This is a genomic window from Nonomuraea antimicrobica, assembly GCF_039536965.1.
Classification (GTDB): Bacteria; Actinomycetota; Actinomycetes; order Streptosporangiales; family Streptosporangiaceae; genus Nonomuraea; species Nonomuraea antimicrobica.
Genome location: NZ_BAAAZP010000087.1, coordinates 1 through 46,112 on the forward strand (window position 1 = coordinate 1; position 46,112 = coordinate 46,112).

Genomic DNA, 46,112 nt, shown 5'->3' on the forward strand with positions numbered 1-46,112 from the left:
GGCGCTGGCCGTGGCGGGCGCGGCGGTGCAGGCCGTGTGCCGCAACCCGCTCGCCGAGCCGGGCGTGCTGGGCGTCACGGCCGGGGCGGGGGTCGGCGCGGTCGGGCTGCTCACTCTGGCGCCGCTGGCCGGCGTCTGGCCGATGTCCGCGGCGTCGGGGCTGGCTGCGCTGGTCGCGTTCGCGCTGGTGTACGGGCTGTCGTGGCGCGGCGGGCTCAGCTCCGACCGGCTGGTCCTCATCGGGGTCGCCGTACAGGCCGCCTGTACGGCCGTCACCGTCCTGATCATCGTGCTGTCCGACCCGTGGAACACCGCCAAGGCCCTGACGTGGCTGTCCGGCTCCACGTACGGCCGCGTCCCGGCGCAGCTCGTCCCGGTCACGCTGGCGCTGCTGGCCGTCGTCCCGCTGCTGGCCTGGCTGCGCCGCGACCTCGACCTGCTCTCCCTGGACGAGGACACCCCGCGCGTCCTCGGCGTCCCCCTGGAGCCGGTACGCCTGGGCGCGCTGGCCGGGGCCGTCCTCCTGACCTCCACGGCGGTGTCGGCGGTCGGGGTCGTCGGCTTCGTCGGCCTGGTGGCCCCGCACGCCGCCCGCGCGCTGGTCGGCGCCCACCACACGCGGGTGCTGCCGGTGGCCGCGCTGCTCGGCGCGCTGCTGGTCAGCCTGGCCGACACGCTGGGGCGTACGGTGATCGCGCCCGCACAGGTGCCGGCCGGGCTGGTGACGGCGCTGCTCGGCACGCCGTACTTCGTCTACCTGCTGTGGCGGGCCCGCGCCCGCGGCGAGTCGGCCTGACGCTACGGCTGCGCGGCGGCGTCGGGGCCGGGCTGTGACTGGAAGACGGTGACCGAGAAGGGACGGTGCGCGTCTTCGTCGACGTGGTGCAGCACCCGGGTCATGGGGTCGCCGAGGTAGGTGTAGAGGCGGTCGGCCTCCGGCCACGGGTGCACGAGGAGCAGCAGGCCGCCGGGCCGGACGAGCTCGACGAGGCGGGCAGAGGCCAGGCGGAGGCGGTCGTCGCGGCCCAGGTAGTAGAGGGTCTCGGCGCACACGACCAGGTCGAACTCGCCGGGCTGCCCATAGGCGATCAGGTCGGCGCGGGTGAAGCTCAGCAGCGGCGGCCCCGGGCGGGCGCGGGCCCGGTTGAGCGCGCGTTCGGAGATGTCCACGCCGGTGACCTGCGCCTCGGGGTACTCGGCGGCGATCAGGTGGGTGAAGGCGCCCTCGGCGCAGCCCACGTCGAGGATGCGGCGGTAGGGACGGTCGGGCAGCACCTGCAGCGTGGTGGCGTATTTGCGCTGCTCGTACGCGTCGGTCTGCAGCCGCCACGGGTCGGGCGAGCGGTGCCACCAGTCGAAGTAGCGGCGCAGCACCACCGCCTGCCCGCCGGGCGGGAGCAGGGAGACCCCCTTGAACAGGGCTCGGTGGAGCAGCTCGGGGATGGGCTGCGGGCCGGTTTCTCGACGAGGCTGGCGGAGCACGATCACAATCTACGCAGTGCACGGCACGTCCGTCATGGGTCTCAAGACGTAAAGACGCGCTCATACTCAGGTAGTAGTGACCGGGGACAGGGCCGTTCGTCAGCCGGGCATTGCCGGGCCCGGATCGCGGCCACGGCCACCAGCGTCGACCCCGACAGGATCGTCATGTCGGCCAGCGCCAGCGGCCCGGCCCCGCCGGGCAGCGCGTACGCCAGCACCGCCCCCGCCACCAGCGTGATCGCCCATCTCCTGACCAGCACCCTGGTCCCGGCCCGCAGCCCGCTCAGCACCAGAACGCTGACGTGCACCACGAGCACCGGCCCCGGCCACAGCGCGTCGGCCGCCGGCCCGCCGCCCGCCACGCCCTCGGCCGCCAGGACGGCCAGCACGGACCCGACCAGGGACAGCCACCAGGCCGCGACCGGCCACCACAGGCACAGCCCCACGGCCAGCGCCGAGAGGAGCCCCAGCATGCCCGCCGACACGTTGCGCACCGCGTGGTCCTCGACCAGGGTGTGCCACGCGACCGCGCCCAGGAGCAGCCCGTAGCCGCAGACCCCGGCGTAGGCCCAGGCCGTCACGCGCCCCGGCCACGCGTTACCGAGCAGAGCCCGCGAACCGTGATCGACGCGTTCAGACAAGCATGATCACCTCATCCTGGTGGTCGGCTCAGGCGCGAGACGGGCCCCGCCGCCCGTCTACCAGCGAGCCTGCCGTATCGGGATACCAGCGACCCTGCCGTATACGGATACCAGCGAGCCTGCCGCATACGGACGCCGAACGCGCCCGTCCGCCGCGGCCTAAGCTGGTCCACGGACACTTCGGGCGTCTTGCGCCGAATGGGAGGTATGACCCTTATGGGGTTGGAAGTCGAGAGCCGGCCGTCCGACTCTCCGTACATCGAGCGGGTGTGGCGCAGCCGCAGCGACGGCGTCGGCCGGATGACGGCGGTCGCGGCCTCCCGCTGGGACCTGGTCTTCTGGCAGCACCGCGGGCAGGTGAGCGCGGCCGTGGCCGGGCCCGAGACGAAGGCGAGCCAGGCGCCGGTGCCTGAAGACGCCACGTTCTTCGGCATCACCTTCGTCCACGGCGCACTGATGCCTCACCTGCCGGTCGAGCAGGTCGTCGACAGGCAGGTGGAGCTCCCGGGCGCGACCCGCCGATCGTTTTGGCTGCACGGCTCGTCCTGGCATCTGCCGGGCTACGAGGACGCGGAGGCGTTCGTCGCGCGACTGGTGCGCGAGGAGATCCTGGTCCGCGACCCGATCGTGCCGGCGGTGCTGGACGGGGCGGCGCCGGAGGTGTCCGTACGCACGCTCCAGCGGCGTTTCCTGGCGGCGACCGGGCTGACCCGGGCCGCCATCCGGCAGATCGACCGTGTCAGGAGCGCGGCGGTGCTGCTCCAGGAGGGCGTGCCGGCCCACGACGTGATCCACCGGCTCGGCTACTACGACCAGCCGCATCTGGCGCGGTCGCTGACCCGTTACGTCGGGCGCACCGCCACCCAGCTCACGGGGCCCGGCCCGGCGGAGCCGCTGTCGCTGCTGTACAAGCCCTGAGCCACCGGCTTCCACGCGGGGCCCGGGCGATCTCCCCGCCTCGGCGCGTCGCTTTTGTACGAGACTTGAGCCGTCCCGTTCCCCCGGCCGCGGCGGCGGTGGGGCCGGGCGGGAGCGTCGTGCCGGCCCGGTGCTGTTCACCTGGCAGCTCCGCGCACAGCGCCCGCCGTTCGGCCCGACGCCATCCGCAGATCCTTGACTGCCGGGGCACACACTTCGCTTGCGAATCAAGGATGTACATGCACCGCAACACCCTCTCCGCCGTCGCGGCGGCCGCGATCCTGCTGGCCGGGAGCGCGCCCGCGGTGGCGGCCACCCCGCAGGACTCGTTCTTCGGCGGGCGGCTGCCGCTGAGCGCCCCGCCGGTGACCTCGACCGTGGCGCCGGGCGTGACGCTGACCACCATGTCGCTCGGGGCCAAGGACGACGGCGACTACTGGACCGTACACGTCTACCTGCCCGGCACGCCCGACGGGCCGCTCAACACGGCCGGCACCGCGCTGGGGGCCAGGGAGATCGCCGACCGGGTGGCCGGGGTGGCCCGGGAGAAGGGCTTCGAGCCGCGGATCGAGGAGGTCACCGCGCCCGCGTACGCCGACCGTCCCGCGGGCACGCTCGGCTGGACCGTCAGGGTCGGCCGGTACGCCACCTCCGCCGAGGCGTCCGCCGCGCTCTCCAAGCTCAGGGCGGCGGGTTTCGCCGGCGGCACCCGCTACACCGCGCAGGACGGCACCGACCCCGGCGCCCCGCAGAAGGTGCACGTGCTGCGGGTGGACTTCCGCGAGTTCGGCGGCACGGTCGGCACCGACTTCGGCGCGACGCTGAACGGCACGGAGAAGCTGACCGACCTCGCCGCCGCGGCCGGTGCGGTGGCCGGGATCAACGCGCAGTGGTTCTACAACAGCGCCCCAGGCGGCATGTACGTCAAGGACGGCAAGCTGATCGGCTCGGCCACCCAGGGCAGGGGCGGCATCAAGATCACCAAGGGCGGGCGCTCCGTCGACGTGGACGCCTACACCGCCCACGTCACCCTGCGCGCCGGCCGGGAGAACGTGGAGATCGACGGCGTCAACCGGGTGCCGGGCGAGATCTACAACTGCGGCGGCGTGGGCGGCGACCAGCCCACCGAGAAGCCGCAGCACGACCTGAAGTGCACCGACGACAGTGAGCTGGTGCTGTTCACCCCCGAATGGGGCACCCCGCCGTCCGGCGCGGGCGCCGAGGCGGTGCTGGACGCGCGCGGCACGGTGACGGCGGTCAACACCTCGCGCGGCGCGGCGGTGCCCGCCGGCGGGTCCACGATCCAGGCCATCGGCGACAGCGCCGCCTGGCTGCTCGAACACGCCAAGGCGGGCGAGCGGCTGCGGGTCGGCGAGCGGGTCGAGGACAGCAGGGGCCGCCGGGTCGCGCTGACCAAGGACACCACGATCCTCCAGGTCGGGCCCACGCTCGTACGGGACGGCCGGGTGTCGGTGAACGCGGCGGCCGACGGCCTCGTCCGCGAGGGCACCGACCAGACGTTCACCTACAACTGGACCCTGCGCGCCAACCCCCGGTCGATGATCGGCATGGACGACCGCGGCCGCCTCATGTTGGTGGTCGTCGACGGGCGGCAGGACGGCTACAGCGAGGGCCTCGGGATCGCCCAGACGGCCGAGTTGATGAAGCTGCTCGGGGCGCGCGAGGCGATGAACCTCGACGGCGGCGGCTCCAGCGTCATGGTCACCTCGGGGACCGGCATCGTGAACCGGCCCTCGGACGCGACCGGACAGCGCTCGCTCGGCAACGTCTTCCTGGTCCGCCCGTAGCGAAGGCACTCCTCACCGCTCTCCTCGCCAGGGCCCGGCACGCGACCACCACCGCGCGCCGGGCCCTGGCGCGTGGACCGGGCCCGTCGTGTGGGACCGGGCCCTGGCGCGTCGGCCGGGCCTGTCGTGTGGGATCGGGCGCTGGCACGTCGGTGCGACCGCCGGATGACAACGATGTCTTGACAGCGCGCCCTCGGCTTGAAACTTTCGTAGCAATCGGGGTTGACAACGTTGTCAAGTAATCGGCCACCGACGCACGAAAGGCGCCCCCCGAGTGAAACGCCCTCTCCTGACGGCGGTCTTATGCCCCGTCGTCGCGCTCCTGCTCGCCACCCCCGCCGCCTACGCCCTCACCTCCAGCTCCGGATCGGATCCCGTGCCCAATCCCGGCCCGTCGGGCACCCCCGCCCCCGGCCCCTCCTCCAGCCCGCCGCCCGACCCCGGCCCGGCCGAGCCCGCCCCCTCGACCGAGGAGCTGCGGCGGGCCGCCCTCGACGGCCAGTCGCTGGCCAAGGCGGAAGGGGCGGCCTTCGCCACCTCCTTCGAGCCCGGCGATCCCCAGCCGACCTGGCTCAACACCGCCGAGAAGTCCCGTGACACCACCGGCACGCTGCCCGGCGGCATCGAGGGCAGCATCTCCGACCAGGTCGCCCGGGTCTCCGCCAGCGGCGAGTACGCCTCCGCGGGCGAGGTGAAGGAGAACCTGGCCGACGGCGACGCCAACACCAAGTGGCTGGTCTTCACCGCCACGGGCTGGGCCCAGTACACCCTGTACGCCCCCGTCGCGGTCGTGCACTACGCGCTGACCTCCGCCGACGACTCCCCCGAACGCGACCCCCGCGACTGGCAGCTCCAGGGCTCGCAGGACGGGCAGACCTGGACCACCCTGGACACCCGCACCGGCGAGACGTTCACCGCGCGCCACCAGCGCAAGGAGTACCGCTTCCCCGGCACCACCGCCTACGCCCACTACCGGCTGAACGTCACCCGCATCGGCGGCGGCTCCACCCTGCAACTGGCCGAGTGGGAGCTGTCGGACGGCCGGAGCGGACCCCGTCCGCCCAGCGACATGCGCAGCCAGATCGGCACGGGACCGACCGGCGGCTTCGTCTCCAAGCCCCGCGCCGGCTTCACGGGGCTGCGCGCGCTCCAGTACGCCGGCAGCACCACCGGCCAGAACGGCGGCCACTCCTGGAACAAGGTGTTCGAGGTGGACCTGCCCGTCACGTCCGCCACGGAGCTGTCCTACGTGGTCTTCCCCGAGTTCACCGCGGCCGACCTGCGCTATCCCAGCACGTACGTCTCGGTGGACCTGGCCTTCGCGGACGGCACCTACCTGAGCGACCTGAAGGCGGTCGACCAGCACGGGGTGCGGCTGTCCCCGCGCGCGCAGGGCGAGTCCAAGACCCTCTACGCCGACCAGTGGAACTTCAAGCACTCCAGGATCGGCGAGGTGGCCAGGGGCAAGCGGATCAGCCGCATCCTGGTGGCCTACGACAGCCCCGCCGGACAGGCCGGGTTCCGCGGCTGGGTGGACGACATCAAGATCGTCTCGGAGCGGAGGCGGGAGCCGTACGAGGGCCGCGAGGAGCGGCAGGCCGGGCTGACGCAGTACGTGTCGACGACCCGCGGCACGCACTCCACGGGCGGCTTCTCGCGCGGGAACAACTTCCCCGCCACGGCCGTGCCGCACGGGTTCAACTTCTGGACGCCGATGACCAACGCCGGCTCGACGAGCTGGCTGTACGAGTACCACCGGGCCAACAACGCGGCCAACCAGCCCGAGATCCAGGCGTTCACGGCCGGCCACGAGCCCAGCCCGTGGATGGGCGACCGGCAGACGTTCCAGTTCATGCCCTCGGCGGCCGAGGGGACGCCGGACCCGTCGCGCACGGCGCGGGCGCTGGCCTTCCGCCACGAGCGGGAGATCGCCCGGCCGCACCTGTACGCCGTCACCTTCGACAACGGGCTCACCACCGAGATCGCGCCCACGGATCACGCGGCGCTGGCCCGCTTCACCTTCCCCGGTGACGCGGCCAAGCTGGTCTTCGACAACGTCAACAACGACGGCGGCCTCACGCTCGACACCGCGAACGGCGTGGTCACCGGCTATTCCGACGTCCGCAGCGACCTGTCCACCGGGGCCACGCGGATGTTCTACCACGCCGTCTTCGACCGCCCGGTCACCGGCGGCGGCAGGCTCACCGGCCAGGGCCGCGACAACGTGCTGGGCTACCTGTCCTTCGACGCCGGCCAGAGCCGCACGGTGAGCATGCGCATCGCGTCCTCGCTGATCAGCGTGGAGCAGGCCAGGCGGAACCTGGAGCTGGAGATCGCCGCCTCCGACACGCTGGAGACGGTCGGCGAGCGGGCCCGCCGGGCGTGGGAGGCCAAGCTGGGCGTCATCGAGGTCGAGGGCGCCACCCGCGACCAGCTCGTCACCCTCTACTCCAACCTCTACCGGCTGTTCCTCTATCCCAACTCCGGCTTCGAGAACACCGGCACCGCCGCCGCCCCCGTCTACCGGCACGCCGTGCAGTCGTCCACGACCACCCCGCCCAGCACGCCCACCCACACGGGGGCGCCGGTGGCCGACGGGAAGGTGTACGTCAACAACGGCTTCTGGGACACCTACCGCACCACGTGGCCGGCGTACGCGCTGCTCACGCCGGAGGCGGCCGGTGAGATGGTGGACGGGTTCGTCCGGCAGTACGAGGACGGCGGCTGGATCGCCCGCTGGTCCTCGCCCGGCTACGCCGACCTGATGGTCGGCACCAGCTCCGACGTCGCCTTCGCCGACGCCTACCTGAAGGGCGTGGGCGGCTTCGACGCCGAGAAGGCGTACGAGGCCGCGGTCAAGAACGCCACCGTCGCCCCGCCCACCCGCCACGTGGGCCGCAAGGGCCTGCCGACCTCGGTCTTCCTCGGCTACACCAGCGTCGAGTCGACCGGTGAGGCCATGTCGTGGGCGCTGGACGGCTACATCAACGACTTCGGCATCGCGAACATGGCCAAGGCCCTGGCCGAACGCGCCACGGGCGCCGAGCGGGCCCGCTATCTGGAGGAGCACGAATACTTCAGGAACCGGGCGCTCAACTACGTGCACCTGTTCGACCCGGCGGCCGGCTTCTTCCAGGGCCGCGCCGCCGACGGCTCCTTCCGCCGCACGCCCGACGCGTACGACCCGCGTACGTGGGGCTTCGACTACACCGAGACCAACGGCTGGAACATGGCCTTCCACGTCCCTCAGGACGGCCGCGGCCTGGCCAACCTCTACGGCGGCGCGGACGCGCTGGCGGCCAAGCTGGACACGTTCTTCGCCACGCCGGAGACGGCGCTGTTCCCCGGCTCGTACGGCGGGATCATCCACGAGATGCGCGAGGCCCGCGACGTCCGGATGGGCCAGTACGGGCACAGCAACCAGCCCTCGCACCACATCCCCTACATGTACGACTACGCGGGGCAGCCGTGGAAGACCCAGGCCAAGGTGCGCGAGGCGCTCTCCCGGCTGTACCTGGGCAGCGAGATCGGCCAGGGCTACCCGGGCGACGAGGACAACGGGGAGATGTCGGCCTGGCAGATCTTCGGCGCGCTGGGCTTCTACCCGCTGCAGATGGGCAGCCCGGCCTACGCGATCGGCTCGCCGCTGTTCGACAAGGCGACGGTGCGGCTGGAGAACGGGAAGAAGCTCGTGATCAGGGCGCGGGACAACAGCGCCCGCAACGTGTACGTCCAGGGGCTGAAGGTCAACGGCAAGGCGTACGGGAAGACGTACCTGCCGCACGAGCTGATCACCAAGGGCGGCGAGCTGGAGTTCGAGATGGGGCCGCGGCCGTCGCGCTGGGGCACCGGCAAGGACGCCGCGCCGCCCTCTATCACCCGTGACGACCGCGTGCCCGCGCCGCTGCACGACGTCACCGGGCCGGGGCGCGGCACGGCGACGGGGGCGGGCGGCGCCGACGTGAGCGCGTTGTTCGACGACGACTCGGCCACCCGGGCGGCGCTGCCCGCCTGGGTCCGGTACTCGTTCACCGGCGAGCGGGAGGCGCGCTTCTACACGCTCACGTGCGGCGCGGGGCAGCCCGGCGAGGATCCGACCGGCTGGGTCCTGGAGGGCTCCGCCGACGGCGCCTCGTGGACGGTACTGGACGAGCGGTCGGGGCAGGGCTTCGCGTGGCGGTCGCAGACCCGGCCGTTCAAGATCGCCAAGCCGGGCGCGTACGCCCACTACCGGATCCGGTTCATCGGCGGGACGTCGCTGGCGGAGATCGAGCTGCTCGCGCCCGCGCCGCCGGACACCTCGCCGCTGGTCGTCGAGGCCGCTCCGGCTCTCGCGGGGGCGGGCGAGACCGTACCGATCCCGGTGAAGGTGTCCAACCACGGCGCCCGTCCGGCCGACGGGCGGCTGACCGCCACCGGGCCCGAGGGCTGGACGATCCAGCCCGCCGCCGCGGACTTCGGGCCCGTCGCGCCGGGCGCGTCGCAGACGGTGACGTTCCAGGTGGCGGTGCCGGGCACGGCCGCTCCCGGCGCCTACCCCGTACGGTTCTCGGCGGCCTCCGGCCAGGGCCCGGCCACCGAGCAGGCGACGGTCAGCGTGCTCGGCGACACCGTGCAGTTCACCCCGGGCACCGCCGCCGAGGAGCCCTGGCTGCTGGAGGAGGGCGGGTCCCAGCTCGACGGTGAGGTGTTCGACGGGCGGGCCCGCTTCACCGACGGCGACCGCCACGCCGTCTACCGGTTCGCGCTGCCGGGGCAGGTGAGCGGGGGCTCGCTGACCCTGGACATCGGCAACCAGTTCCTCGTCCAGGTCTCGGCCGACAACCAGACCTGGCGGACGGTGCTGGAGGAGACCGGGAACGTCCGCGACCTGTCCAACCGGGAGCCGCGCACGCTCGACCTGGCCGACCTGCGGGGTCAGGGAGACACGTTCTACCTGCGCCTCGGCGACAGCCGGCCGGCGGACGGCTGGGGATCCTGGCTGGCCAGGGTCCGCCTCGACCTGCGCCGCACCCCGGCCTAGCGACCGGCGGAGGTGCCCGGGGCCTCGCTCGCCCCGGGCACCTCCGCATGTGCTGGAGTGCGCAAGCACCCACGCCACGGTTCGTCGAGACCACCACCCACGGGCGGAACCGCCTAGCCTCTTGGTCGTGATCTCTTGAGAAGAGGACGCGATGAACATGCAGAGCGATCACGACCTGCCGCCGGGCGTGCCGTGCGCGATGAGCCCGAGTGCCCCGTACCACCTCGGCTACGTCGTGCCGGACATCGAGCGCGCCATGCGCGACCTGCGCACGGCGTCTCGCCGAGGACGGCTACCCGCTGGACTTCGACGCCCGGCCGTACGGCCGCCCCTGGACCTACCACCGCCTGCCGGGCCTCGGGCTGCGCATCGAGCTCGTCGACGTCTCGGTCCAGCCCGAGTTCCTACGGACCTGGAACCCCGACGGCCCCACGATGCCGCCCCTGAACCGCTGATCGTCCCTTGGACGAAGGCCGGTGGCCCGCACCACGTCCCGGCCGAAAGCTCGTCCCGTTTAGTCTGTTCACATCCCGATCACACCGGGGACCGGAGGGACGATGAGCCTGGCCAGCCTGGGGCTGACCGCCACGCAGGAGCGGCTGTACCGCTACCTGCTGCGCACCGCGCGCGCCGACCTCGACACCGCCGCCGCCGAGCTGCCCATGCCCGGCGTCCGGGAGGTGGCCGGCGAACTGCGTGCGCTCGGCCTGGTGGACCACGCGCTCACCGCGGTCACCCCCGCGGCGGCCGTGGACCTCCTGGTACGGCGGCGCATCGAGCACACACAGCGCCAGCTCACCGAGCTGACCCTCGCCTGGGACGTGCTCACCGAACTGTCCGAGGAGCACCGCAGCGGCCGCCCCGTCCAGATGGTCGAGCACATGCCCGACGGCCCGTCCGTGACCCGCCGCATGGCGGGGCTCCTGACCGACGACCCGGGTGAGCTGATGCACCTGAAGGCGAAGGCCCTGTTCGGCGGAAGGGGGTACCAGGTCAACCGGTTCAAGGGGTTGCTGGCTCGCGGGTTGCGCAGCCGTACGCTGTTCTCCGCGCATGCCCTGGACGACCCCGAGCAGGAGCCGTACGCGCGGTCCCTGAACGAGCTGGGCGACCTGCACCGGGTGACGACCGAGCCGGTCCGGCACCTGGCCGTCGTCAACCGGTCGGTCGCCTTCGTCCAGGCCGATCCCGCCGACGCGACGGCGGGCGCGCTGCAGATCCGCCAGCCGGGGGCGGTCGCGATGCTGGCGGACGTGTTCGACGGCATGTGGGCCCGCGCCCGAGACCTGGACGACCTGCCCCTCTCTCCCATCGAACAGCAGGTGCTGCACGCCCTCACCTCTCACGACACCGACGAGGCCGCCGCCCGCTCGCTGAACGTCTCCGTACGCAAGTTCCGCACCCACGTCGCCGACCTGATGTCCCGGCTCGGCGCCGGCACCCGCTTCCAGGCCGCCCTGCGCGCCAAAGAACGCGGCTGGCTCTGACCCGGCTCACCACGGGCCAGGTGCGCGCTGATCCCGGCGTCGCGCGGTGGCCGCCACAGCCCCAGGGTTCGTCCTGGCCTCCGGGTCGTGGGCGAGCACCGTACGGCCGCCGTCGACCGGGAGGGTCGCGCCGGTGATGAAGCCGGCCTCGGGTGACAGCAGGTAGGTGATGGCCGAGGCGACCTCGTGGGCGTCCGCGACGCGGCCCAGCGGGTGCACGGCGGCCATCTGCTCCTTGATCCGGGCGGCGGCTTCCTGGCCATGGGCGGCCAGGTAGGCGGCGTAGCGCTCGGTGTGCACCGAGCCGGGCGCCACCGCGTTCACGCGGATGCCGCGCGGGCCGTACTCGACGGCCAGCGCCCTGGTCATCCCCTCGATGGCCGCCTTGGCGGTCACGTACGGCAACGAGCCGGGGACCGCCTGCCGCGCCTGATGGGAGGAGACGTTGACGATCGCCCCAGGGGATCGGGCGGCGAGGAACCGGCGGACCGCGGTCGCGCAGCCGGTCAGCGCCAGGTCCAGATTCACCGCGATCAACTCGCAAACCTGCCGGGCGGCGGACGAGTGCACCGAGGCGTCGCGGAACACGGCGGCGTTGTTGACCCAGCCCGCCAGGGGCGCCGCGGCCTCGGCCGCGTCGGCGGCCAGCTCGGCGACGCGGGGATCGGCGGCGTCGCCCGCCAGCCCGATCAGACGCTCTTCCCCGGCATGCCCTTTCATCCAGGCCAGGCCCGCCGGATCCCGGTCGATGGCCACCACCGTGCCGCCCGCGGCGACCAGTCGCTCGGCCACGGCCCGGCCGATGCCCCGGCCACCGCCCGTGACCACGTAGGAGCCGTTCATACTCCTCCTCGCTCTCTGGGCCAGATCTGTGCCGGCTGCCTGGCGTCGTACCAGGAGACGTGACGATCGCCCGGACTGTCAAGTGCTTGCATGGAAGCACTTTCCAGATAGGGTTGCGTTTCGCCGACATCGAGTGAGGGAGCGCGTTCGTGACCAGCCCGCCGACCATCTACGACGTGGCCGGCAGGGCGGGCGTCAGCATCTCCACGGTCTCGCGGGCGCTCAACTCGCCCGGCAGGGTCAGCGAGCAGACCCGCCGCAAGGTGCTCGCCGCCGTGGACGCGCTCGGATTCACCCCCAAGCCGGACGCCGTGGCCAAGGCCCGCCGCGGTGTCGGCCGCATCGGTGTGATCGCGCCCCACACCTCCTACCCCTCGGTGGCCCGCCGCCTCAACGGCATCCTGAGCGCCATCGGGCCGCGGCCGCTGGAAGTCGTCCTGTTCGATCAGGAGTCGGCCGCGGAGAGCGCATCGCCCCTGCTGGCCAGCCTGCCGGTCACCGGCCGGCTCGACGGGCTCATCGTGGTCAGCCTCCCCCTCGACGAGAGCGTCGCCGACCGGCTCACCGGCCTGGGGCTTCCGACCGTCCTGCTCGACGTACGCCACCCCGGCTTCGACGCCGTGCACACCGACGACACCGCCGGGGGCCGCCTGGCCGCCGGACACCTGCTGGAACGCGGCCATCGCCGCTTCGGTTTCCTCGGCGAGGCCCAGATCTCCGACCGCTACGTCTCGCCGTCGCAGCGCAGGCTCGAGGGATACCGCGTCGCGCTCGCCGACGCCGGCCACCCCCTCCGCGACGAGGACGTCCGGCTGGTCCGCCATCGCGCGCGCGAGGCCCTGTCGGCCGCTCACGAGCTGCTGTCCCGGCCGGAGCACCCGACCGCCGTCTTCGCCGCGGACGACACGCTCGCCGCCGGGGTCCTGCGGGCGGCCCGCGACGTCGGCCTCACCGTTCCCCGCGACGTCGCCGTGGTCGGCTTCGACGACGGCGAACTCGCCGAGGTCATCGACCTCACCACGATCCGCCAGCCGCTGGAAGAGTCCGGCCGCGCCGCCGCGGAACGCCTCATCCAGCAGCTCGACCACCGCACCACCGCCCGTGACCTGGCCCTGGAGCTGGAGCTGATCGTTCGCGGAACGACCTGACCGATCCCCCGTAGGCCGCCGGTCGGCCTGGCAGGAAAGCTCCTGGCCGGTGCGCGACGCACACGGCGTCGGGGTCCGGCACTCAACCTCCCGGCGGGTTCGCGCGTTGGGAGGGGCGAAAGGGGGCCCTCATCGATGACGGACGATGACGAAGCGGACTTCGACGTGTTCCTTGCCACCAGGAGCACCGCGTTACTGCGTACCGCGATCCTGATCTGCGGGATGGCCAGGCACGACGCCGAGGACCTGGTCCAGCACGCGCTGGAGAGGGTCTACCGGAACTGGCCCCGCATCAGGCATGACAACCCCGAGGCGTACGCGAAGAGGGTCGTCGTGAACGCGGCGATCAGCAAGGCCCGGCGGCGCAAGGTCGTCCAGGAGGTCATGTTCGCCCGGCCGCCCGAGACCGCCGCCCACTCCCCCGACCTCGACCTGCGCGACACGCTCATCGGCGAGCTACGCAGGCTGCCGCCCCGGATGCGGGCCGTGCTCGTGCTGCGCTACTGGGAGGACCAGTCGGAGCAGGCCACCGCGGCCCTGCTCGGCTGCTCGGTCGGAACGGTCAAGAGCCAGGCGGCGCGGGGGCTCGCCAGGATCCGCGAAAACATGCAAGCCGCAGAGGAAGTGACCAGATGACGATCGAGGACGACCTCGCGAACGCCATGGCGGAGCACGTCCGCGACGTGCGGGCCGCGCCGGACCTGGGCAGCGCCATCCGCCGCGGGCATCGCGCCCACGTGATCAGGTTCCGCGCGGCGGGGGCGGCGCTCGTCACGGCGGCGGTCATGGTGGCCGTGCCGGTGACGCTGAACTCCGGCGGCCCCGCCGGCAACCCCGACGCCGCCACCGGCCAGGACAGTGCCGAACTGCGCAACGACGTGACCGTCCCCGACATCACGGGTCGGCCGACCACCGAGGCGGTGCAGGCGCTCCATGTTGCCGGACTGAAGGCCGCGCTGTCCGGAACGCAGGTACGCGGAGGTCAGGTGACGGCGCAGGAGCCCGCCGCCGGCACGGTCGTCCCCAGGGGCAGCCTGATTACGCTCGACGTACAGCTCCCGCCCGCGCCGACGCCGCAGGCCCTGGGAGATCTCGGCGACGGGCGGAAGTTCGGCGGCATCCGGCTCACCTACCTGCCCGAGGGGCTCGAATGGGGCCGGTGGTCGAACGACGACGTGATCGGCGCCGGCAAGAGCTACACCACCGGCTACCGCAAGCCGGACCTCCCCCAGGGCGAGTATTCCGTCCAGGTGATCGTGGCCCATGGCGCGTCCGCGGACGCTCTGTACACCTTCGCGCCTGAGCACCGGGACGAGAACGTGGACATCGGCGGCAGGCCGGCGCGGCTTTCCCCGGGCGGTGACTCTGCCGTCGACGGCGGGCCGAGCACCCCCACGATCACCTGGAAGATCCGTGACGACCTGGCCGTGAAGGTGTTCATCAGCCCCAAGTACGCCGAGGAGGTCGACGGCCCGGGCGAGCTGAAGAAGATCGCGAAGGGCGTCCGCGCGATCGAGTGAACGCACGGGCGTGCCGCCCGGACCACGACCGGCGATCACGATCGGAGACGGCGCGCGACGGCGGCCTTTCCAGGTCCCGCCACTATCCCGATGCCGAATAGTGTCATCGAAAAGACGCGCTTAACATGGGTCGCGCCACTACCTACCGTTTGGTCAGGCCAATAAGACATGGACTGGCTGGGGGTCACGTGGCCGTTGATGCTGTCTCTCGACGTAACATCCTGCGACTCGGCGCCGGCATGGGCGGCGCGCTGGCGCTGGGCCCGATGCCGGCCGGTCCCGCGGAGGCGGCCGTGGCCGCCGCCGCGGCGACGACCGCGCCCCTCGGCACCTTGGACCAGGCCAAGGACGTCTACCAGGCGATCGGCGTGCGACCGCTGATCAACGCGCGCGGCACGTTCACGATCCTCAGCGGCTCTCTCATGCTGCCCGAGGTACGCGCCGCCATCGACGCGGCGGCCAGGCAGTACGTGCACCTGGACGAGCTGGCAGACGCTATCGGCAAGCGCCTCGGCGAGCTGACCCGTTCGGAGTTCGGCCTGGTCAGCTCGGGCTGCGCCGCCGCGCTCACGCACGCCACGGCGGCCTGCGTGGCCGGCGGCAACCCCGACCTGCACGTACGCATCCCCGACCTGACCGGGTTCAGGAAGACAGAGGTGATCATCCCCCGGCATTCGCGCAACGTCTACGAGGCGGCGGTCAGCGCGGTCGGGCTGAAGGTCGTCGAGGTGTCGACCCGCGCCGAGTTGGAGGCGGCGATGGGCCCGCAGACCGCGCTGGTCTACATCATGGCGGGGCCCAGGGTGGACGAGAGCGAGATCAACACCAGGGTCATCGCCGAGGTCGCGCAGCCCAAGGGCGTGCCCGTCCTGGTGGACGCCGCCGCCGAGATCCTCACCATCCCCAACGTGCACCTCGGCCACGGCGCGGACCTGGTGGCCTACAGCGGCGGCAAGGCCATCCGCGGCCCTCAGTCGGCGGGTCTGCTGCTCGGCCGGGAGGACCTGGTCAGGGCCGCGTGGGTGCAGAGCGCCCCGCACCACGGGTTCGCGCGCGGTTTCAAGGTCGGCAAGGAAGAGGCCATGGGGATGCTCATGGCGGTGGAGATGTGGGTGCGCCGCGACCACGACGCGGAGTACCGGCGGTGGACCGGATGGCTGCGGGACATCGCCGACAAGGTGTCCGGCATCCCCACCGTGACCACCTCGATCGTGCAGCCCGAGGGGCTGTCGAACCGGACCCCGTCGCTGACCGTGCTCTGGGACGGTGAGCGGCTCGGCGTGTCGGGCCAGACCGTGACGGACACCCTCTACCAGGGCGAGCCGCGCATCGCTCTGAACGCCGCGAGCCGCGACGGCAGGACCGGCGTGTCGATCACGCCCTACATGCTGACGCCCGGCGACGAGAAGGTCATCGCCCGGGAGCTCGTCGAGCTACTGAAGGACCCCCCGGAGCCGCCGGAGCCGGCCAAGCCGCCCACGGTGGACGTCAGCGGCGACTGGTCACTGAAGATCAAATATATGGCCGGCGCCTCGGACGCGCACCGGCTGCGGCTCTCGCAGGACGGCGCCACCGTCACCGGCTCGCACACCGGCGACTTCGTCACCCGGGACCTCACGGGCACGGTCAGCGGTGACACCGTACGCGTCCGCAGCAGCTACGGCGAGGAGCACGGCGACTCGCTCTCCTTCACCTTCACCGGGACCGTCCAGGGCGACGCGATCAGCGGCGAGCTCGACATGGGCGAGTACCTCAAGGCGACCTGGACGGCCGCGCGCGGCGGCTGACCCCGACCGCACCGACGTCGTTTCCCCAGCAAACCCCACCCCCAAGGAGGACGTGTTGTCCGAAAACCGCCGGGACTTCATCCGCAAGGCCGCCCCTGCCGTCGCCGCGGCAGCCGCGGTACCGGTCATCGCCGCCGCCACCCCGGCCGCCGCGAGCGGCCACGACCCGGGCGGCCGCAGGCCGAAGAAGAAGGTCCACTACCCGGGTTCTGAGCCGCCGGAGAACCCCCTGTTCAGCCCCGTCGTCACCTACGGGAACCTGGTCTTCCTGTCCGGCATCGGCGCGCACTTCGACGGCGACATCCGCGCCCACACCGACCACGTGCTGACCGAGCTGGAGCGAAACCTGGAGGCCGTCGGCTCGTCCATGGCGAAGGTTCTCAAGGTGAACGTCTACCTGAACGATCTCGCCGACTACGACGGCATGAACGCGGTGTTCCTGGGCCGGTTCGGCCCCGAACCGGGGGTGCGTACCACGATCGCCGCGGCCGGGGGCATCCCCGGCGATTCCCTCGTCGAGATCGACTGCATCGCCGTCATCTGAAAGGACGGACATGAATCTTCGAGCGCGGGCCGGTTGGGCAGTCGTTCCCACGGTTCTCTCTCTGCTGGTCGGCGTCTCCGCCGCCGCGGCGGGCACCACGCCGGCCGCGCGGGAGCCCCAGTACGACCTTCTGATCCGCCGAGGCCACGTCATCGACCCGAAGAACGGCACCGACGCGCTCAGGGACGTCGCCGTCAAGGACGGCAAGATCGCCAAGGTCGCGGAGCGCATCGACGCCCGCGAGGCCGAGCGGACGGTCGACGCCTCGGGCAAGTACGTCACCCCGGGTCTCATCGACCTGCACGCCCATCTGTTCACCGGTCCGGAGGGCGCCTACGCCGACGGCTTCCAGAGCGTCGCGCCGGACGGGTTCACCTTCCGCTCGGGCGTGACCACCGCCGTCGACACCGGCTCGGCCGGCGCGTCGAACTTCGCCCAGTTCAAGAAGAACGTCATCGACCGTTCGAAGACCCGGGTGCTGGCCTTCCTCAACATCGTCGGCAAGGGCATGGCCGGGGGCGACTTCGAACAGGACCTGAACGACATGCAGGCGGGCCCGGCGGCGGAGGTCGCGCTGCAGTACCCCGAGATCGTCGTCGGCATCAAGACCGCTCACTACGAGGGCCCTGAATGGGACGCGGTGGAAAGGTCCGTCGAGGCCGGGGAGAAGGCCGACATACCGGTGATGGTGGACTTCGGCGCCAACCGGCCCGAGCGACCGCTCGCCCAACTGCTGACCGAGAAGCTGCGCCCGGGTGACATCTACTCGCACGCGTACTCGGGCAACCGCGGTGAGCTGGGCGCGGACGGCAAGCTCAACCCCGGCCTGCACGCGGGGCGCGAGCGGGGCGTGCTGTTCGACGTCGGCCACGGCGGCGGCAGCTTCGCGTGGGAGGTCGCCGTACCGGCCATGAAGGAGCGGTTCCAGCCCGACACCATCTCCACCGACCTGCACATCACCAGCATGAACGGCGGCATGAAGGACATGGCGAACGTCATGTCGAAGTTCCTCGCCCTCGGCATGCCGCTCAAGGACGTGGTGGCGGCGTCGACCTGGCGGCCCGCCCAGGCGATCGGGCACGAGGAGCTGGGGCACCTGTCGGTGGGCGCGCCGGCCGACCTGTCGGTGTTCACGCTGGAGAAGGGCAGGTTCGGGTTCGTCGACAGCTTCGGTTTCCGGATCGACGGCAAGCAGAAGCTGCTCTGCGAGCTGACCGTGCGCGGCGGCGAGGTGGTCTGGGACCTCAACGGCAGGGCCGCGCAGGTCTGGAAGCCGGGCTCGGGCCAGGGCGACGGCGAGCACTGACCGCCCTCACCCCGCACGAACGGGCTCCCGTCCGCACCGCACCCGGACGGGAGCCCTTCCGTGTGCTCGGGCCGGCCCTGTCGAACCAGCTCTGTCTCCTCGGACCGGCGGCATTTCCGCAGACCGGCCGTGTCTTCTCAGACCAGTGGTTTCTCAGAGCGGCGGCTCGTCCCAGGGCCAGCGGGGTGCGGGCAGGGTCGTGAGGGTCCGGCGGACGGCCTCCACCGCCGGGGACACCACCGCGTTCGCGCGCCACCACACCGCCACGACCCGCTCGCAGTAGGGCTCGGCGACCGGGACCAGGACGACCCCCTCGGTGTTGGCCGTGGTCATGGCCAGGCTGTTGGTGACACCGGTGCCCATGCCGTGGCGTACGAGGGAGATGAGGGTCTGTGGCTGGTTGGTCTGGGCGATGATGACCGGGTTGAGGCCGGCCATGGCGAAGGCGAGGTTGGACTCGTACTGGCGGCCGTGTCCCTCGCCGCTCTCGCCGATCGTCACCACCGGGAGGGAGGCGATCTGCGCGAGCCGTACGCTGCGGGAGCGCGCGAGCGGGTGGTTGTCGCGGAAGACCGCCACCAGCGGCTCGCGCCAGAGCACCCGGCTGACCACCTCGTCGGAGTTGACGAGCGGCTGGAGCGGCCGGATCGCCAGGTCGACGCCGCCTTCGACGAGGTCGTCGCCGAGCGCCACGCTCGGCCCCTCGCGCAGCACGAGCCGCACGTGCGGGTGCGTCGCGCGCAGTGCCCGCACGGCGGCCGGGTAGAGGTAGGAGGCGGCGCTGGGGTAGGCGCCCAGCCGCACCTCCCCGCGTACGACGCCGCCGGTCAGCTCGGCGAGCATGCTGAGCCTGCGCAGGACCTCCTCGGCGTGCGGCAGCAGCGCGCGGCCCTCCGGGGTGAGCGCCGCGGGCTGCAGGGAACGGTCGAGCAGCCGCGCGCCGAGCAGGCGTTCGAGCTCGGCGACGTGGCTGCTGATCCGGGGTTGCGAGCGGTAGAGTGCCTTGGCCGCGGCCGAGAAGCCGCCGTGGTGGGCGACGGCCACGAAGCTGACGATCCAGTCGATCCGGTAGGGAAGCACGTTTCGGACGTCCATCAGCCCCGCTTTCTCGTCGCGGCTCCGGAGATCGCCGCGAGGTTCACGTTCGGGGCATACCCTGATCGGACGGTCCACCCGGCCGCCACGAGAAGCAGCCCGTCCAGGCCATGGCTTGACCGATGGCCTCGACGGGCGGGCTGAGGGGCGGGATCAGCGGATGAACTGGTCGACGTAGTCGGCTCCGAGCCCGACCTGCTCGTAGTGCCTGCGGCACATGTCGATCTTGGTGAAGGTGTCCTCGTAGCCGATCAGCGCGCCGTCCTCGTCCACGTACGCCATCGCACCCGTGATGTTGAAGTACGTGATCATCTCGGGACAGTCGTCGGGCACCGCGAGCGTGTGGATCTCGCCCGGTGGCTCGTAGACGAAATGGCCGGCCTCGGCGACCCACTCGTGCTCGTGGTAGTGCCACCTGCCCTTGAGCACGTATCCGAAGACCACGCCGGGATGGCGGTGCCTGGAGACGATGCCCGCGGCGGTGACCTTGAGCAGGTTGCACCACTGCCCGGTGACCGTGTTGAACATCAGTGGCCGGAACCACACGTCGGGCGCCTGCGGCACCCACACCCGCTCGTCCTCGGGGACTGCGGCGACGGCGATCTCCGGCGGCACCGCGGAGGAGATCGGGATCGTTGGGGCCTGCGTACCGGTCATGAGCCGCTCCTTCTGTGTTGGTCTGAACGTCAGGCGGCCAGGTAGCCGCCGTCCACCGGGAGCACCACGCCCGTGATGAACCGGGCGTCGGGGCCGCACAGGAACACGACCGCCCCCGCCACGTCCGCGGGCTCGCCCCAGCGGCCCATCGGGGTACGGTCCACGATCCGTCGCGCCGCCGTGCCGTCCTCGTGCAGGGCGGCCGTCAGCGCGGTACGGATCCAGCCCGGGGCCACCGCGTTCACCCGGATGCCCTCCCCCGCCCACGCCACCGCCAGCGCCTTGGTGAGCTGCATGACCCCGCCCTTGCTCGCCGTGTACGCGGGCGACTTGGGACCGCCGACGAAGCTGAGCATGGACGCGACGTTCACCACGCAGCCCCGGGAGCGGCGCAGCAGGTCGCGGGCCGCCACGCAGGCCCGCATGGTGCCGGTCAGGTTGACCTCCACCACGCGGGCGAACACCTCCGGGTCGTACTCCTCGTTCCTGGCGATCACCCCGGCGGCGTTCACCAGCACGTCGAGCTTGGGGAGCCCGCCCAGGAACCCCTCCAGCGCCCCGGCCTCGGTCAGGTCCAGCTCGACCGGCCGCACGGCCCCCGGGCGGGGCGAGGGCGGCGGGGCCGGGTCCGCGCCCAGCCCGGCGGCGATCACCTCGGCCCCCGCCGCGGCGAAGCGCTGGGCCACGGCCGCGCCGATGCCGCTGGTGCCGCCGATGACGACCACGGTGCGGCCGTCCTCGGTGCCGCCCGGATGTACTTCGTTCACAGTGATCCTCTCCGCTGAGGTGTCGGCAACTGCGATTCAACCGCCGGCCCGCCGCTCCGCCATCGATCATGCGGGACGAGGATGAGGGCCATTCGAAGTAGGACGGGTGGCCTTTTCCGCCAGGACGGTGTCGAGCCGCGGAATGGGGCCCACGGCGCCGGGCCCGGTGGTGGTGAGCGCGGCGGCGACCACCGCGTACCCGGCCGCCTCGACCGGGGAGTCCCCGTCCAGGAGCCGGGCGGCGAAGGCGCCGTCGAAGGTGTCGCCCGCGCCGGTGGCGTCCACCGCCGTCACCGGGTGTGCGGGCACGTGCGTGACCCGGCCGCCCTCGCCGAGCAGCACGCCGTCCGCGCCCATCTTCAGCGCGACGATCGACGGTCCCCGCCGGGCGAACGCGGCCAGCACCTCCTCCGGCTCGTGCAGGCCAGTGAGCAGGCGCCCTTCCTCCAGGTTGGGCAGGACGACGTCGGCCAGCTCGGCGGTGCGCAGCACGACCGCGCGGGCCCGTTCCACCGGCCACAGGGCGGGCCGGTAGTTGGGGTCGTAGGAGACGAGGGTGCCCGCCCGCCTGGCCACATCGATGGCATGAAAGGCGGCGTCGCAGGCGGAGGGGCTGATCGCCTGCGTAATGCCGCTGAGGTGCAGCAGCCGGGCCGCCGCCACGGCCTCCTCGGGGACGTCCGCGGGCGACAGGCGGCAGGCGGGCGATCCGGCGCGGCGATAGGTGAAGGCGTGCCGGCCCTCGCCGTGCCGGGTGACGAAGTAGATGCCGGTCGCGCCGCCCGGCTCGCCGGTGACGTGGCGTACGTCGACGCCCTCGCGCTCCCACAACCGCATCAGGGCGTGGCCGAAGGCGTCGTCGCCGACGCGGGTGACGTATCCGGCGCCGGCCCCGGACCTGCGGGCGGCGATCACCATGTTGGAGGTGTCACCGCCGAAGCCGAGCTGGAAGGCGGCGTCGTCCGCCAGCGGGCCCTCGGTCGCGGCGTTGAACTCCAGCAGCGGCTCACCGAGGGCGAGGATCTGCGGATGGGGCATCGGCTCAGATCCGGTTGTACTCGGCCAGACCGCTGCGCAGCGAGCCCGAGTCGAGGATGAGCCGGGTCTGCTCCTTCTCCCGTCGCTCGATCTCCTGAGCCGAGCGCAGCACGTCCGCGACGAGCGCCCGCGGGACGCGGACCACGCCGTCGCGGTCGGCCACGATGAGGTCGCCCGGGTGCACGGTCACCTCGCCCAGCACGACCGGTTCGTTGAGCGAGACCGTGCTGTAGCGGCCGACGGTGGTGGCGGGCACGCTGTGGCGGGCGTACACGGGGAAGTCGGGGAAGTCGCGCAGGATCTCGGTGACGTCGCGTACGCCGCCGTCGAGCACGCAGCCCGCGATCCCGCGGGCGACCGCGCCCGCCGTCATCAGCCCGCCCCACACGGCCACGTCGGCGCCGCCCGCGTCGATGCACACCACGCTGCCCTCGGGGGACTCGTCGATGGCGGTCAGCGCGTGCGTCGGCGGCTCCGTCTCCGACGACGGGACCTCCCGTACGGTCACCGCGGGCCCCACCAGCGTGCGGGCCCCGGGTGTGACCTGCCCGACCGCGCCGGCGAGGTAGCCGCGCGCGCCGTGCTGCTCGACGGCGTCGGCGACCGACGCGGTGGAGATGCGACGGAACGCCTCGAGGACGTCCTCGGAATACATGCGTGATGTCTCCTTCAGGTGGTGGTGGGGGTTTCGCTGCCGAGCGGCACGATCCTGCGGATGACCAGGCCGTACACGAGCGCGCCCAGGAGTGACACGCCGCCCGCGACGGCCAGCGGGACGATGTACGAGCCGCCGGAGGCGTCCAGCAGGATGCCGACGACGAGCGGGCTGACGAATCCGGCCACGTTGGACGCGAATCCTTGGATGCCGGCCAGCGATCCGACGTTCGCCGTGGTGGGGGCGACGTCGGCGGGCAGCGCCCACAGGCTGGAGGCGGCGAAGCAGAGCGCGCTCTGGGACAGGGCGAGCAGCCCCAGCGCCAGCCAGGCGTGCTCCACGATCCCGGCGAACACGATCACGGACGACAGGACCAGCCCGATGACCAGCGGGAACTTGCGGGCGTAGGTGACGCTGCGGCCCTGGCTGATCAGCCGCGTCTGCACCCAGCCGCCGAGCCACTGCGCGGGGATCGCCAGCAGCGCCGGGATCATGCCGAAGAAGCCCAGCGTGAGCAGATCGAAGCCGCGCGCGTTCACCAGGTAGGAGGGGAACCAGGTGATGAAGAAGTAGAGCACGAACGACAGGCAGAAGAAGCCCAGGACCATGCCCCACACCGTGCGGTGGCGGAACAGGTGCGCCCACGGCATGGGCGGCACGGCCTCGCCGACCTCCTTGCCGCCGCCGTCACGGATGTAGGCGCGTTCGCCGGGCGTGAGCTTGGGGTGCTCGCCGGGGTCGCGGTAGAACTTCAGCCAGATCGCGCAGTAGATCAGCCCGACCACGCCGGCCGCGACGAACGAGCCGCGCCAGCCGAGAAACGCCACGATCGCGGTGGTGATCGGCAGCGCGAACGCCGTGCCGGCCCGGCCGCCGCTGTCGAAGATCGAGGCCGCGATGCCGCGCTCCCGGGTGGGGAACCAGCGGGCGACGATCTGCGAGCTGGACGGGTACGCGGGTGACTCGACGGCCCCGAGCAGCAGCCGTACCAGCAGCAGCACGACGAACCCGGTCGCCGCGCCGACCAGCATCGTGGCGATCGACCAGGCGGCCAGCGCGAGCGCCATCATCCTGCGCGGCCCGAACCGGTCGACCAGCCACCCCGCACCGGGCAGGAAGGCGGCGTACGTCCAGAAGAAGGCCCCGAGCAGCAGCCCGGTGGCGGTGTTGGACAGGTCGAGGTCCTCGGTCATGTACGGCAGCGCCACCCCGAGGTTGGCGCGGTCCAGATAGTTGATCGTGATGGAGCCGAAGGCGAGCCAGATCATCGTCCATCTGACCCGTCCCGCGGGTGTCGTGTTCGCGGCGGAGGATGCGGCCATGCGGGCTCCTCGGGGGGGTGTGCACCGTCCACGGGAATCCGGAGGGGACGGCAGGGGGGGCTTGGGTTTCCGGAGGGAGCGGATGTCAGCGAGCCTATGAGGGCCCACGTTTTGTGTTAAGCGCACGTTACGTATACGGCTATTCGGAAAACGGATCCTGACGTATTCGCTTCCACGGCCGGGCCTTGTCGCCGTTCCCGGGGTGGGTTAGAGCAAGGGCATGTTGCGACCGGAAGTCCGTCTTGAGTGGTTCGTCTCGTTCCTTGGCGTCATCGACACCGGTAGTTTCAGCGCGGCCGCCGAGGCCGTGCACCGTTCACAACCACGGGTGAGCACCCATGTGGCCGCGCTGGAGCGGGAGGCCGGCGTGTCCCTGTTCGACCGCAGCAAGCGGCCGGTGGAGCTGACCGAGGCGGGCGCGGTGCTGGCCGAGCACGCCCGCGCCATCCTGCACCAGCTCGGCGACGCGGAGGCGGCCATGGCCGCGCGGCGCGGATCCGCCCGCAGGGTGGTGACGCTGGGCAGCCATCCGAGCGCCGGCGCGGCGTTCGTGCCGAGGCTGCTCGAACACCTGGCGCGGACCCGGCCCGCCATCAGGGTCGTGCTCGTCGAGCGGGCGACGCTGGAGCTGGACGCGGCCCTGACCGCGGGCGAGATCGACGTCTACCTGCGCCCGATGGCGCCACCCGCCGGGCCCTCCGTACGCTGGCGGCCACTGTGGCACGAGACGCTCGCGGTCGTCCACCCTCCCGATCACCCGCTGGCGGCGTTACCCGACCCGCTGCCGGTGGCGACCGTGGCCGCGTACCCGCTGATCACGATCGGCCGCCTCGGCTCCTCGGCGGCGCTCGGCTTCGAGACCTACCAGGCGTTCAGGGAGCAGGGTTTCGAGCCCGAGGCCGTACAGGCCACCAACCAGCCGCAGACGCTGATCTCGCTGGTACGCGCCAACCTCGGGATCGGCGTGACCAACCGGCTGGCCGTGTCCACGGCCGACACCCGCGGCGTACGCGTACGCCGCCTCGACGCGCCCGGCGGCCGGCGCGTCGCCGTGCACTGGGACGCCACCCGCCCCCTCACCCCGGCCGCCCGCACCCTCCTGCGCGAGATCCTCGCCACACCGGTGCCGCCGGACACCGAACCGCTCGTATCCGACTGACGCCGGCGAGGTGGATGAGCGGGCGTTGCCGCGCCGCTCGTTACCGCCGGGGTCAACGGCGGTGGCGCAGCCGGGTGGCGGCGGCCAGGACGGGCGTGGCGACGGCGGTGGCGGTCGCGCCGAGTGTGGTGTCGGTGGCCAGGATCCAGCGGACGGTTCTCATCGCCAGCAGGAGGACCTCGCTGCCGCGTTGGCGCATGTCCGCCTCGTACCGGCTGACGGCCGCGGTGAGTGTGGTGGCGCCGGCCGCGGCTTCGCGCAGGTGCTCGACCAGGGCGGCGGCGTCGCGGATGGCGGCTCCCGCGCCCATTCCGGCGGTCGGCGGGGTGGCGTGGACAGCGTCACCGAGCGCGGTGATCCGGCCGGCGGGCCACGGCGCGAGGTCCCGCGCCCGCGTCGACGCGGCGTTGAAACGGAACGCGGCCACGGTACGCGGGTCGGCGCGGGCGATGACCTCCAGCATGTGCTCGCTCCAGCCCCGCTCGGCGAACCGGGCCACCAGCGCGGCCTGCATGTCGCCGCCGCGCAGGTCGCGCAGCGCGTCGGTGACGGCGGACTCGGGGAACATGGCGCCCCAGATGTAGGTGGGACCGGTGGTGACCGACCTTCGCAGCTCGGGCCGGTCGAGCGCGGCCTTCCCGACGGGGTCGAGGAAGCCGATGTAGAGCGCCGCGCCGCGGGGGCCGATCGCCATTCCCGATCGTGGTCCCAGCCGCCGTCGTTCGCCAGGGCTGAGCGAGTCGAGAGAGGTACGGCCGGAATAGCCGACGATGCCGGCCGGGGCGTTGGTGGGGCCACCGGCCAGGTGCCGGGCGACCAGCGAGTGGGTGCCGTCCGCCCCGACCAGCAGATCACCGGTGACCGGCGCGCCCTCGGCGAACCCCGCCCACGGGGCACCGTCCTCGCCGTGGCCGACCTCGGTCACCGTCCGGCCCAGGTGGAGATCGTCGCCGACCGCCTCGGCCAGCAGTTCCCGCAGGGTGATGCGGTCGATGTCCACGCTGGGGTCGCCGCTGAGGTCGCGGCCGTGTCCCAGCAGGCGGCCGCGGCGGTCCCAGAAGGCGTCACGGTCCCGTAGCCGCAGCGCCGAGGACGACGCCAGCAGCCGCTCGAAGATCTCCGGCGCGACCAGCTCCCGCAGCGCCGACTGCGCCCGCTCGTCCAGCGTTATGTGGTAGCCGCCCGTCGCCGCGACATCCACGTCACGGTCGAACACCGCCACCTCCACCCCCTGGCGACGCAGCCCAGCACCCAGGGCGAGGCCCCCGATCCCACCACCGACAACGACTACACGCATACTGCTCAGGCTCCTCATCCTCCGGCGGTCACTTCGTCGGTGACGACCATGCCGGTAGTAGTGGACATCGAATGGCCACTACCGGGCCGGAATCTGAGTGATCGCTAATCTGGCCCTCATGCACGCGCGCCTGAACCAGATCGTGGTGGACTGCCGGGACCCGCGGGGTCTGGTGCGGTTCTGGGCCGCCCTCCTCGGCGGTGACCCGGTGGATCGTGCCCGCGGCTGGTCCCACGTGGAGCCGCCCGGCGGCCCGCGGCTGGCGTTCCAGCCGGTCGCCGAGGACAAGACCGTGAAGAACCGGCTGCACCTCGACATCGAGGTCGGCGCGATCGAGCCGGCCGTCTCCCACGCGCTGCGGCTCGGGGCCACGCGCGTCGGCGCGACGGTCACCGACGACCAAGGCTCCTTCCAGGTCATGGCCGACCCCGAGGGCAACGAGTTCTGCTTCGTCTGTGATCAAGGTGAGAAAGCGGGGTCTTGACCGGGGAAAGTGTGAGTGGTTTATTACTCACATGGCGATAACGGGTTCGCGCCGGTTGTCGACGGCGGAGGCGCGACGCCACACCGTCCTGCGTACGGCGATCAAGGCTTTCGCGGCACGTGGCTACTACGGCACCAGCACCACCGAGGTGGCCAAGGCCGCAGGCATCTCGCAGGCGTATCTGTACCGGCTCTTTCCCGACAAGGAGTCGCTCTTCGTCGCGGTCGTGGACCACTGCTCCGCGCGGATCCGCGAGTGCCACTCCGCGGGCGCGGCGAGGGCCGCCACCGCCGAGCCGGCCGCGGTGCTGGCCGCGATGGCCGCCGCGTACACGGAGCTGATCGCCGATCGCGACCTGCTCATGGTGCTGCTGCACGCCACGTGCGCGAGCAGCGAGCCGGCGATCCGGGAGGCGGTGCGGGCGTGTTACGCCAAGCAGGTCGAGTACGTGCGTGCGGCCTCGGGCGCCTCCGACGAGCAGATCCGCCGGTTCTTCGGTGACGGCCTGCTGGCGAACGTTCTCGTCGGCGTCGACGCGGCCGCCATGGACACGCGGTGGGCGCGCACCCTGCTCGGCTGAGTCGTCATCGGGCCGCCCGCGAGCGGCCCGATTTTTTGCCCGAAAGAGTGAGTGATCAATCACTCTCTCTTACCTCAAGAGGAAGGGATTCTCATGCCAGGGTCCGGAAGATCACGCGGCGGCCCGATGCTGGCGCTGCTGGCCTTCGCCCAGTTCATCAGCGCCATCGACTACAACATCGTCTACGTGGCGCTGCCGGAGATCGGCCGCCAGATCGGGTTCTCCACGCAGACGCTGCAATGGGTGGTCAGCGCGTACGCCGTCACGTTCGGCGGGTTCCTGCTCTTGGGCGGGCGGGCCGCCGATCTGCTGGGGCGGCGCCGGATGTTCGCCGTCGCACTGGCCCTGTACGGCATCGCGTCCCTGGCCGGCGGGCTGGCGACCTCGCCCGGCCTGCTGATCGCGGCCAGGGCCGTACAGGGACTCGGCGGCGCGCTGCTGCTGCCGGCCACGCTGTCCTTGATCAACACCATGTTCGCCGAGGGCCCCGCGCGCAGCAGGGCCCTGGCGGTCTGGGGCGGCGCCGGGGGCGTCGGGCTCGCGCTCGGCTCCCTGCTGGGCGGCGTCCTCACCGATGCCCTCGGCTGGGAGTCGGTGTTCTTCGTCAACGTCCCGCTCGCCGCCATCGCCGTCGCCGGGGTGTTCGCCGTGTTTCCCGCTGAGCCTCGTGGCGAGCGCCGTGGCGGTTTCGACCTCCCCGGAGCGCTCAGCGCCACGCTGGGGTCCACGCTGCTCGTCTTCGGGCTGGTCCAGGGGCCGGAGGCGGGCTGGGCCGACCCGGTCATCGTGGGCTCCCTGCTCGCGGCGATGGCGCTGCTCGGCCTGTTCGTCGCGATCGAGGCCCGGTCCGCCGAGCCGCTGATGCCCCTGACGCTGCTCACCAACCGCAGCCTCACCGCCGCCATGGCGGTCACGTTCATCTTCATGGGAACGTTCGGCGCGCAGTACTACATCCTCACCGTCTACCTCCAGGACCTGCGCGGCTTCGACGCCCTGGCGACGGGCTTGGCGTTCCTGCCGGGCGGCCTCATGGCCCTGCTGGGCACCAAGGTGAGCGAACGCCTGCTGATCCGGACAGGCACCCGCACCACTCTGCTCACCGGCCTGGGACTGGGGGCCGCCGGAATGATCGCATTCGGGCTGGCCATGTCCCCGCAGGGCGGCTACGCCGTGCTCCTGCCCGGCATCGTCCTGATCAGCCTCGGGCAGGGCGTCGCGTGGACGGCCATGTTCGTGGCCGCCTCCGCCGGCGTCGCGCCGCAACGCCAAGGCATCGCCTCGGCGATGGCCTCCACCACCCAGCAGATCGGCAGCGCGGTCGGGCTGGCCGTCCTGGTCGCCATCATCAACGCCGGCCCTGCCGGCACCGCCACCACCGACGGACTACGTACCGCAGGCTTGCTGGCCGCCACGCTGACTCTCGTCGGCGCGGGGGTGGCCCTCACGCTCCGCGGATCCCCAGCCTCCGGCCCAGTCCAGCAGGCCGTCACCACCTCATCCGGCGACACCCGCGTGGGTGGCTGACGGCGACCGCACCAGCGCGGCCTCCCCCGCGAGGTCTTCTCGGTCGCGGGGAGCCGTGGCTCAGGTGGTCTTCCTGACGTGCGTCGCCTCGGTGGAGAGCGGCGCGCCGTCCTGGCCGAGCGGGTGGAGCCGGGGAAGCTCGCGGCCCTGGTCGTCGAGGAGAACGGAGTGCGGCTCGTCCGGGGCGAAGGCGTGGCGCTCGCCCCATTGCCGCAGGGCGACGACGGCCGTGAAGAGGTCACGCCCGGCCTCGGTGAGCCGGTAGGTGTGTCGTCTGCCGTCGGCGGCGGCGCCCTTGTCAAGGATGCCGTGCTCGACGAGCTTGCGGAGCCGGTCGGTGAGGATGTTGCGGGCGATCCCCAGCCGCTGATGGAACTCGGTGAAGGCGGTCGCCCCGTCCATCGCGTCACGGATGATCAGCAGGCTCCACCGGTCGCCTATCAGGTCGACGGTCCGTGCGACCGGGCAGGACGGGTCGGTCCAGGCCCCTCCCGCGGCGAGTGTGACGTCCACTGGCCCCCTCCATGATGAGTTGCAATCTGAAACCATTATGCCCTAGCCTCCGATGAGTTGCATTTTGAAACTTATTGGAGGGTGTATGTCACCAGGACTGACCGGGAGGCAGCGGGTCGTGCTCGCGCTGGTGGCCGCGGTGGCAGTGTCGACCATCTACGGCATCCAGCCGGTCCTCGAGACTGCGGGCGAGGACCTCGGGCTGGGGGAAGGAGCACTGGGGTGGCTGGTCGCCGCCGGGCAGATCGGCTATCTCGCCGGGCTGGTGCTGCTGGTCCCGCTCGGTGACCTGTACGACCGCCGCCGGCTCATCACGGTGCACCTGCTGCTCACGGCGGTGGGCGCGGGGGTGGCCGCCGCCGCGCCCGGCGGTGGCGTCGCGATCGCGGGGCTGGCCCTGGCCGGACTGTTCGCCGTGGTCGTCCAGATCACGGTGGCGTACGTCGCCGCCGTCTCACCGGCCGGCGAGCGTGGCCGCAACATCGGAGCGGTCACCTCGGGCGTGGTCATCGGGATCCTCGGAGTACGGGTGGTCGCGGGCGCGCTGGGCGAGCTGACCGAGTGGCGCGTGGTCTACGTCGTCATCGCCGGGCTCTGCGCGATGCTGGCGGTCGCCGCCCGGTTCACCCTCGACGCCGACCTCCGCCGCCCCCGGGCCCGGTACGGGAATCCGCTGTCCTCGCTGGGCCGCCTGGTCGCCGGTGACCGGCTCCTCCTCAGCCGGGGACTGGTCGCGTTCTTCCTGTTCGCCTCCTTCGGCACACTGTGGAGCGGGCTGGCGCTGCCGCTCGGCGACGCGCCGTGGCACTTCGGCACCACCGAGATCGGATTGTTCGGACTCGCCGGTCTCACCGGGGCGCTGGGCGCGGCCAGGGCCGGTCGCTGGGCCGACCGGGGCCTCGCCCCCTCGGTCACCGTCTGGGCGCTGGCCCTGCTCGCAGGCTCGTGGCTGCTGATCGCCCAAGCGGGGTCATCGCTGTGGCTGTTGATCGTCGGCGTCGTCGTCCTGGACTTCGCCGTGCAGGCCGTACACGTCAGCAGCCAGCACCTGCTCACCGCCGCCCGCCCCGACCGGAGCAGCAGCGTCATCGGCGCCTACATGACCTTCTACTCGCTCGGCTCCGCGCTCGGCGCGATCACCACCACCTGGGCCTACAGCATCGCGGGATGGCCGGCCGCCAGCCTGCTCGGCGCGGTTTACGCCGCACTCGGACTCCTCGTCGCCGCCAGGTCCCGCCCACGCTCGACCACGGCCCCGGGTCACCGCGGCCAGGAGGGCAATACCCCTGAAACCAGCTCAATCACCTCGCCGATCCACTAGACATCAGGTCATGACGACGATCGAACCGCACCGCCCGATACCGAACGGCCTGAGCAGGCGGCGTTTCCTGACGGCGGGCGCCGCCACGGTGCCCGCCCTCGCGCTGGGAACGTCCAGGCCGGCGCTCGCCGCGACGGTCCAGACCGCGGGAGTGGCGCCGGCCGCCCTCGCCGGCTTCGACAACGTGCTGAAGACCTACATCGTGGAGCGCGGGATCTCCTGCGCGCAACTCGCCATCACCAAGAACGGCAAGCTCGTGCTGGCCAGGGCCTACCGCTACAGTGACGACCCCTCCGTGCCGAAGTTCACGCCCACCTCGCTGTTCCGCATCGCGAGCCTCAGCAAGCACATCACCGCCGTGGCGATCATGAGGCTGGCGCAGGACGGCAAGCTGAGCCTGGGAACGTCCGTGGCCGCGCTGCTCGGGCTGTCGACCACCGCCGACTCCCGGCTGGCGAACGTGACGGTGTGGCGGCTCCTGCAGCACACCGGCGGATGGGACCGCGACATCGCGGGCGACTACCTGTACATGGACCACACCATCTCCCGGTCGCTCGGCGTCTCCCTGCCGATTACGCGCGACCACATCATCCAGTACGCCGGCGGCCGCCCACTCGACTTCGCCCCCGGCAGCAGGTACGCCTACAGCAACTACGGCTACCTGCTGCTCGGCATGATCGTCGAGAAGGCGTCGGGCATGGCCTACGAGTCGTACGTGAAGCAGAAGATCCTGACGCCCGTCGGCATCAGCAGGCTGCGGCTCGGCCGTACGCTCAAGGCGCACGTCGCGCCCGGCGAGATCGTCTACGAGTCGGCGCAGACCAGCAAGACGGTCACGGACGCCTCCGGCACGACGGTACCGGCGCCGTACGGTGGCTTCAGCATGGAGAACCGCGGACCCGGCGGCGGCTGGCTGGCCTCGGCGGTGGATTTGGTGCGGTTCGCGCGCATCCTGGACGCCCCCGGCGCGGTGCTGAACGCGACGTCCATCGGCAGGATGCTGGCCAAGCCGGAGACCGGCGTCACGGAGAACGGCTCGTGGTACGGGGCCGGGCTGTGGGTCCGTCAGGTGACGGGACACCTCAACACCTGGCACAGCGGCGGACTTCCCGGGACCTACACCTACACCGCCAGGCTCCAGAACGGCTTCACCTACGCCGCCCTGTTCAACCGGAACGAGGAGAGCGGGTCGCCGGACTTCGACGTGCTCAGCCCGCGCATGAACGCCGAGATCGGCAAGGTGACGACCTGGCCGACGACGGACCTGTTCCCGCGCTATCTCTGATCGGGCGCCCGGCGCAGGAGGCGGTGCGCCGGGCGGCCGGGGACGACCTCGCCCGTGGTGGCGCGAAGGGTTGTCAGGGAAATGGCCCGCGCGTGTCACAACGGGTGGTCACGCGGTGTCTTGATGCCGAACGCAAGAGGCGAAGGAGACACCATGCCAGGCAACACCGAGGTGGTCGTGATCGGCGGCGGATACGCGGGCGTCATGGCGGCCAACCGCCTGACCCGGCGCGACGACGTGACAGTGACCCTGATCAACCCGCGTCCGGCCTTCGTTCATCGGATTCGCCTGCACCAACTGGTATGCGGGTCCCACGACGCGGTGGCCGACTACAAGGAGGTCCTGGCGGACGGTGTCCGGCTGGTGGTCGACACCGTGACACGGATCGACGCCGCCGGGCGCGGTTTGACGCTGGCGACCGGCGGCACGGTCGGCTACGACTACCTGATCTACGCGGTGGGCAGTGGCAGCGCCGAACCAGGCGTGCCGGGAGCGGCCGAGTTCGCGTACCCGGTCGCCGGTCTGAAGGACGCCAAGCGGCGGCAGTTGCTGCAGGCCAGGCGCGGCGAGACGCCGGCCGCCGCCGGACGGGCAGCCTAGCCGGGCCTTCGTGGGGAAGTTGTCCCGGGTCGGGGCCGGAACCCCGCGCGAGGAATCCCGAACCAGCCCAGAACCAACTCGGCCGAATCCACCACTGGGAGGTCATTCATGACGAAGATCGTCGCCGACGAACGCGCCGACGTGGAGTTTCCGGTCGAGCGCGGCTGTCCGTTCGCCCCGCCCGCCGAGTACGAGCGACTGCGCCGGCAGGCGTCGATCAGCAGGGTCCGCCTGGTCAGCGGAGCCGAGGCGTGGTGGGTCTCCGGGCACGAGGAAGGCCGTGCCGTACTCGCCGACCGCCGCTTCTCCTCCGACCGGCGCAGGGACGGCTTCCCGTTCTTCGTGGCCGACACGGCGGCCGTGGAGCAGTTCCGCAGCCAGCCGCCGTTGATGGTCGGCATGGACGGCGAGGAGCACGCCGCGGCCCGGCGTCGGCTGATCGGCGAGTTCACCGTGAAGCGGCTGGCCGCGCTGCGCCCGCGGATCCAGGAGATCGTCGACCTGGCCGTCGACGACCTGCTCGCAACCGACCGGCGTCCGGCCGACCTGGTGCGGACGGTGTCCCTGCCGGTGCCCTCGCTGGTGATCTGCGAACTGCTCGGCGTCCCGTACGCCGACCACGACTTCTTCCAGCGCCGCACCACGGTGGCGGTGCGCAGGACCTCGTCACCGGAGGAGCGCGGGCGAGCCCTGGCCGAACTCCGCGGCTACCTCGGCGACCTGGTCACCCGCAAGGCGTCCGAGCCCGGCGACGACCTGATCAGCCGGCAGATCGCCCGGCAATGCCAGGAGGGCGCCCTCGACCACGCGGGCCTGGTGAGCATGGCCTTCCTGCTGCTCACCGCCGGACACGAGACCACCGCGAACATGATCTCGCTCGGCGTGCTCGCGCTGCTCACCCACCCGGAGCAACTGGCCCTGGTCACTGCCGACCCGGACAGGACGCCCATGGCCGTGGAGGAGCTGCTGCGCTACTTCGCCATCGCCGACGGGGTCACCTCCCGGGTGGCCACCGAGGACGTGCGGATCGGCGAGGTGAGCATCAGGGCCGGCGAGGGCGTCATCGTCTCCGGCCTGTCGGCCAACTGGGACCCCTCGGTGTTCGAGAATCCGGACGTCCTGGATGTCGGGCGCGGGGCCCGCCACCACCTCGCCTTCGGCTTCGGCCCGCACCAGTGCCTCGGCCAGAACCTGGCCAGGACGGAACTGGAGATCGTCTTCGACACGCTGTTCCGCCGCGTCCCCACCCTGCGGCTCCCCGTACCGATCGAGGACCTGCCATTGAAGACGGACTCCATCATCTACGGCGCCTACGAACTCCCGGTCACCTGGTGACCAGGGCACGGTACGCGTCACTGCGAAATGACAGGTACTTTTCTCGCGACGTTAACCCGCGGACAGAAGCATCCTGACAAAGATCTTCGTGGCCGATCCTGATCAGCCGCCGCACCGACAGAGGCTCCCCCCGACCCGCGAGGACCGCATGCCCGTGTCATCCGTGGAGTCGCCGCGCCCGCACGACGGCGGACGCGCCGACGAGCGGGCGCATCAGCAGCGGGGGCTGAGTGCGCGGGCTACGACCAGGCGCCGGTGGCCGCCACCCGGGTCGCGTAGTCCTCGAAGGCGATCGGGTCCCGGCCCAGCACCTGCCGCACCCCGTCGGCGGGCTCGGCCAGGTGCCCCTCACGGTGCAGGGCGAACAGGGTGTTCAGCGAGTCGGCGACGACCTCGGGGTAGCCCTCGGCGAGCAGTTCCTCCCGGTAGCGCTCCGGAGTCAGCTCCTCGTACACGATGGGACGGTCGGCGGCGCGCGCGATGATCTCGACGGCCTCGCCGAAGGTCAGCCCACGGGGTCCCGACAGCTCGTACACCCGGCCCGCGTGCCCGTCGCCCGTCAGCGCGGCGACGGCGACCTCGGCCAGGTCCTCGACGTCCACGAACGGCTCGGGCGTCGCCCCGATCGGCAGGGCCAGCCGTCCGGCCCGCAGCGGTGCGTGCCACAGGTCCTCGTCGAAGTTCTGGTTGAAGTTGTTGGCCCGCAGGATCGTCCACTCCGCTCCCGATTCGCGCGCGGCCTGCTCGGCGGCGATCATGCCCTCGCCGAATCCGGGGCTCGCCTGGTCGATGCCCCGGCCCGACAACACCACGAACCGCTGCACGCCGTCGGCCTTCGCGACGAACTCCCGGATGGGGGCCGGGTCCTCGGGCGCGACGAGGTAGACCGCCCGCGCGCCGTGAACCGCGTCGGCCCACGTGCCGGGCTCCGTCCAGTCGAACCGGACGCGGCTGGAGCGGGAGGCGGGACGTACCGGCGCACCCTGGGCCTCCAGCAGGCGCACCACGCGGCGGCCGGTCTTGCCGCTCGCTCCCAAGACAAGGATCTCGTTCATGCCGTCCAGCCAACCGGCCCGGCGGGCGGGCGGCCATGGGCGAGCGTACGCGGGGCCTGTCCGATCGTCCGGATATCGTGACGGCGTGGATCCCTATGACGACCTGCTGAGAGGTGTTCGCGGTGAAGGGTCGGTGCTCGGCGTCTCGTCGCTGTCGCCGCCGTGGGCACTCAGGTTCACCGCCGGTGCGCCCCTGACCCTGTGCATCCCCATGCGGGGCGACGGCTGGATCGTCCAAGGGGACGTCGCCCGGCCCGTGAAGGTCGGCGAGACCGCGATCGTGCGCGGGCCCGAGCCGTTCGTGTTCGCCGACACCGACTCGCCGCGGTCGGCGATGGACGTCCGGCCCGAGGGCGCCGACGGGGACATGAGCGCGCACACCGTCCTGCTGACCGGCACGTACGAGCTGGGCGGCGAGGTGACGCGCCGCCTGGTCCAGGTGCTGCCGCCGGTGATCGTGGTGGCCGACGACCACGACTGCTCCTCGATGCGCGACTACCTGGAGATCCAGCTCCTGCGGCGTCGGCCCGGCTACCAGATCGTGCTCGACCGGCTGCTCGACTGGATGCTGGTGTGCACGCTGCGCGACTGGTTCGACCGGCCGGAGGCGCAAGCGCCGCGCTGGTACCGTGCGCTGGCCGACGACGTGGTGGGCCCGGCCTTGCGCGCCATCCACGACGCCCCGTCCGCCCCCTGGACGCTCGCCTCGCTGGCCACCCTGGCGGGGGCCTCCCGTACCACGTTGGCCAAGCGGTTCACGGAGCTGGTGGGTGAGCCGCCGCTGGCGTACCTGACGGGGTGGCGCATGGCGCTGGCCGCCGACCTGCTGTCCGAACGCGACGCCACCGTCGCGTCGGTGGCCCGCCGGGTCGGGTATTCGGACGGGTTCGGCTTCAGCGCGGCGTTCAAGCGGGTCAAGGGGGTCAGCCCGAGCGCCTTCCGCAGCGGCCGGTGATCCGGCCGGGCGGACGAACCGCCACGCTCAGGCCGTCACCGCTCGAGGTGGACCTTGATGGCGACGCTGGTCAAGGCGAAAAGTAATTGGAGGTCCGATTCGCTGTCGAGGCGCAGGAGGAGCCAGACGCGGTCGGGGCAGACGCTGACCTGCGCATAGGGCCGTAGGTGTGGTTCGAGTCGTTCGATGACCGGTTCGGTCAAGCGCAGCATCGCCCGGTCGACACCGCTCAGCCGGAGGATCTCGACACCGCCGACGGAGAAGGAGGTGCCCGTGCTGCTCTCTTTTGCCGACAAAGCGGGCCAAGGGTGCAATTCAGTGGCGGCCCAGGCCGCGTAAGATCGCTGTCGCGACGCGGGCGGGCGCATGACGAAAGTCCCTGCCACAGTCTTCAGATTGATGCATGCATCACCGTGGCGTCACCGTCCGTTCCCCAACTGTTATATCTGTCCAGCGCTCGGTCACCATTGTGCGGATCACGGTCAGACCCGCAGCAGGGAAGCTCGGATCGTACAGGTGGAGCGGGGCGTGCACGTGGTCGCGCTCCGGCATCTCCTGCGGTCCCTGTCGCGTTGGGGCCGCTCTGGCCGGCTTCCTGATGGTCTCGTTCGCCCTGCCGATGTGGTACCTCGGGGTGCGACATCGGCGGCTCACCACCATCTGCTACTCTCCGTAATGGATTGATGACATTTCGTGTGGTGAGGAGCTCTTGTGAAGGTCGCCTGCGTCGGCGGCGGACCCGCCAGCCTGTACTTCTCGATCCTGATGAAACGGGTCGACCCCTCCCACGACATCACCGTCTACGAGCGCAACCCGGCCGGCTCCACCTACGGCTGGGGCGTGACCTACTGGGAGGAGCTGCTCGGCTACCTCCACGACGTCGACCCCGACTCCGCCCGCGCGATCAGCGAGGCCTCGCTGCGCTGGGACTCCTGGATCGTGCACGTCCAGGACCGCGCCACGGTGGCGATCGAGAACGGCGACGAGGGCTTCGGCGTCGGACGCAGGAGGATGCTCGCCGCCCTCACCGACCGGGCCTGTTCCCTCGGCGTGCGCATCGAGCACGACCGGGAGATCACCGGCGAGCACGAGCTGACCGAGTTCGACCTCATCGTGGCCGGCGACGGCGTCAACAGCGTGCTGCGCGACCGGCACGCCGAGCACTTCGGCACCGAGATCGCGGTCGGCCGCAACCCGTACATGTGGCTGGGCACCACCAAGGTGCTCGACTCCTTCACCTTCGCCTTCACCGAGACCTCGCACGGCTGGACGTGGTGCTACGGCTACCCGTACAGCCAGAGCCACAGCACGTTCATCGTCGAGTGCGCGCCCGAGACCTGGCGCGGGCTGGGGCTGGACGAGTCGAGCGAGGCCGACGCGCTGGCCCTGATGGAGAAGCTCTTCGCCGAGGTGCTGGACGGGCACGAGCTGATCGGCCGCACCCAGTCCGACGGCAGCGCCCACTGGCTGAACTTCCGGACGATCACCAACCGGACGTGGTACCGGGACAACGTCGTCCTGGTCGGGGACGCCGCCCACACCACGCACTACTCCATCGGCGCGGGCACCGCCCTGGCGCTGGGCGACGCCGCGTTCCTGGTGACGGCTCTGCACGGGGACGTACCGCTGGAGACGGCGCTGGCCCGCTACGAGCGTGCGCGCAAGTCCGCGATCCGGGTCTCACAGAAGGCGGCCCGCCGCAGCGCTCAGTGGTACGAGAACCTGCCGCGCTACATCGACCTGCCACCGCGGTACTTCGAATCGGTGCTCAACCAGCGGCATTCGGCGCTGCTCGCGCACATCCCGCCGCGGTTGTACCACCGGCTCGGGCAGACGATCGAGCAGTTCTGGATGCTGGTCTCCAGGGTGACGCGGTTCGGGCGGGGCTGAGCCGGGCATGGTCATCCGGCCCTGACGACGTGAGCTTGTAGAACGGAATCCTACGTTCCCGTACACTGGGTCGTATGAGCAGCGCACCCATGAACGGCCGCAAGGCGCAGGCCGCGCGTAACGACGAGTTGATCCTGCGGGCGGCGCGGGCGGTGTTCACCGGCGATCCCGGCGCCCCCGTCGCGGCCGTGGCCGAGCGGGCGGGCGTCGGGATCAGCGCGCTCTACCGCCGCTATCCCAGCAAGGAGGCCCTGCTGCAGAAGCTGTGCGGCGACGGGCTCAAGGTCTACATCGAGGTCGCCGAGCGGGCGCTGGCCGACGACGGCGACCCGTGGGAGGCGTTCGCGGGCTACCTGCGCGGCATCGTCGACGCCGACGTGCACTCGCTGACGATCAAGCTGGCGGGCTCCTTCACCCCCACCGAGGAACTGTTCCGCGACTCGGCCAGGGCCTCGGAGCTGGCCGTCGCGGCGCACCAACGGGCGGTGGCGGCGGGGGTGCTGCGTCCTGACGTGACGGTGGCCGACGTCGCCCTGCTGTTCGAGCTGATGGCCTCGATCAGGCTGGGCGACGAGGAGCGTACGGCGCAACTGCGCCACCGCTACCTGACGCTGACGATGGACGCGCTGCGCGTGCCCCCCGCCCACGGCGACCTGCCGGGCCCACCCCCGCAGGACGCCGAGCTGACGGCCCGCTGGGTGCCCTCGTCCTGACGAGCCTCGCCCCAGTCGCCCCCGGCCTCCCAGCGGAACAGACACGACACCAAAAAACCGAGCAACCAGCCCGCCCCCCAGGTCAATATATTGTCTTTAGCCACTTTCGAGCTCTGGTGGCTGCGTGAAATGCTGTTCGCCATGTCTGAAATCGGGAAGAGTGACGAGCAGAAAGCCGACACGCCTCGTCCTGCTACAATTAGGCACGTCGGGAGTGTCGCTATCGTTGCTGGTATCGCCCTCGCGCTGATCCAGGTCAATGTCGGCGGCACCAGGGACGCTTCCTCTTTATGGGTTGCCATCTTTATCGGAGTTTCCCTGGTCGGAGTCGGCCTCAGGATCGAGGCGGCGATCCGAAATCATTCAGGCAACCAGAGGTGAGATCACCTGGCGGCCTGGCTACATGGCCCGGGAGTCATGTAGCCGGCAAATTCAACGCGGTCATTTCGCACTCATCGAAGTCTCCGGTCGGGGCATTCGCCGAGGAAGGCGGGATGGTAGTCCTGGATCAAACGGTTTCGCATTGCTCTTCAGCATTTCCCGACCACGGGGCCGGCGCCCGTACCTGGCGGTCACGCAGGTGAGACGGGGTCGCTGGAGTTGGGTGGGTCGGTGAGGTGGTGGGACAGGGCCAGGGTGCGGTGGGCCCTGGCGACGACGGGGGCGTCCACGAAGCGGCCGTCGGGCAGTGCCACCGCGCCCCTGCCCGCCCGTTCGGCCTCCTGCGCCGCCGCCACGATCTCGGCGGCGCGTGCGGCCTCCTCCTCGGTCGGCCGGAAGGCCCGCCTGATCACGGGGATCTGGCGCGGATGGATCGCGGTGCGGCCGAACAGTCCGAGCGCCCGCCCCGCCCGGCAGGAGGCCAGCAGCCCGGCCTCGTCCTTGACGTCGGGGTAGACCGACATGGGCACGGGCGGCAGCCCGGCCGCGGCGGCGGCCAGCACGACCTGGAGCCGGAGGTGGTTCATCGCCTGCTCGCCGGTGATGCCCAGCTCGGCGGCGAGATCCTGCTCGCCGAGCGCCACGCCCGCCACGTTCGGGTGGGCGGCGATGCGCCCGGCCGCGACGATGCCGGCCGCCGACTCCAGCAGCGCGTACGCGGGCACGCCGTCGAGCCCGTCGAGCACGGCGGCCGACTCGACCTTCGGCAGCCGTACGGCGTCGGCGACCTGCGCGACCGCGGCCAGGTCGGCGCGCCCGCGGGCGGTGGCCGGGTCGTTGACCCGTACGTGCACCTGGACCCCGGGCTCTCGGGGGCCGCTCAGGTAGGCGACGGCGTTCCGCCTGGCCGCGTCCTTCGCGGCGGGGGCGACCGCGTCCTCCAGGTCGATGATGACGACGTCGGCGCCGGAGGCCACGGCCTTGCCGAAGCGCTCGGGACGGTCCCCGGGCACGTACAGCCAGGTGACGGGGGCGTTCACGCGATCACCCCGTCCTCGCGCAGCGCGGCGATGCGGTCGGCGGGGTAGTCCAGCTCGCCTAGCACCTCGTCGGTGTCCCGCCCGAGCGGGCGGCCTGGCCAGCGGATCCCGCCGGGGGTGTCCGAGAGGCGGAACAGCACGTTCTGCATGGTGAGCGAGCCCAGCTCCTCGTCCGGCACCTCCACGAACGTGCCCAGCGCCGCGTACTGCGGGTCCTCGGCCAGGTCGGTGACGTCGTAGATGGGCGCGACCGCGGCCTGCGCCTCCTCGAAACGGGCGATGACCTCCGCGGCGTCGCGCTCGGCGATCCAGGAGGCGACGGCCTCGTCCAGCTCGTCCACGTGCTGCACGCGGCCGTGCCCGCTGCCGAACCAGGGCTGCTCGACCAGGTCGGGACGGCCCACGAGGGTGACGACGCGCTCAGCGATGGCCTGGGCGCTGGTGGAGATCGCCAGCCAGCGTCCGTCGCGCGTGCGGTAGGTGTTGCGCGGCGCGTTGCTGCTGGAGCGGTTGCCGGTGCGCCGGGGCACGACCCCCAGCGCCTTGTACGCGCTCATCTGCGGCCCGAGCAGCCCGAGGATCGGCTCGATGATGGCCAGGTCGACGACCTGTCCGCGCCCGGTCCGCTCGCGGGCGTGCAGGGCGACCATGACGGCGTACGACATGGCCAGGCCCGCGATGCCGTCGGCCAGGGCCAGCGGGGGCAGCGTGGGCGGCCCGTCGGGCTGGCCGGTCATGGCCGCGAAGCCGCTCATGGCCTCGGCCAGCGTCCCGAACCCCGGCTGCCCGGACATCGGCCCGAACTGCCCGAACCCGGTCATCCGCGCCACGATCAGCCGGGGGTTGAGCTCCAGGAGGTCGTCCGGGGCGAGGTTCCAGCGTTCGAGGGTGCCGGGGCGGAAGTTCTCGATCAGCACGTCGGACCGCTCGGCCAGGCGGCGCAGGATCTCCTGCCCCTCGGCCCGCGACAGGTCCACGGCCGCCGTGCGCTTGTTGCGCGACAGCGTCTTCCACCACAGGCCCACCCCGTCCACGGAGGCGCCGTGCCCGCGCGAGGGGTCGCCCCGCCGCGGGTGCTCGATCTTGATCACGTCGGCGCCGAAGTCGCCCAGCATCATGGCGGCGGAGGGACCGGCGAACAGTGTCGCCGCGTCGATGACCCGCAGGTCGTCGAGGCTCGTCATGGGCATATAACTTATAAGAAATATGTCATAGGTCAACAGATGTACCAATTTTTGCGAGACTTGGCGATATGTCATCCAGCGACCCGCGGCCGCCTCTGAGCAAGGCCGACTACGTCTACAACGTCCTCCTCGAGGAGATCCGTACGGCGCGGATCCCCGGCGGGACGGCGTTGCGGGCCGGTGAGGTGGCCAAGCGCCTCGGCGTCTCGGTCACCCCGGTGCGCGAGGCGCTGCGCAGGCTGGAGAAGGACCGGCTGATCAGCTACGAGGCGCACCACGGCGCCACCGTGGTGGATCTCGGGGACGAGGCGCTGGCCGAGTACTACGGGCTGCGCTCGGTCGTCGAGGGGCTGGGAGCGCGCCTGGCGGCGGAGCGGATCACCGCGGAGGAGCTGGCCGGGCTGCGCGAACTGCACGCCGCGATGGCGGCGGACGCCTCACAGGGCAGAACGGAACGGCTGGGCGAGCAGAGCAGGCGGTTCCACCTGCGCATCGTCGACATCGGCGGGCCCGCCTTCCTGGGCGCGCACGCCAGGTCGGTGCGCAACAGCTTCCCCGTGCCCGCCGAGGCGTCGCTGTGGCTGGACGAGACGCAGGTCAAGGCACAGTTGGACGCGCACGAGAGCATCCTGGCGGCGCTGGAGTCCGGCGACGGGGAGGGCGCGGAACGCATCATGATCGAGCACGTACGCCGCGCCGGCGAGTTCCGGCAGCACCACTGACGATCAAGGGCCGACGCGAACCCCGTCCAGCACGTCGGGTGTGGCGTCCACGGGCAGCGCCGACAGCGACAACCGCGCGAACGCCTGCTGGTGCTCCTCCACCCGCCGCCGGTCCTCGATGACGACCGGGGCGTGCAGCAGGTGCAGCACCAGCACGTCGGCGCGGTCACGCTCGCGGAAGCGCAGCAGCGTGAACGGCGGCCCCTGGTAGAGGTAGCCGCACTCGGCGGCGGGCCGGGCGATCTGCACGGCGACGTGCTCCTGCTTGGCGGCCATGACGAGCGCGTCGATCTGGTCGCGCCGGTCCTCGGCCCGGCACAGCGGCGGGTCGAGCAGCGCCGTCCGGTCGAGGATCGCCCACAGGCGCGGCCCTCCGTGCCGGTCGAGGACCCGCTGCCGGGCCGCGACCAGCCCGGCGGCGCGCGCGGCCCCCTCGTACGTGGCCCGCTCCTCGTACGGGGCGCCGACGGGCAGCGTGGCCAGCGCGACGGCCAGCGCGTAGGCGGGCGTCTGGAGCAGCGGGGGCACCTGCTGCGGGCAGTAGGTGTAGACGATCTGGGCCCGGTCCTCCAGCTCCAGGAACGCCGAGTGGCCCAGCGGCACGCCGGGCGCGTCGTACCAGCCGGGCACCCGCTCCTCGCGCAGCAACGACAGCAGGCGCGGCGCGTGCTCGCCCTCTCCGTACAGCTCCAGGAGGATGCGCACGGTCGCCTCGCGCGGCGCCACGAGACCGTGCTCGATGCGGAAGATGGTGGAGGTGTTGAGCCCGGCGGCCTGGGCCGCGGACTTCATCGACAGGCGGCTCCCGGCCCGCAGCGCGGACAGCCGGGCCGCCACGACGCTCAACTGCATACGTCTGTCACAGCCGCCGATGACAATAATCAGCGTTTGCAACCGGTCTATTGCAACGGAGTGACGGCTGATGCACGATGGCCACTCTAGTGGCCTGACACGCTGCGTATACGCGGATCGGAAAGGCAGGGACCGTGCCGGACACGTGGAGCCTCCATCCCGACTACCGGACTCCGCCGATCCCTCCAGGCCCAGCCCTCGATCCCGGCCCGTGGCGCCATCCCGACGACGGCCAGGTCATGAACGGCACCTACGAGCGTCCCCTCCCCCGCCGCCGGGTCGAGGTCGTGACCGTCTGGTACGGCCACGCGCTCAGCCACTGGCGCGGCCCGCTCATGCCGCGCTTCAGCAGCCCCATGGTGTCGGCCTGGAACCCGGTGCTGGCACAGGGCCTGACCGTCGACCGCCGGGCGCCGACGCCCTACCTCGACGGGTGGTGGTGCGACCGATGGATCGCCGAGGCCCTGCTGTACGGGCGCAAGCCGTACGGGGCCTTCACCCTGCCGATCGACGAGGCGATGCACTGGTTCGCCAAGAGCGGCGGCACCAACCTCGTCTACCGCGCGCAGCAGACGGAGGACGACCTGGTGCGGGTGGTGGCGGGCACCTCGGAGCGGTACGCGCAGCTCTTCGACCTCGACGCGCTGATCTCCGACTACCGTGAGGCGTTGCCGCGCGAGCCGGCCGAGCGGGAGGCGCAGGCGCTGGACGCGCACCGGTCCTGCTCGCCCGCGCTGTCGTACGTGCTGAGCGAGCACGCCGAGACCCTCTTCGCGCAGGCCGAACTGTCGGTACGCGGCCTCACCCTCGGCTACCCGCCCCGGGAGACGGCGACCCGCATAGCCACAGGAGCCGCCCGATGACCGGCCCCCGCTCCCCCGTCAAGGGCATCCTGTTCGACCTCGACGGCACGCTGCTCGACCATCGCGGCGCGGCCGACGCCGGGATCGTGGCCTGGCTGGAGGCGCGGGCGCCAGGACATCCGCGCCTGCCCGAGGTGCCGGCGCTGTGGACCGCGCTGGAGGCGCCGTACCTGGCGATGTGGCAGGAGGGCCGCTGTACGGTGCAGGAGCAGCGGCACCTGCGCCTGGCCGCCCTGTGCGCGGAACTGGACATCGCCGTGCCGGCCGACCTCGACGCGGCCTACGCCGACTTCGTCGGTCACTACCGGCGGCACTGGACGGCCTACCCGGACGTGGCGAAGACGGTGGTGGAGCTGGGCGGGTACGCGCTCGGGGTGCTCACCAACGGCGTGCAGCAGATGCAGGAGGACAAGGTCCGCGCGATCGGGCTGGAGGGCCTGGTCGGGCCGGTGCTGACGCGCGAGGTCCTGGAAGGCCACGCCAAGCCCTCGCCCGCGGCCTACACGGGGGCCGCCACGGCGCTGGGGTTGGAGCCGTACGAGGTCGTGCTGGTGGGCGACGACGTGGACAACGACGTGACGGGCCCGGCGGTGACCGGGATGCGCTCGGTCTGGCTCGACCGCCTCGGCGCCGAACCCGCGCCCGCTGGCTTCCCCCGCATCACGTCCCTGACCGAACTGACCGACCTCCTGCCCCCGGCCGCCTGAGCCTGTCACGAAACCAGGCGGCTGCCGCTTCACGGCGCGGACGGTCAGGCCAGGTCGAGGCGCGACAGTTCGCGGCGGGAGCGGATGCCGAGCTTGCGGAAGGCGCGGTAGAGGTGGTGCTCGACGGTGCGCGGGCTGAGGAAGAGCTGGGCGGCGATCTCCCTGCTGGTGCCGCCGTCCGCGGCCAGCCGGACCACCTGGTGCTCCTGGGAGGTGAGCCGCTCCAGCGGGTTGGCGGCGGTCGGCTCGGCCGGGACGAGCGTCTCCCCGGTCGCCTTCAGCTCGGTACGCGCCCGCTCCAGCCAGGGGGCCGCGCCGAGCCGTTCGAACGTCTTCAGCGCGTCGCGCAGGGACGCCCGCGCGTCGCCGCGTCGCCTGGCGCGGCGCAGCCACTCGCCGTAGAGCAACTGGGTGCGCGCCTGTTCGAACGGCCGGCCCGCGTTCTCGTGGAAACCGAGGGCACGCAGGTAGTCGTCCTCGTCGTCGGTCAGCAGGGCCTGGACGCGAGCGGTGAGCGCGTGCGCCCACGGCTGCCGGCCGGCCCGCGCCCACGCCTCCAACCGGCGCAGCGGCTCCTCGGCCCGGTCCTGCGCGCCCAGCCGTACGGCGGCCTCGGCCTGGTCGGCGCCCGCGCACACCAGGGCGGAGGCGTGCCGCAGCGGCCCCCGGGTGGCCGTCTCCAGCCGGTCCAGCGCCGCCTCGTACCGGCCCAGCCCGACGTCGAGCAGGCTGAGCGCGACGAGGCCGCTGATGCCGCCGGTGTCGGGTTCCCCGCCCGCGAGGCGTACGCAGCGCTCCTCGTCCCCTTCGATGGCGGCGACCCTGGCCAGGACCGAGTTCAGCCGCGGTACGCGCTGCCGCAGGCCCGCGGCGTGGACGATCCTGATGGCCTCGGCCACGGAGTCCTCGGCGTCGCGGTGCCGTCCTGCCTGCACCTGCGCACCGGCCAGGTCCTGGAGCACCTGCGGCAGCGCGCCCACGAGCCCGTGACGGCGGCAGTGCGCGGCCTGGGCCTCGGCCAGTTCGCGGGCGGAGTCGTCGTCACCGAGGATCATGGCGCAGAAGGTGGCCCAGGTCATGGTGATGTCGGCGGGCGGCGCCGTCGCCCCGTCGAACGACAGGGAACGGGACGCGTTCGCCATGAACTCCGCCAGCAGCGGCAACCCGCGCGCGTAGTCCTCGTCCATGAGACGCGCCATCCCCAGCACCATCGGGTCGGGCCGGTTCAACGCGTGGAGCCGTTCCGCGGCGTCCCTGAGGGCGTCCCGGTCGCCGCTGAACCACGCGTATCCGGCGCCGGTGCGCAGCATGGTGACGGCCGAGTCGGCGTCGGCGTGCGCGGAGCGTTCGACCAGCACCCGGGCGGCGCGGCGGCGCTCGCCCAGCTCGAACTCCACGGCCGCCCGCACGGGCGCCAGCCTGACCAGCGACGCGGGATCGTCCACCAGGTCCTCGGCCTGGGCGGCCAGGTGCGCCGCCTGCGCGGCGTGCCCGGCCGACAGCGCGAGCGAGGCCGCCTCGCCCAGCCGGGAGGCGCGGTCGCGCAGGCCGGGAGAGAGGTTCGCGGCCTGCTCGTACAGGCCCGCCGCGGTCGCGTGCGCGGTGCGGGCG

The 46,112-nt window shown here is 71.9% G+C and carries 44 protein-coding genes; 27 read left to right on the forward strand and 17 right to left on the reverse strand.

All coding sequences use genetic code 11. The annotated features are described in order from the left end of the window. Nucleotides 1-796 (forward strand): iron chelate uptake ABC transporter family permease subunit (locus ABD844_RS22700; RefSeq protein ID WP_344881253.1); only part of this gene is annotated, 796 nt, incomplete at its 5' end. Nucleotides 797-798: 2 nt separating this feature from the next. Here the strand turns inward: ABD844_RS22700 and ABD844_RS22705 are convergent. Both ABD844_RS22705 and ABD844_RS22710 read right to left on the reverse strand, forming a co-directional pair. After that, nucleotides 799-1,482, reverse strand: coding sequence for a class I SAM-dependent methyltransferase (locus ABD844_RS22705; protein WP_344881256.1), 684 nt, complete (start codon nucleotides 1,480-1,482; stop codon nucleotides 799-801). Between the two features lie 41 nt (nucleotides 1,483-1,523). Then, on the reverse strand, nucleotides 1,524-2,123 hold the full coding sequence (locus ABD844_RS22710; protein WP_344881259.1) for a hypothetical protein: 600 nt from the start codon (nucleotides 2,121-2,123) through the stop codon (nucleotides 1,524-1,526). A 222-nt stretch (nucleotides 2,124-2,345) separates the two neighbouring features. On the opposite strand from ABD844_RS22710, the gene ABD844_RS22715 reads away from it, so the two are divergent. From ABD844_RS22715 to ABD844_RS22735, 5 genes are all read left to right on the forward strand, one after another. After that, on the forward strand, nucleotides 2,346-3,041 hold the full coding sequence (locus ABD844_RS22715; protein WP_344881262.1) for a helix-turn-helix domain-containing protein: 696 nt from the start codon (nucleotides 2,346-2,348) through the stop codon (nucleotides 3,039-3,041). 239 nt (nucleotides 3,042-3,280) lie between these two features. Further along, entirely contained in the window at nucleotides 3,281-4,849 is a 1,569-nt protein-coding gene (locus ABD844_RS22720; RefSeq protein ID WP_344881265.1) for a phosphodiester glycosidase family protein, read from the forward strand. A gap of 274 nt (nucleotides 4,850-5,123) precedes the next feature. Then, nucleotides 5,124-9,872, forward strand: coding sequence for a GH92 family glycosyl hydrolase (locus ABD844_RS22725; protein ID WP_344881268.1), 4,749 nt, complete (start codon nucleotides 5,124-5,126; stop codon nucleotides 9,870-9,872). 209 nt (nucleotides 9,873-10,081) lie between these two features. Next, nucleotides 10,082-10,327: a hypothetical protein gene (locus ABD844_RS22730; protein ID WP_344881271.1), complete on the forward strand. Its 246-nt coding sequence runs from the start codon at nucleotides 10,082-10,084 to the stop codon at nucleotides 10,325-10,327. A gap of 102 nt (nucleotides 10,328-10,429) precedes the next feature. Next, a complete protein-coding gene (locus ABD844_RS22735) occupies nucleotides 10,430-11,359 on the forward strand; it encodes a helix-turn-helix transcriptional regulator (RefSeq protein WP_344881274.1) in 930 nt (309 codons plus the stop codon). 6 nt (nucleotides 11,360-11,365) lie between these two features. Here the strand turns inward: ABD844_RS22735 and ABD844_RS22740 are convergent, their stop codons facing one another. Further along, entirely contained in the window at nucleotides 11,366-12,202 is an 837-nt protein-coding gene (locus ABD844_RS22740; RefSeq protein WP_344881277.1) for an SDR family NAD(P)-dependent oxidoreductase, read from the reverse strand. A 149-nt stretch (nucleotides 12,203-12,351) separates the two neighbouring features. Here ABD844_RS22740 and ABD844_RS22745 point away from each other — a divergent pair, with 149 nt between their 5' ends. The 6 genes from ABD844_RS22745 (at nucleotide 12,352) to ABD844_RS22770 (ending at nucleotide 18,507) form a co-directional block, all read left to right on the forward strand. Beyond that, nucleotides 12,352-13,350 carry a LacI family DNA-binding transcriptional regulator gene (locus tag ABD844_RS22745; protein WP_344881280.1) on the forward strand — a complete coding sequence of 333 codons (999 nt, stop codon included), beginning with the start codon at nucleotides 12,352-12,354 and terminating at the stop codon, nucleotides 13,348-13,350. Nucleotides 13,351-13,485: 135 nt separating this feature from the next. Then, a complete protein-coding gene (locus tag ABD844_RS22750; protein WP_344881284.1) occupies nucleotides 13,486-13,986 on the forward strand; it encodes a SigE family RNA polymerase sigma factor in 501 nt (166 codons plus the stop codon). Next, nucleotides 13,983-14,870: a PASTA domain-containing protein gene (locus tag ABD844_RS22755; RefSeq protein WP_344881287.1), complete on the forward strand. Its 888-nt coding sequence runs from the start codon at nucleotides 13,983-13,985 to the stop codon at nucleotides 14,868-14,870. The genes ABD844_RS22750 and ABD844_RS22755 overlap by 4 nt, the downstream gene beginning before the upstream one ends. Nucleotides 14,871-15,058: 188 nt before the next feature. Then, nucleotides 15,059-16,657: an aminotransferase class V-fold PLP-dependent enzyme gene (locus ABD844_RS22760; protein WP_344881290.1), complete on the forward strand. Its 1,599-nt coding sequence runs from the start codon at nucleotides 15,059-15,061 to the stop codon at nucleotides 16,655-16,657. Between the two features lie 55 nt (nucleotides 16,658-16,712). Then, nucleotides 16,713-17,201, forward strand: a complete 489-nt coding sequence (locus tag ABD844_RS22765; protein ID WP_344881294.1) for a RidA family protein — start codon at nucleotides 16,713-16,715, stop codon at nucleotides 17,199-17,201. 10 nt (nucleotides 17,202-17,211) lie between these two features. After that, a complete protein-coding gene (locus ABD844_RS22770) occupies nucleotides 17,212-18,507 on the forward strand; it encodes an amidohydrolase/deacetylase family metallohydrolase (RefSeq protein ID WP_344881297.1) in 1,296 nt (431 codons plus the stop codon). Between the two features lie 153 nt (nucleotides 18,508-18,660). Here the strand turns inward: ABD844_RS22770 and ABD844_RS22775 are convergent, their stop codons facing one another. The 6 genes from ABD844_RS22775 to ABD844_RS22800 all read right to left on the reverse strand — a co-directional run bounded on the left by ABD844_RS22775 (nucleotide 18,661) and on the right by ABD844_RS22800 (nucleotide 24,041). Beyond that, nucleotides 18,661-19,602, reverse strand: a complete 942-nt coding sequence (locus tag ABD844_RS22775; protein WP_344881300.1) for a LysR family transcriptional regulator — start codon at nucleotides 19,600-19,602, stop codon at nucleotides 18,661-18,663. 153 nt (nucleotides 19,603-19,755) lie between these two features. Next, nucleotides 19,756-20,259: a 2,4'-dihydroxyacetophenone dioxygenase family protein gene (locus ABD844_RS22780; protein WP_344881303.1), complete on the reverse strand. Its 504-nt coding sequence runs from the start codon at nucleotides 20,257-20,259 to the stop codon at nucleotides 19,756-19,758. A gap of 29 nt (nucleotides 20,260-20,288) precedes the next feature. After that, nucleotides 20,289-21,026, reverse strand: a complete 738-nt coding sequence (locus ABD844_RS22785) for an SDR family NAD(P)-dependent oxidoreductase (RefSeq protein ID WP_344881306.1) — start codon at nucleotides 21,024-21,026, stop codon at nucleotides 20,289-20,291. Nucleotides 21,027-21,092: 66 nt separating this feature from the next. After that, a complete protein-coding gene (locus ABD844_RS22790; protein ID WP_344881309.1) occupies nucleotides 21,093-22,064 on the reverse strand; it encodes a sugar kinase in 972 nt (323 codons plus the stop codon). Between the two features lie 4 nt (nucleotides 22,065-22,068). Continuing rightward, nucleotides 22,069-22,719 carry an RraA family protein gene (locus tag ABD844_RS22795; protein ID WP_344881312.1) on the reverse strand — a complete coding sequence of 217 codons (651 nt, stop codon included), beginning with the start codon at nucleotides 22,717-22,719 and terminating at the stop codon, nucleotides 22,069-22,071. 14 nt (nucleotides 22,720-22,733) lie between these two features. Further along, on the reverse strand, nucleotides 22,734-24,041 hold the full coding sequence (locus tag ABD844_RS22800; RefSeq protein ID WP_344881315.1) for an MFS transporter: 1,308 nt from the start codon (nucleotides 24,039-24,041) through the stop codon (nucleotides 22,734-22,736). 220 nt (nucleotides 24,042-24,261) lie between these two features. On the opposite strand from ABD844_RS22800, the gene ABD844_RS22805 reads away from it, so the two are divergent. After that, nucleotides 24,262-25,200 carry a LysR family transcriptional regulator gene (locus ABD844_RS22805; RefSeq protein ID WP_344881318.1) on the forward strand — a complete coding sequence of 313 codons (939 nt, stop codon included), beginning with the start codon at nucleotides 24,262-24,264 and terminating at the stop codon, nucleotides 25,198-25,200. A 52-nt stretch (nucleotides 25,201-25,252) separates the two neighbouring features. On the opposite strand, the gene ABD844_RS22810 is transcribed toward ABD844_RS22805, so the two are convergent. After that, a complete protein-coding gene (locus ABD844_RS22810) occupies nucleotides 25,253-26,497 on the reverse strand; it encodes an FAD-dependent oxidoreductase (RefSeq protein ID WP_344881321.1) in 1,245 nt (414 codons plus the stop codon). 118 nt (nucleotides 26,498-26,615) lie between these two features. Here ABD844_RS22810 and ABD844_RS22815 point away from each other — a divergent pair, with 118 nt between their 5' ends. The 3 genes from ABD844_RS22815 (at nucleotide 26,616) to ABD844_RS22825 (ending at nucleotide 29,085) form a co-directional block, all read left to right on the forward strand. Further along, nucleotides 26,616-26,981: a VOC family protein gene (locus ABD844_RS22815; RefSeq protein WP_344881324.1), complete on the forward strand. Its 366-nt coding sequence runs from the start codon at nucleotides 26,616-26,618 to the stop codon at nucleotides 26,979-26,981. 31 nt (nucleotides 26,982-27,012) lie between these two features. Further along, nucleotides 27,013-27,561, forward strand: coding sequence for a TetR/AcrR family transcriptional regulator (locus ABD844_RS22820; RefSeq protein ID WP_344881327.1), 549 nt, complete (start codon nucleotides 27,013-27,015; stop codon nucleotides 27,559-27,561). A 93-nt stretch (nucleotides 27,562-27,654) separates the two neighbouring features. Next, complete coding sequence (locus ABD844_RS22825) at nucleotides 27,655-29,085, forward strand: MFS transporter (protein ID WP_344881330.1); 1,431 nt, start codon at nucleotides 27,655-27,657, stop codon at nucleotides 29,083-29,085. Nucleotides 29,086-29,145: 60 nt separating this feature from the next. Here ABD844_RS22825 and ABD844_RS22830 read toward each other — a convergent pair whose 3' ends face one another. Beyond that, the gene (locus tag ABD844_RS22830; protein ID WP_344881333.1) at nucleotides 29,146-29,598 is read right to left on the reverse strand and encodes a winged helix-turn-helix transcriptional regulator; all 453 of its coding nucleotides are present in this window, start codon (nucleotides 29,596-29,598) and stop codon (nucleotides 29,146-29,148) included. Between the two features lie 85 nt (nucleotides 29,599-29,683). On the opposite strand from ABD844_RS22830, the gene ABD844_RS22835 reads away from it, so the two are divergent. The 4 genes from ABD844_RS22835 (at nucleotide 29,684) to ABD844_RS22850 (ending at nucleotide 34,139) form a co-directional block, all read left to right on the forward strand. Then, nucleotides 29,684-30,919 carry an MFS transporter gene (locus ABD844_RS22835; protein ID WP_344881336.1) on the forward strand — a complete coding sequence of 412 codons (1,236 nt, stop codon included), beginning with the start codon at nucleotides 29,684-29,686 and terminating at the stop codon, nucleotides 30,917-30,919. 10 nt (nucleotides 30,920-30,929) lie between these two features. Continuing rightward, nucleotides 30,930-32,204: a serine hydrolase domain-containing protein gene (locus tag ABD844_RS22840; protein ID WP_344881338.1), complete on the forward strand. Its 1,275-nt coding sequence runs from the start codon at nucleotides 30,930-30,932 to the stop codon at nucleotides 32,202-32,204. Nucleotides 32,205-32,357: 153 nt separating this feature from the next. Beyond that, nucleotides 32,358-32,804, forward strand: coding sequence for an FAD-dependent oxidoreductase (locus tag ABD844_RS22845; RefSeq protein WP_344881340.1), 447 nt, complete (start codon nucleotides 32,358-32,360; stop codon nucleotides 32,802-32,804). 108 nt (nucleotides 32,805-32,912) lie between these two features. Next, complete coding sequence (locus tag ABD844_RS22850) at nucleotides 32,913-34,139, forward strand: cytochrome P450 (protein WP_344881342.1); 1,227 nt, start codon at nucleotides 32,913-32,915, stop codon at nucleotides 34,137-34,139. Between the two features lie 239 nt (nucleotides 34,140-34,378). On the opposite strand, the gene ABD844_RS22855 is transcribed toward ABD844_RS22850, so the two are convergent. Further along, nucleotides 34,379-35,194, reverse strand: a complete 816-nt coding sequence (locus ABD844_RS22855) for an NmrA family NAD(P)-binding protein (protein WP_344881344.1) — start codon at nucleotides 35,192-35,194, stop codon at nucleotides 34,379-34,381. An 85-nt stretch (nucleotides 35,195-35,279) separates the two neighbouring features. On the opposite strand from ABD844_RS22855, the gene ABD844_RS22860 reads away from it, so the two are divergent. Then, on the forward strand, nucleotides 35,280-36,149 hold the full coding sequence (locus ABD844_RS22860) for an AraC family transcriptional regulator (protein WP_344881346.1): 870 nt from the start codon (nucleotides 35,280-35,282) through the stop codon (nucleotides 36,147-36,149). A gap of 35 nt (nucleotides 36,150-36,184) precedes the next feature. On the opposite strand, the gene ABD844_RS22865 is transcribed toward ABD844_RS22860, so the two are convergent. Further along, the gene (locus tag ABD844_RS22865) at nucleotides 36,185-36,517 is read right to left on the reverse strand and encodes a luciferase family protein (RefSeq protein ID WP_344881348.1); all 333 of its coding nucleotides are present in this window, start codon (nucleotides 36,515-36,517) and stop codon (nucleotides 36,185-36,187) included. Nucleotides 36,518-36,860: 343 nt separating this feature from the next. On the opposite strand from ABD844_RS22865, the gene ABD844_RS22870 reads away from it, so the two are divergent. From ABD844_RS22870 to ABD844_RS22880, 3 genes are all read left to right on the forward strand, one after another. Further along, nucleotides 36,861-38,039, forward strand: a complete 1,179-nt coding sequence (locus tag ABD844_RS22870) for an FAD-dependent monooxygenase (RefSeq protein ID WP_344881350.1) — start codon at nucleotides 36,861-36,863, stop codon at nucleotides 38,037-38,039. 74 nt (nucleotides 38,040-38,113) lie between these two features. Further along, complete coding sequence (locus ABD844_RS22875; protein ID WP_344881351.1) at nucleotides 38,114-38,752, forward strand: TetR/AcrR family transcriptional regulator; 639 nt, start codon at nucleotides 38,114-38,116, stop codon at nucleotides 38,750-38,752. Nucleotides 38,753-38,881: 129 nt separating this feature from the next. Further along, the gene (locus ABD844_RS22880) at nucleotides 38,882-39,133 is read left to right on the forward strand and encodes a hypothetical protein (RefSeq protein WP_344881352.1); all 252 of its coding nucleotides are present in this window, start codon (nucleotides 38,882-38,884) and stop codon (nucleotides 39,131-39,133) included. A 191-nt stretch (nucleotides 39,134-39,324) separates the two neighbouring features. Here ABD844_RS22880 and ABD844_RS22885 read toward each other — a convergent pair whose 3' ends face one another. Together ABD844_RS22885 and ABD844_RS22890 are read right to left on the reverse strand one after the other, a co-directional pair. Beyond that, a complete protein-coding gene (locus tag ABD844_RS22885; RefSeq protein WP_344881353.1) occupies nucleotides 39,325-40,173 on the reverse strand; it encodes an HpcH/HpaI aldolase/citrate lyase family protein in 849 nt (282 codons plus the stop codon). Then, a complete protein-coding gene (locus ABD844_RS22890) occupies nucleotides 40,170-41,357 on the reverse strand; it encodes a CaiB/BaiF CoA transferase family protein (protein WP_344881355.1) in 1,188 nt (395 codons plus the stop codon). The genes ABD844_RS22885 and ABD844_RS22890 overlap by 4 nt, the downstream gene beginning before the upstream one ends. 68 nt (nucleotides 41,358-41,425) lie before the next feature. On the opposite strand from ABD844_RS22890, the gene ABD844_RS22895 reads away from it, so the two are divergent. After that, nucleotides 41,426-42,079: a GntR family transcriptional regulator gene (locus ABD844_RS22895; RefSeq protein ID WP_344881358.1), complete on the forward strand. Its 654-nt coding sequence runs from the start codon at nucleotides 41,426-41,428 to the stop codon at nucleotides 42,077-42,079. 3 nt (nucleotides 42,080-42,082) lie between these two features. On the opposite strand, the gene ABD844_RS22900 is transcribed toward ABD844_RS22895, so the two are convergent. After that, the gene (locus ABD844_RS22900) at nucleotides 42,083-42,931 is read right to left on the reverse strand and encodes a helix-turn-helix domain-containing protein (RefSeq protein WP_344881361.1); all 849 of its coding nucleotides are present in this window, start codon (nucleotides 42,929-42,931) and stop codon (nucleotides 42,083-42,085) included. Nucleotides 42,932-43,065: 134 nt separating this feature from the next. Between ABD844_RS22900 and ABD844_RS22905 the strand changes: the two genes are divergently transcribed. Beyond that, complete coding sequence (locus ABD844_RS22905; protein ID WP_344881364.1) at nucleotides 43,066-43,794, forward strand: hypothetical protein; 729 nt, start codon at nucleotides 43,066-43,068, stop codon at nucleotides 43,792-43,794. Next, entirely contained in the window at nucleotides 43,791-44,501 is a 711-nt protein-coding gene (locus ABD844_RS22910) for an HAD family hydrolase (protein WP_344881367.1), read from the forward strand. Before ABD844_RS22905 ends, ABD844_RS22910 begins: the two co-directional genes overlap by 4 nt. 44 nt (nucleotides 44,502-44,545) lie before the next feature. On the opposite strand, the gene ABD844_RS22915 is transcribed toward ABD844_RS22910, so the two are convergent. After that, nucleotides 44,546-46,112, reverse strand: a 1,567-nt coding sequence (locus ABD844_RS22915; RefSeq protein ID WP_344881370.1) for a LuxR C-terminal-related transcriptional regulator, incomplete at its 5' end; no start/stop codon positions are given.

What these genes read in the sequence shown, in the direction of transcription:
- ABD844_RS22890 (WP_344881355.1), bottom strand. Translation starts at nt 41,357, where the DNA reads ATGACGAGCCTCGACGACCTGCGGGTCATCGACGCGGCGACACTGTTC.
- ABD844_RS22750 (WP_344881284.1), top strand. Translation starts at nt 13,486, where the DNA reads ATGACGGACGATGACGAAGCGGACTTCGACGTGTTCCTTGCCACCAGG.
- ABD844_RS22735 (WP_344881274.1), top strand. Translation starts at nt 10,430, where the DNA reads ATGAGCCTGGCCAGCCTGGGGCTGACCGCCACGCAGGAGCGGCTGTAC.
- ABD844_RS22825 (WP_344881330.1), top strand. Translation starts at nt 27,655, where the DNA reads ATGCCAGGGTCCGGAAGATCACGCGGCGGCCCGATGCTGGCGCTGCTG.
- ABD844_RS22865 (WP_344881348.1), bottom strand. Translation starts at nt 36,517, where the DNA reads ATGCGCCCGCCCGCGTCGCGACAGCGATCTTACGCGGCCTGGGCCGCC.
- ABD844_RS22800 (WP_344881315.1), bottom strand. Translation starts at nt 24,041, where the DNA reads ATGGCCGCATCCTCCGCCGCGAACACGACACCCGCGGGACGGGTCAGA.
- ABD844_RS22875 (WP_344881351.1), top strand. Translation starts at nt 38,114, where the DNA reads ATGAGCAGCGCACCCATGAACGGCCGCAAGGCGCAGGCCGCGCGTAAC.
- ABD844_RS22895 (WP_344881358.1), top strand. Translation starts at nt 41,426, where the DNA reads ATGTCATCCAGCGACCCGCGGCCGCCTCTGAGCAAGGCCGACTACGTC.
- ABD844_RS22815 (WP_344881324.1), top strand. Translation starts at nt 26,616, where the DNA reads ATGCACGCGCGCCTGAACCAGATCGTGGTGGACTGCCGGGACCCGCGG.
- ABD844_RS22840 (WP_344881338.1), top strand. Translation starts at nt 30,930, where the DNA reads ATGACGACGATCGAACCGCACCGCCCGATACCGAACGGCCTGAGCAGG.
- ABD844_RS22775 (WP_344881300.1), bottom strand. Translation starts at nt 19,602, where the DNA reads ATGGACGTCCGAAACGTGCTTCCCTACCGGATCGACTGGATCGTCAGC.
- ABD844_RS22770 (WP_344881297.1), top strand. Translation starts at nt 17,212, where the DNA reads ATGAATCTTCGAGCGCGGGCCGGTTGGGCAGTCGTTCCCACGGTTCTC.
- ABD844_RS22755 (WP_344881287.1), top strand. Translation starts at nt 13,983, where the DNA reads ATGACGATCGAGGACGACCTCGCGAACGCCATGGCGGAGCACGTCCGC.
- ABD844_RS22790 (WP_344881309.1), bottom strand. Translation starts at nt 22,064, where the DNA reads ATGCCCCATCCGCAGATCCTCGCCCTCGGTGAGCCGCTGCTGGAGTTC.
- ABD844_RS22810 (WP_344881321.1), bottom strand. Translation starts at nt 26,497, where the DNA reads ATGCGTGTAGTCGTTGTCGGTGGTGGGATCGGGGGCCTCGCCCTGGGT.
- ABD844_RS22740 (WP_344881277.1), bottom strand. Translation starts at nt 12,202, where the DNA reads ATGAACGGCTCCTACGTGGTCACGGGCGGTGGCCGGGGCATCGGCCGG.
- ABD844_RS22805 (WP_344881318.1), top strand. Translation starts at nt 24,262, where the DNA reads ATGTTGCGACCGGAAGTCCGTCTTGAGTGGTTCGTCTCGTTCCTTGGC.
- ABD844_RS22845 (WP_344881340.1), top strand. Translation starts at nt 32,358, where the DNA reads ATGCCAGGCAACACCGAGGTGGTCGTGATCGGCGGCGGATACGCGGGC.
- ABD844_RS22850 (WP_344881342.1), top strand. Translation starts at nt 32,913, where the DNA reads ATGACGAAGATCGTCGCCGACGAACGCGCCGACGTGGAGTTTCCGGTC.
- ABD844_RS22720 (WP_344881265.1), top strand. Translation starts at nt 3,281, where the DNA reads ATGCACCGCAACACCCTCTCCGCCGTCGCGGCGGCCGCGATCCTGCTG.
- ABD844_RS22910 (WP_344881367.1), top strand. Translation starts at nt 43,791, where the DNA reads ATGACCGGCCCCCGCTCCCCCGTCAAGGGCATCCTGTTCGACCTCGAC.
- ABD844_RS22855 (WP_344881344.1), bottom strand. Translation starts at nt 35,194, where the DNA reads ATGAACGAGATCCTTGTCTTGGGAGCGAGCGGCAAGACCGGCCGCCGC.
- ABD844_RS22880 (WP_344881352.1), top strand. Translation starts at nt 38,882, where the DNA reads ATGCTGTTCGCCATGTCTGAAATCGGGAAGAGTGACGAGCAGAAAGCC.
- ABD844_RS22835 (WP_344881336.1), top strand. Translation starts at nt 29,684, where the DNA reads ATGTCACCAGGACTGACCGGGAGGCAGCGGGTCGTGCTCGCGCTGGTG.
- ABD844_RS22795 (WP_344881312.1), bottom strand. Translation starts at nt 22,719, where the DNA reads ATGTATTCCGAGGACGTCCTCGAGGCGTTCCGTCGCATCTCCACCGCG.
- ABD844_RS22900 (WP_344881361.1), bottom strand. Translation starts at nt 42,931, where the DNA reads ATGCAGTTGAGCGTCGTGGCGGCCCGGCTGTCCGCGCTGCGGGCCGGG.
- ABD844_RS22780 (WP_344881303.1), bottom strand. Translation starts at nt 20,259, where the DNA reads ATGACCGGTACGCAGGCCCCAACGATCCCGATCTCCTCCGCGGTGCCG.
- ABD844_RS22820 (WP_344881327.1), top strand. Translation starts at nt 27,013, where the DNA reads ATGGCGATAACGGGTTCGCGCCGGTTGTCGACGGCGGAGGCGCGACGC.